Source organism: Enterobacteriaceae bacterium Kacie_13, assembly GCA_013457415.1.
GTDB lineage: Bacteria > Pseudomonadota > Gammaproteobacteria > Enterobacterales > Enterobacteriaceae > Rahnella.
Genome location: CP045665.1, coordinates 4,381,314 through 4,438,984, shown reverse-complemented (window position 1 = coordinate 4,438,984; position 57,671 = coordinate 4,381,314). Strand labels below are relative to the sequence as shown.

Here is a 57,671-nt window from a genome sequence, read left to right as displayed (position 1 = left end):
TGAAAAACACGCTGGCGATGCAGCTGCCGAAGCGGCTGGTGGAATGCCTGCAAACCCTCGGTCAGCTGCCAGACGTCACGCTGAAACAGTTGAACGTGCCGCAACAGGCCGAACTGGTAGAGCAACTGCAGAACTGGCAGGTGCAGCCAAACGGCACCGAGGGTTACCGCACGGCGGAAGTGACCCTCGGCGGTGTCGATACCAAAGAGCTTTCTTCGAAAACGATGGCGGCAGCCAAAGTCCCCGGTCTGTATTTCATCGGCGAAGTGGTGGATGTCACCGGCTGGCTGGGAGGCTACAATTTCCAGTGGGCGTGGAGCTCCGCGTGGGCGTGTGCGCAGGATTTGGTGGCTGTTCTGGAACAATAAACTTTGTACAGTAACAGTGGCATAGTGAATTTGGCCACCTGAATAGAGGTGATATCATCACCTCATAGTCAAAACAGGTGACATTATGACCGGACGTAACAGACGCAATTTTAGCCCCGAGTTTCGCCTCGAACCAGCCCAGCTTGTACTCGATCAGCACTACACCGTTGCCGCCGCTGCCACTGCGATGAATGTCGGCAAATCCACGATGAACAAATGGGTTCGACAACTGAAAGAAGAGCGAGCGGGAAAATCCCCATAGCTTCACCCATGACACCTGAGCAGATTGAGATACGCGAGTTGAAGAAAAGAATACAACGCGTTGAAATGGAAAGGGATATATTGAAAAAGGCTACCGCGCTCTTGATGTCAGACTCCCTGAACAATTCTCATTAGTTGAGAAACTCAGGGCGTGGTTTCCTGTTGCCGTTGTGTGCAACGTGTTTGGGGTTCATCGCTGCAGTTATAAATACTGGCGGCAGCCCAGGAAGCCTGACGCCACGAGAGTGGCATTACTGAGCCTTGTGCGTGAAGTTTATCGCGAAGTAACGGCTCAGCAGGAGCGCGAAACATTGCTGCGATGGTCACCACCAAAGGTATAAAACTGAGCCGCTGGCGGGCAACAAGGCTGATGAAAACGCTCAAAATTATCAGCTGTCAGCAACCTGGCCATCGTTATAAGAAGGCGTCTAAGGAACACATTGAGATCCCTAATTATCTGGATCGCCAGTTTGCTGTTACCGAGCCTAATCAGGCCTGGTGCGGTGATGTGACTTATATCTGGACGGGAAAAGGCTGGGCTTATCTGGCTGTAGTCCTCGATTTGTTTTCCCGTAAACCGGTTGGCTGGGCGATGTCATTTTTCCCTGATTCCGCACTGACAGGTAAAGCCCTGTCGATGGCCTGGGAAGCACGGGGAAAACCGGCTAATTTACTGTATCACTCGGATCAAGGAAGTCACTATACCAGCAGGAATTTCAGACAGTTACTGTGGAGATATCAAATAAAGCAAAGCCTGAGTCGCCGGGGGAATTGCTAGGATAACAGCCCAATGGAACGGTTCTTCAGAAGCCTGCCGGATAATGGGTACGTAAATTTTAGCGAAGCCAGTACGGCGATAACAAATTACATCACAGGATATTACAGCCAGCTCAGACCTCATCAATATAACGGTGGTTTGACGCCGAATGAATCAGAACGATTGTTCTGGATAAACTCTAAAACTGTGGCCAGTTTTTGTTGACCACTACAGTACCTGAAGAAGGAGAGAAAACGATTAAAAAAGGGGATGAGGCCGGCGTTCACGCCAGAAAAGCCGGCTCTGCCCGCGTTGCATATTACCCGGCCGTCTCGTCTTCTGCATCTCCGTACAGACGGTTGACGGTATTATCTGGCAGTTTTTCCAGCTTGCCGCAGTTATACACATGGCTGCCCAATGCCAGGCGGTACACGGCATCTTCTTTACCATCTTCGTGTGCGCCTCCCCAGACAATGCTCAGACGCTCCGGCGCGGTCACATACTGACGGGACAGGCTGTCAAAAAACACCTTGTTGTACTGCGCATAGTTCAGGGTCTCAGACATCTGAGTCTCTGACATAAACAGATCAAGCGCCCCTGTTTCTCTGTTTTTCAGACCCAGCAACACGTGCCCGGCATTGCTGGCAGTCAGGGGAGCCACATGGATCTCAACTGATTTGCCACAAGTCTGGCGGAACATCGCGGGCAGGGCGTCAAACTTTACGTCAGCGGCGGCGCAGGATAACGTCACCAGACACAGGGAAGCAGGAATCAGTAATAAACGGGAAAGTTTGTGCATTATTCTCTCATTTTCAGGAGTAAGAAAATCCATGGCGACACGGCGGCCATCATCAGTTAACAAATAATGTCCCGACCCCAAAAATATTTGAGCGATTTAAGGCTAAGGGAAATTAACGACACCAGTGTATATGCATTGGATCCACAATTTCTATTCTTTATTAATGACATGATACCTCTTGTTTCTGCTTAAAGAGAATTATCCTAAGTATTAAATGCGATATTGTCCTACGTCATTAAACCAATGTGAGTTTTATTATCTTGTTTAACAGTAACTTACGCATGGCGTCAAAGAGATTTGTTAACAACTGGTTATTTTAATGTAAATCAATGGGTGTCAGTTCTAATTAATAGAAATGCTTTTCTGATAATCAATGCTGTTCGTTTCTTGTGATGAGTGAGAATATTCTCAGCGAAATCTGCAAAAATAAGATTTCACGTAGTTAAAGAGTCAAATTCCTAAATACACTATTGGAGGCGTTAAGATACCTTATAAAGGCGATGGAAAAGCACGGCTTCACCACTTTATATGGAGACCTACCAATGGAACGACAAACAATCGCTGGCCACTGCCACTGAAATATACCGTGGCGGCTTTTGTTTATACATCTACTTTGTTACCCGACATCAACCTATTAATTATATTTTCTCTATCAATTAATAGTATTTAAGTAAACGGAATTTGTTTTTTTAGTCCTAAGAATGGAGATTTAACATGAAATTATTCGCAATAGTAACCAGCTTTATTTCGGCTATGGCATTAGTGGGTTCTGCGCAAGCGAGCAATACCATTAATTTCCACGGTGAGATCACAGAAAGTACCTGTGACTCCACCGTTGTCGGCGGCAATGACGTGATTTTACCAACGGTGTCCACCAACGCCTTCGCCCCCGCAGTCGGCTCGCCGGCGGGGCGAACACAGTTTGTGATCGACGTATCGGGCTGTACGTTAGCGCCCGGTAAAACAAAGGTTGCCGCTTACTTCAACGCCAGCTCCAACGGCGCGGCCAACGTCGACAACATGACCGGCTACCTGAACAATATGGATGAGGGTCAGGCGGGCGGTGCCGCAGGCGTCAAGCTTCAGCTGATTGACGGCGCATCACTTACCCCAATCCATGTGGGTTATGCCGCACAAAGTACGGCAGGAGGAACAGGCTTCGACACGGTAACGGCACCTACCGCAGGGACAGCTCGTCTTAACTATTTTGTGGAGTACGTGAAAACCGCCGATATAACTCCCGGCACTGTAGAAGGCAACGTTATTTACGACCTGATGTACGAATAATTAACCCCAGGACAGGGGCAAAATATTGCCCCTGTCCTTTCCCGCGGAGTTCAATGCAAATGTATTTATATATCCCAAAAAATGGCTTTCTATTAAGCCTTTGCCTGACGGTGGTTGGTATGAATTATGCCAGTGCAGGCGTGGTGCTTAATACCACTCGAGTTATTTACAGCGCCGATAAAGACGAAGCCACGGTTAAAATCACCAATAATAATGCCGGTCCGGTTCTGATACAAAGCTGGCTGGACAGAGGCGATGAAAATGCTTCCCCGTCCCGGATAGCCGTACCCTTTGTTCTGACGCCTCCGATCAACCGCCTCAATCAGGGGCGTGGTCAGACCCTGCGTATTACCTACCTGGGGTCTCCGGCACTGCCCCTGGATAAAGAAACCGTTTTTTGGCTCAACGTGCTGGAGGTGCCGGCAAAGCAGGCGACCTCGGCAGACAAAAACCGCATTAAGGTGGCCTTCCGCACCCGTATTAAGCTGTTTTATCGTCCGTTGGGCCTTCCCGGTAACGCTAACCAGGCGCCGTCGCAGCTACAGTGGCAGACCACACCTGATGGTGTGAGGGTAAGCAATCCAACGCCTTATTACGTCAATATGGGGACGGTGACTTATCGCAGCAACGGCAAAAATTATGAAACTGCGGGCGAAATGATTGCGCCGGGCGGGACGCGAAATGTTCATTTTAAAGAAATTCAGTCGGTCACTCATCTGAACCAGCTGAGTTTCACTGCCATTAATGACTACGGCGCCTTCGCGAATTTTAACGCTGGTGGCAAATAATTTTTGCCTGTTTCACTTTTGAATTCCAATCCCTGTTTACGCACTAAAGGTTGTCATCATGAATTATTCCAAAATATATAACAGCGCGCTGATGCAACGCATCGGTATCGGGTCTGTTTTTATATTATTTTTGGCAACCTTTCCTGTCTGGGCCACCGAAACAGTATCCTCTGACGTCGCTGAAAACGTTGACTTTGAAACCGACGCGCTGCGTCAGGAAGACAGTCATAAAATTGACATGAGCCGTTTTTCCAGCGGAGCCAGCGCGGTGCCCGGCATTTACCGCGTCAATATCTTTGTTAATAATACGCAGATTGCCTATGAAAACGTCGAATTTAAAGAAAACGAGAATAAAGACGTGGTGGCCTGCCTGACGCCCAAAATTATCGGGCTGATTAACTTTAACGAAGAGCAGTTACCTGCAGCAGCCAGAGAGTCTCTGGCCGCTAAGATGCCCTGCACCGACCTGAAAAGCCTGCTGCCAGAGGCGACGGTAGAATTTGACAGCAATGAGCAGCAGCTCAACATCACCGTGCCACAGCTGTATGCGAATCGCCTCTCCAGCGGAAGCGTCAGCCCGGAACTGTGGGACAGCGGTATCCCCGCAGCCACCCTGGGTTATTACCTTAATGGCTATGATTCACAGTACGGCGACACGTCAAGCCGCAGCTTTTATGCGGGCATTAACGGCGGGCTGAACATCGGCGCCTGGTACTTGCGTCACAACGGCTCTTATAACTGGACGCAGGACATGGGCGGAGAATATTCCGCCATCAATACCTACCTGCAGCGCGACATTGCCGCCGTGCGCGGGCGGGTGATCCTGGGACAGTCCAACACCAGCGGGCAGATTTTTAACTCGCTGCCCTATACCGGCGCGCAGCTGATCACCGATGACAGCATGCTGCCGGATTCCCAGCGTGGCTACGCACCGGAAATCCATGGCATTGCCAAAACAAATGCCAAAGTGACGGTCCGCCAGCAAGGACAGGTCATTTATGAAACCACCGTAACCCCGGGCGCGTTTCTGATTAATGACCTTTACCCGACCGGCTACGGCGGTGATCTGGAAGTGACTATCCAGGAAGCGGACGGCACCACCCAGTCCTATACCATGCCCTATGCGGCTGTGGCGCAGCTGCTGCGTCCGGGAACCCATTTTTTTAGTCTGACCGGGGGGCGCCTGCGCGACGCCAGCATCTCAGAGGATCCCCTTCTTCTGGAAGGAACCTACCAGCGCGGTCTGTCTAACAGCATCACGGCCTATGGCGGCGTACAAGCGAGCCCTGACTATCAGGCTGTGCAAGCCGGTGCCGCAGTAGGCACCGCTGCGGGCGCCATTGCCGCTGACGTCACCCAGTCCTACAGCAAGCTGGGCCCTAAGGCCGGCGGCAGCAGTAGCCTGTCGGGGCAGAGCTACAGGACCAGCTACAGCAAAATGATAAGAGATACCGACAGCAACATCACCCTTGCCGCATACCGGTTTTCCAGCAGCGGGTACATGGATTACATGACCACCATGTTGACCCGACAAAGTCTGCGGGACGATGGCGATACGGGGCAAATCGGGCGCTCCAAGAACCGCTTTTCGGTAACGGCAAGCCAGGGACTGCCTAAAGGTTGGGGAAGTTTTTACGTCAGCGCGTCCCTGGAAAATTACTGGAATAATGATAAATACAATAATCAGTACCAGCTGGGGTATTCCAACGGGTTTAAGCGCCTTAACTACAGCGTGAACGTGAACCGTACGCAAAGTGCGAACGGCGTGGAGCAGACCCGTTTTAACCTGAACTTCTCTTTCCCGCTGTGGGAAAACCGAAGTGTGCGGGCACCCACGGTCAGTGCGCGCTACAACCAGGATACGCTTGGCGGACAGGGAGAACAGGTATCCGTCGCCGGCGCGCTGGGTGAAGATAATAAATATACCTATAACGTAAACGGCGCGCATGACAACAATACCGGCAGCTCTGGCGGCGTGGCGGGGACCTGGCAGGGCAGTGCGGCTTCGGTGAACGGCAGCTACAGCACCGGCGCTGATTATCACAGCACTTCGCTGGGCATGTCTGGCACGCTGGTCGCCCATTCGGGTGGAGTGACGTTGTCGCCGTTTACCGGCGATACCTTTGCCCTGATTGAGGCCAAAGGCGCCGAGGGCGCTAAGGTGGGCAGCTATGCCGGCGCGACCATTGACTCTCGCGGCTATGCGTTGTTCCCATCGCTGCGTCCCTATCAGTTCAACGACGTGTCAATTGACCCGGCCGGTGCGGACAAAGGGGTGGATTTTGAGAATACCTCGCAAAAAGTGGTTCCGCGCAGCGGCGCCGTCGTGAAAGTCAAAATCAATACCCGCGTGGGGATCCCAATACTGATCACCTCATTGTTCAACGGTGAACCAGTGCCTTTTGGTGCTGAGGTATTTGATATGCTCAATAATTATGTGGGAGCCGTTTCTCAGGGCGGGATGATTTATGCAAAAGTTTCCGAAATGAGAGGAAAGCTGTTAGTGAAATGGGGTCCCACTCAGAACTCTCAATGTAAGGTTACCTATATGCTGGCCCCGTTACCAAACGATAAAGCGGCGCGCAAAATACCGCAGCGTTTTAACAGCCTTTGTGAATAATTTAACCGATGACAGTAGGAAGCAATGGTTCTCATCAATTCAGATTTAAAGGCGAAAAAAAACAGCCCCTTGCTTCCCGAAGAATTCACATAATGAGACAGCTACATGAATAATAATTTATTTAAAAATGAGAATAAGGTACGGATGTTAGTCACTAAGACATTCAGGTAATGCCCCATGAATAAATTTCATTAATTACAATTTACTCGTTTCGCTATCCGTTTTAAAAACTGACGAATAATATTTGAAGGTTGATTTTATGCATAATTTAAAGTGTTTGTTATTATTCATTTGTCTGTGCTGTAGTTTTTCTGCGTCAGCTATCACAGCCAACTGTACTGGGACAGTACCCCCCAAAAATTTTTCTCTACCCTACAATACCTCGCTGGATTCTCTCACGGCACCTGGTAATCCATCCCAATACAAGCTTCTTTATACCTGGAGTGGGTTTGACTGGGGATATTCCTCTTTACAGGTGACATGCAATCCAACTTTGACGGTTGATTTTATTTACTATGTCGTCCCACCTGCTGGCTCAGTACCGGTTAAAGATAGTGCAAGTGGTAACTGGATATTCCCGATACCGGGCACTGGTTTTGGCCTGTCATTTTATAATCTAGATCAGCAAAATGGACCAATGGGAAACTATCAAAACCCGTGGGTAGCTTACAGGGGGAGCAATGGTGCAGGTGGTAGGACCTATGTTAGAGTGGCGCTTTGGAAGTTACCGGGCGCTGTAAATCCCAGTAACGTTATAAATTTTGATGGTTTCCAGGTGATAAGTGCTTACCGGCCTGTTAACGGAGCGGATACCTGGGGTAGTGTCCCCAATAATGGTCCAAATTTGATCAGCAATACCCTTACCGCATTAACGACTGTTGTTTCAGGAAATATTACTCTTACAACCGGCACCTGTAATTTTGATGATATAAACGTTCCAATGGGTAGTTATGATGTCACTTTACATGGTGGCCCATCACGGGCAGGGCCTATGCCATGGAAGGATGCCAGTTTCACGTTGAAATGCCCGCCTGCGATGGGGTATGGCCGAACGGGATCGGTCAATACAAACAACAATACAGTAACATCGCGAACTACGAGTACAGCTTATAACCAGAATATCAATATTACCGTCGTACCTCGTTCGGAAATATTTGATAACGTTCGTGGGATCATGAAGCTTAACAGCGGAGGTGCGGGAGGATATGGCGTTCAGCTTGCCTGGGGTACCGTGGCTTCGCAATCAACGGATTTAAACCCAGCTCAGCCCGTTATATTCAATACTCCTATTCAGCGGGCCACGGCTGTTCTCACGATTGGTTCAACGACCAATATGGTGGTGAATATGGCCGCTCGTTACATACGCACTGAGGGTAACATACAGCCTGGGCCAGCTGATGCCAGCGTTGAAATTATCGCTAATTATAATTAGTGAGCCTGAAAAGACGATACCCAGCGAAATAATCGTTTAGACCCATCAATGATTGTTTAGGTTTGAAAGGTGGTTGGAGGTTGAAAGTCACTACACTTTTAATACACACTTCGTGATTGCAAGAGGCACGGTCATATGTTTATTCGATCAAGTCACTGGCATGTTGGGGGGCGTTGAACCATATCTGCATTTATCAAAGAAAAAGCCCTCAAAGCTGCAAATATCGACATCTTTGTCTTCTAGGTGGGAAGAGGTTTTTCCTCTTCCCTCTACCTTTTCTCTATTATAAAATCTCAAATTACTTACGCACCTGAATATAATTTTATGTTCAACCTCATAATACATTTTAGCCTCGATGAATTATTTTAATATCCCCTTTCCCCTCCTCCTATTAATTCCTTGCAAACTTGATATAGGTACGCAGTTTTTACCTCATTAAAACAACCCATTTCTATTATCTAGAATTAGCTTTTTCAAACGTTGCATTGGTAAATATATCCGGGAAAATGCATTATAGGTTCAATCAAAGGCGCTACGCCCACTAGGAATATCCCTGCATAAAGAGTGATATTCCTACTTACAGACCATTCCTGATAGCGTATTTTCTCTATGCGGATAAAAAGTGTGGGTATTACCTGGTGCAGGAAGCTTTATGCCACAGTTTAAAAAGGTACAGGTTAATTTCTACGTCATCACCGAAAACCGGTCATTGCTTACCGGAATAAATGGAATGGTGGAGAACGTTTTTTCCAGACAGGATAAACGCCATAAATATAATGTTTATCAGATAGCCGATCCAGCGAAGCTGGTGATTGCCATGTTACGCAATGGAAACTGTTCAATTGCAATTTTTGATTCGGAGAGCTATTTGTTTTATGAGTTAATGCTTGCGGTGGAAACAATTAAAAATACAAATGTAGCTTTTAAATCCTTATTGTTGTGCAGCCCGCAGGAAAAGAAGAAATTCCACGGTTTTTATCGCAGCCTATTTGACATAAATATGGATAAGAAAGCCAATACTTATCACATCGAAACGGGGCTTAGCCTGATGCTGAAAACCATGTTGGATGAACATGAGTACGGGGAACAACCGGCAGAACTAATGCCGTCGGTTTATACGCCATTTTTGAAGCTGACTAGCCAGGAAGCTATTGTGCTCAATGATATTTTTCGCGGAAAAAATACTCATGAGATTGCTAGGAAGTTATTTATCAGTGAAAAGACGGTGCATGCTCACCGGCAGCGTATTTACCTGAAATTTAATGTGCACTCCCTGAGCGAGCTTTATTTTTATATCAGAAACAGCACGCTTATTAGTGTGTAACCCCTCAGAGGTCTCACGCCATGATGACTTTTCTCACCAATGCGGCTATGTGCCGCATTATTTTGTTAGCTGCAGAGCAAGGGAAAATAATGAAAACCCTTAAAAATGAAGATGAATACCGCCGCTGGATCATTGAAGACCATTTCCTAATCCCGATGGACCAAATAGACGGCAATAAAATGCTGCAGATCTATGAGCGGGACATTTCACCTACCCTCAATCTCCTGCGGCCACGAGAATTTCCCTGCCTGGCGTACTGTGAAAGTACCAATAGGGTGACCAATAATCAGGAAATCAAATACATTTATCAGGGTGAGTTCGAGAGTATTATTGCCTCCCTGTCCTGAAATAAGGCAGCCTATGATTTCCGGTCACAGGCCGTCCAGCGACAAGGCGAGTGCTAAAACCGACTGAATAACAGGATCCTCACGAGAGGCATACAGGGTATGAACAAACATCGGATACGTTAAGTTTTCCAAAAACTCTGTCTCCAGTACTTTGATGTCAAACATTTCCTCAACAAAATTTTCAAGACAGGTCGGGATTATGCTGAAAAAATCTGAGCGGGCCACTAACGTCAGCATTGTTAGCAAAGATGTGAAACGCAGCGGTTTCTCAAGCAAATGGGCGCCTTCAAAATTCAGCAAATCTTTATAGGCGTTTATCGATTCAGACTTACGCACCCAGGTGATCATGGATTCTTTTAGCAGGCTATCAAGTGTGGCGGGGCCATTAAGGCGGGGATGCTGACGTCGGCAGGCCACTTTGAACCCCTTTAAAGTGAAGGGGTGCTGGGCAATGGCTCTATCAGCAGGCAATGCACTGCCAATATCAAGATGTACCTGCCGGAGACGTAATTGATCGACCCTTGTATCTTCGTTAGCCGAGCCTTCGTTAAACTCAAAGACATTTCCTGCTGAAGAAAATGTTTCAGACCGGGATAATTCCCAGGCTATCCATCCCTCAAATATGCTGGATGTTCGGATGCGGATATATTGACTAGGCTTTCCTGTCGTGTCGGTGAATACTGAGACGGGTTCAATAATGTGCAGCGCCGGTGAAAAATGTTTATGTAATCCTACTGCGAGTAGAGTGGGTTGCATACCATTTCTGACGCGTATCATTATCGGGTCAGAATAATGAGCGCGCAGCTTATTCAAAGCATAGCTGACGGAGGAAACGCCCATCTCAAGACGTCTGGCCGTTTCAGTCACATTATTGGTTTCCACGAGCATACATAATATGCGCAGAAGATTGAGATCTAACTTATAGGCCATGGTCGCATTCATTCGGTGATAAACCTTAAGTGTAGTATCTGCCGTGCCTGCTCACTCAAACATTTTCCGCTTAAGTCCTGATGCCTCAAGGACGCACACGAAATAATCACGGCATTGCGCATTTTATCTCTTTTCCCAATATGGGGAAGTGACGCAGATCTTGACGTGATGACACTAATTTAAGCATTTAGATATATCGATACTTCAACTATTTACGAGGGGGAGGTGGGCCGCCTACGCCGGAGGGTGCGATCTGTATTACGCACTTAAGCCGATTCTTTTTAAGAATGGCAATTAAAGGGCTCTCCTGTCTCGAGTATTTTGCGACTTCAACATATGGGCACTTTGGCATGATCTACTAGTCGCTGGAGATTATCTGGGCGATGTTGCCTAGTATGCCCTCCGGGGAACTATGCGTTAAAAGGATAGAAGGCAACTCAACCGGGACGATGTGCGCGGAAAAATCAGAGGAGGAACAAATTGTTTTTTTTCCGCAGGGAAGAAGCTTGGTCTTTATGTAGCTGCATCTGCAGGATTTTGCCGTAAATAACGATCGCTCTTGAATTGAGCTCATAGAGACCCAATTTTTTCAACGCAAGGTGCTTATAGCGGCTGACCGCTTTAACGGAGAGCCGCATGGCGGCTGAAATTGCGGCGCCGTTTTTTTCCTTCAATAGTTCGCCGAGTACGTCCCGTTCACGCCTTGTCAGCGTAGAAAAGGATCCGCTATAGGGCTGTAATAATGCTGTAACGAGCGCGCGTATAAGTGATGCGCAGTCGATGTTTTTGGACACAATACCTTGGTTCCACAGCAGTTCGGGCTGGGCAGACCGCAAGATATTCATCACAAAAATAACCGGTACCTGGGCATGGAGGGCAAGGTTTAAGATTTTGTCCATCATGGCTGAATAACTGAAGGTAACAATAATCACATCAGAACGGCCAAGGAGTTCTGTATCGCAGAAATCTTGCCATTTGGCGGAACAAATGGCTTGGGCCCTAAAACCTTTTTCACTCAGTAGTGCGGCCACTCCTTGACCAAAATAATAGTCATCTGAAAAGATATGCAGCATGGTTAATCCCTTATTTATGCGGACTGGTAAGCTTTTAACAGTGAACTTGGCATGTAGAGCGTGTCGAAGCGGCCATGATGTCTTAGAGGAGATCAATGATATTGCAAGGAGACATCTCGGTGGCAATGGTTAGCGCAGGCCGTGGCCCATATGCCTGCTTATGATCCAGCCAACTGAACGGATGAGGAAATACACGGCCATCGAAACGGCAACGGGAATGGCTGTCATCCAAAGTTCAGGTTCGACGCTGATCAGCAGGACGGCGGCACTGCAAACAAAGAAATCAAATACGGCATGCGAAACCGCAATTCGGTGACAAATGGTGTGGATTTTAGCGTGCATATATTCCTGCTATCAGAGAAAAGCATCTGGGGCGCAGAGGTGTAACCTCGCAGGTTTCTTTCATCTATACATAAGAGGTGGGCGCCTAACCGTTTTTTAACGACAGTAACCATAATAACGACAAGGGAATTGAATGTAGTTGGGATTTTGCCTCTTTTTGTGGGGATAATCAGCGGGATTACGGCTCTTTATTAGTCGCTCATAATCAACCTTTTTAAGCTGCTCAATGATGCTGCTTTACTTAGAAATATTCTTTCTTAACAGGCGAATTGTCTTTTAAGAATAGAGGATGAGGGGGCAGAAACTTTTAATCCTTCTTGTGAGAATTACAGGAACTGCCTTCTTATTGGATATACACTTCTGCGTATAATCATGTGAGTAGCTGATTACGTCTGGATGCCAGTGCGTTCAGACTTCCCCCTCGTGTTACTTAAGCAAGGCTTATACAAATTGCTTGAGATTTGTATTTCCTGTGACGATTACATTCCTTTTCATAAACGCCATTTACTGCTGATTTATGTCCAACAGAGGATAGAATATGCCCACCAGTACCGCGAGCGAGCGGGGGATTTTTGAGAATGCATGCAGATGCACGTCGTGAAAACTCACCCGCCTCGACTGCGAAATAAAAGTGTCGGCCGGCTAAACGATCTTAGGGGATAGGCTTGTCTTAATGCAAATCAAACAACCATAAATTTTTGCGGTAAGGTTGAAAAATAAAATATCGCGCTTACTTTCCAGGTAATATCGTTATTTGCGATAAGTACAGGTGAATGACTATGATGGAGATGGATCAAGGATAATAGATCCAAATATTCACCATCAGGTATAACAAAGAAAATATCAGATGCCGAACTTAATTTGTAAATTTCGATATTCGTTTCATCTTTAGGATCAAGCTGTATGCACTCTCTTTCCAGGTAAAAATAGAGCAGGTGCTTTAAGCCCATAAACATGTACTGATTTTGTGTCAAAATGTATAATTTCATCCTGTCCCTTAGCTAAAACTACTATTCCCTTACCTAAAATTTTTTAGGCAAATACAATATATTAATAAGCAGGCCATTTTTAATCGTAATATAGCCTCCTTCCCTCAGCGTGGAGAGGGTTTTCATTATGCCGCTTCGTGAAAGCTTGCTTCGCTCCTGAATATATTCTAATGCTGTGGTGGTGGCTCTTATCTCAAAGCTTTCATTCTCCAGCGAAGTAAGCATATTGCAAATCAACTCATAGTTGCTTATCCCGGCATTTTCTTTTTGATAATCACAAAACCGGGTGGCGGAGAGCAATAAAAAATAACAAAAGTTCTTCCACTGATGATGTTGATCGGTGTATTCCAATAATTCTTCGATGCTTACCAACCTGAATTCAATATCGCTGTTTGCAATAACCTGTATCTCAGATTTCTCATGATACAAATCATACAACCCTACCATGTTCGGTGCTTTGATCGTCGATAACACCAGGGAATCTTTAATTCTGCGAATAATACATGTGCCCTGGTATAATATCAGGCACATTTTTATATCGTTTTGCTGCAATGTAAAACGTTGCCCCATCCGACCCTTTTTTACGGGACAAATCTCCTTGATGAAATTGAAAATACCTTCAACTTCCTGAGGATGTGAATTATGGTACAATGTTTTTGTATAATCATACATATATTCTACCCCGAGTTATGACGACAAACTAATTTTATTTAAAGCCTGCGTACTTCAGAAGCGTCATCTTCAGTGAAATAGCAAGCACCAACCCCATGGTTTATGGGATATAATTGTATTTAAAATAAAGTTTCATTAAAGTGCTGTTACATGTTTCTTAAAACAAACCTCGTTTAAATCACAGACATTATGCTCTAACAAATTTCCTCCTTCAATAAATTCCCATGCCAGTTATATACCTGACATCCAAAATTGGATCCTGAAATTAAATTTGTATTTTAGGTGCAGAATACACTTTTTATAGCGTCATCCCTGATGATGGACGGAAGACTGTCATTGTGTGACATGCGTGCTTCAGGTACCGGTGCACACAGATAAGGAGTAGGAAAACAACAATAATTATGTTGCCATGACCTTCGGCAACGCGAATTAAACTATACTTATCATCAGCGTTTAGAGAAATGAGGGAATTCCTTTGGATAATCATAAAAATGCTGAAAAGCCTGTTGAACACATTCAGGCAATTATCGCTGCACTGCAACCCGCATTCCCTTTGCTTAAAGCACGCAATGGTGACCGGTTTAATCTCAATATCAACGGTCAGAGAATGTGTTTTCTGCTTGCTGAAGGAAAGTGTGGCCTTAACCGTGGGAGTGATGAGCTGACGTTTACTGACTTTAATGCGCCGGGGATCATGGGGCTAAGCGATTTCTGGCATGATGATAATTCACTGACAGTGCGTGCGATTGGCCCTATCAGGTACATTCTTGCACCTGTCGATGCTGTGCTGCATACGGTGGGCGAAAATCATCTGTGGGAAAGTACCACACTCTTTCTGATGTATATGGCTACACGGTATCAGCAATATTTGCAGCAAAATACGTCTGTGCCGACTTATACCCTTGTTTGTAACTATCTCCGTGGTTTAATCGAGGAAGATTTTGAAGTGCGCGCGGCTACAACCGCGGAAAGATATATTAAAGAGAGAACGAATTTGTCAAGGAGCGTGATTATGAAAATGTTAGCTCAGCTTAATAAAGGTGGCTACATTATTGTAAAAAGAGGTTTGCTGATAAAAATTAATCATCTCCCTGAAAAATTTTAAAATGTGCTCTTTTGAATTTATCAGGAACTGCGCTCGCCAGCATGATGTTTTCGCTAAAAGTCCCTTCTGATATCTTTGCGGATAAGGCTGACCAGATAAAAGGGATGCTATAGTTTTTCGTTCTATAGCATCCATTGTGACACATTAATTGTAGGTAAAACCCATCTGCACAATGCTGCTGAATGTCCCGCTGGAAGTATTACCATTGACGCTGTATAGCCTGGCAACAAAATTGTAAACGACAGAATGTTTCGCATCGACCATAACAGTCACGCTGCTGCCATTTGCTATCACCACCGTTTTATCATTATCCAGCGCGATTTGTGCGGCAATATTTTTGGCTGTTTCACTATTACCGTACAGATCGGGGCCGTCAGAATAAGGTGTTCCTGTTAAGGTGACCTTCGCACTATGAGTTGTCGACGGGCAATTAATCAGTTTCACGGTAAAAGGAGCCCATTCGGACGCCGAGCCAGCCTCTTTTAAATCCGTGCTACGGAGTTGCCCAAAATCGACCACCTGATTTACCGACGTATTATCAACCTGGCAGGCGCTGGCAACAACGGTGCCCCCCATATTCAGATCCATGGCCTGAACGTCTAAGCTCCATATTCCGGCTATAACGATTAACACTGTATGTTTCATCCATTGACGCATTCAGGCCTCCCACATTGTGGTCTTAGTTATAAGTGAAGTTCGCCTGAATCACTGACACGATGGTGCCTGGCATCACGCTACCGGTCGCGGTTACAGCGCGTGCGCTCAGGTTATAGGTCACCGTTTTATCCGCTGCGACATCTTTAGTCAGCGTACCGTTGTTGCTGAGAACCGTGCCGCCGCTGGAGAGTTCCACCGCCAGCGGGGTCGCGGTACCGGTATTTTTAAACATGGTCGTCTGATCGGCGTCCGCGGTACCGGTAAAGGTTACGATAACCTTCTTGGTGCCCGAAGGGCAGGAGGCCATGGTCAGGTCAAACGCAACAGGAGTCGTTGCAGCTCCGGCAGTGGCCAGATCAGCAGCCTGAATCGTTTGCCCTAAGTCGACGTCATAGCTGGTTTTGCTGTTGTTCACCACACAAGGTGATGCGACGACATTGCCGGTCACGTTAATATTGACAGGCTCAGCTTGCGCTACAGACATACCGGAAGCGGCGATCATCAACGCGATGGCTGAAGCTTTGAATAAATTTTTCATCATATTTCCTATATTGCTTGGTTACTTAATAAATAATTGAATATGTTATCCATTTTAAGAATGGAATTATTACTGATAGGTTACTTCAAGTGTTGCCGTTGCATTAGCTGAACCTGTAGTTACCGTACTTTTAGTTTGGAAATATTGTGCAGTAAATGGCAAGGCTTCTTGCCCCCCATTAGACGTTATTAGGACAATATTTTTATTTAGATCTAATGGTGCATTGTTATAAATTATCTGGATACCAACGCCTTTAGCCACCCCAGTACCGCCTGCGTTTGATAATTGTAAAACGCCCGCCGCAGATGTGTCCGTGTTTGCAACTCCCGTTAGTTTTACATTGACTTTGGCCCCAGTTTTGCAATCAAGCCCAAGATCAAAACTTTTTGGTTTCGCGGTTGAGTTAACCGATGTCAGGTCAGCTTCTAATACATCATCAAGAGTTATATTGATATTTTTATTCGTGATTGAGCATTCAGCCGAATTGATTGTCCCGCCCGAAATATTGACAGTGTATGAGTTAATCGTAGGGGTTTCGTTAAAATAGACCACTCCAACTGGACCTGGGGTTAACTCCCCTGAACTAACAGGTCCAATAGCAATTAGTTCAACTGTCGAACCTGATGTATTAGTAAATGTCGCACCGCCTCCTTGCGACGTTCCTGTCGGTGGTGCATTAAAATATGCATATGTACCATATAACTTTGAGCGGATACCAATGCCAGGAATATTCGTCAGGTACACATCTTTTAGACTGCTTTTTGTTGCAGCCCCATATACCATTTTAGTAAATACAGTACCCGATGAAAGACAATTCCCGAATGTGAGCCCACCTACAGCTACAGATTTTGTTGAAGCAATAACAGTTCCAACTGGTGTATCTTTTTGTACGATGTAACTTCCAAAAGTTGCCGACTCAGCTACTGGATTTTGTGAAGTACATGCGGATACATTATACACACATCCAAAGATTAGCCAAAAAAATAGGATTATCAAAGTGACGCTATTTATTTTTTTCATCATACATTCCACTTAGTTACAGTGTGTAATCATATTTTTAATATTGGAATTATCTGTTGGGAGTATTCCAATATTATAATCAAGCTTACATTGTTGCATCGAGTCATTACCCCACTTTACAAGCAATGTGCCACTATTATTCAGTCCAGTTAGATAAACCTGTCCATCGTCACCAACAATAAAGGCTTGCGACTCTTTTTGTGACAGGTCACTGACTGTCGCACCAAATGGCACTGGAGCCCCTCCCTGACGTAGTAGAGTCATTAATACTCTATGGCCGACGTTGGCATTAAAGTTTGCCCGAACCACTGCACCACGCGTAGGTATCACCGTCTGACTCGTCAGAGTTAAATCGACATCGTCCGGCAGTGTTTCAGTATTCAGCTGTACCGAGTTTTTGCGGTATGGCGACGTATACGGCACGATGGCATAACCACGCCAGTCGGTTTTCACGCCGGTCTGGTTACTGACACCTACATTGCCCGCACCGGGTGCTTTCACGAGTGCCATGGTTTCTCCCAATGGCTGACCTAGCGTCATGCCATTTTCATGAATCAGTACACCGCCTTGCAGCCCGTAATTCAGGCGCTGGCTGTCTTTATCATAGGAATAGCCGCCGTTCACTTCGCCGTAGGTACCGCGATAATCTGCGTTCAGGTTGCCGCCGTTGCCTACCCCTTTGCTGCCATAACTTTCCTGTACGTTCCAGCTCAGATTATTATCTTCCAGCGAAGTACCATTCAGGCCCACGTTTTGCGTCGTATTGCCTTTCTGACTGGAACTCAGGCTATAGCTGCTGTAGGTATTGCTCATCCAGCGTGACAGCGGAATACTGATGTTGAAGGCGAACACCTGGTCACGGTCGTAAATCCGTCCACTGCTTCCGCCACTGCTGGCGTTATTGTTGCCGTTTTGCGCCGTGGAGTTTTCGTTATAGCTGTAGTTCAGACCATAGCTGATACCCTGCCATGAATTGTTGTATCCCAACGTCACAGAGCGCATGTTACGGCCACTGTTCCAGTAATCTTCATTGATCAGGCTGACAGAGACCGTACCGGCGTTTTCCCACAGGTTCTGGTTCATGGACAATTCGGTGCGGTTTTTCTGCCGCTCTAACAACGGGTTATCCTGACCGCTGCGATAAGAATCCATGACATCCTGCATGCTGTAATAGCCAGAGGTAGAGTAACGATACCCGGCGATGGTCACGTTGGTGCCCGTTTGCAAAATATCCTTGCTGTAACGCGCACGCATGGACTGACCGCTGCGTTTATCCTGATCCTTGACGGTTGACAGGGCCTGAGTGATATCAACGGAAATAGCACCATAGTCACCCAGGTTTTTACCCATGCCCAACGCCACAGACTGGTAATGACTGGCTGCCTGGCTGCCGCCATACATCGTAAAACCGTGCGACAGACCGTAAATCGCCGTTCCCTGCACAAAAGGGGTCTTATCAACGCTGCTGTCGTATGAACGGTACTTACCGCCCGTCACCGAGTACTTTAAACGGCCTTCACGCTGCAGAACGGGTAATGAAGCGAAGGGGACAACCATAGTCTGTTCACTGCCGTCTGCTTCTTTGATGGTGACGAATAAGTCACCGCTGCCGCCGGTCGGATACATATCGGTAATTTCGAAAGCACCCGGCGCCACAAAGCTCTGATAAATCACGTAACCGTTCTGACGGATAATGACCTGAGCGTTGCTTCTCGCTATCCCGCGCACCACCGGTGCATAGCCTTTCTGGCTATCAGGGATCATGTCGTCATCAGAGGCTAACTGAGCGCCGCGAAAAGGCACGCTATCAAACACGTCTGCTGGTGAACTTGAATCCCCAACTAACATCTGACTTTTAAGAGAAATAATATTGCGCTGAGCGTAGGTATAAACGGTATCCCACTGTGACTGACTGTCGGAACTGCGGCTGTAAGTAGAATAGTTACGCAGGCGCCACGGCCCTATGTTGATCCCCGGCCGCAGATTCACATACTGACTGTCGTTATCCTGTGCATTAGTGGTACGCGCATAATTATTCGCTCCCGTGATGCTGTAATTAAGCATCATGGCGGTAATACCATTGTCCCACATTTCAGGGGCAACGTACCCGCGGGCCGTCTGGGATACCGCAGCCTGGGGAATACTGATCAACAACTGCTGCTGGCCGAAACGGTATTCAGCATGTGCCATAGGAATGGCGCTCAGCGACGCACATTCTGCGTCACCCAGGTCAGGAAACAGTTCCGTCTTTACGCCCATAGCCGCCAGCGATTTCGCACTCAGACAGGGCTGCAAGGTTTCTTTGCCATCACCACCAGCGACAAGTTTGAAGACCACATCTCGAGTATCTGCCTGTTCATTATTGATAAAAATATCAACGTGATAGGTGCCAGGAGCCTGACCTCCCTGACTTTCATATATAGAGAGATCCGTCGCACCTTGTTGCGGATTATCTATTTGCAATAATTCAGGATTAAAATAGTCCCCGGCAAAGGTATTAAACGATATTGTTCCCAAAGCTAAAGAAATTAATAAAACCAGTCTATTTATTTTTGCTGCCTTATAATTTTGAAGACTCATTTTTCAATCCAATATCAAATGTTAAAACCTGCGGATTATCCTGATGTTAAAGCGGGAATGTCATTTTTATAGTGAAACAGTGTGCTCCGGTCCGATGCCGCCGTAATCACTGATGATTTTCCATTGAACATTATTGCCTGATGCTCCTGCCGGAATTGCAAAGCTTGCACTGCTCATTGGTGCAACATAGGTCGCATCATTAACTTCGGTATTGCCGAGTTTTACCTGCAGGAAATTCATATAAAACGGCGTAGGGTTCGTTACTTTTATCTCTTTCCCTGTGACCTGCCACTTCAAGCTTTGTGCCATCTCTTCAGGGACACCTTTAATACCTTGCGGGCGATAAATAAGTTTAATTCGCGTTTTTACTGCTACCTGTAAGGTATTCCGATCCTGTTGTTTAACTGAGGAAGGGATGGATTTGATGTTAAGCCAATACAGTGTTTCCTGACTTTCTGACAAATTCCCTCCCGTACGTACCAGGCGCAGTACATTATCCTGCCCGCCATCCAGACGAAATAATGGAGGCGTGATCATGAAGGGGGCTTTCTCAGCTCCACCACCCGTAGTTTCAATCCAAGACTGGATTAAATATGGAACTTTGTCCGGGTTGTTGACGCTCAGTGAAGACTCCTTCTTCGCTCCGTTATAAATAAGACGGGTTCCGCCCACGAGAACACCAGCATGGGCAACACCTGCGGAAAAAAGCAAAGCGGCCGTTAACAGGGTTGGTATTAATTTCATTTTTAATTCCACGAAAGAGTGAGTTGTTTAAACCGGTGCATTTACTGCACCGGTTTATGGTTTAACACGTTAAATAACGTGGCAAATCTTAGTTGTAGTTCACGGTGAAGCTTGCTACTGCGTTTGCAGGACCTGCAGTTACAGTGCTGGCAGTAGAGATGTAACGTGCTACGAAGTTCAGGCTGTTTTCAGCAGTTTCTACCAGCGGGTAAGACGCTGATGCGGTATACAGTGGCAGAACTTTATCGCTGGAATCAGTAATCTGAACGCCAACACCTGTAGCAACGCCAGTTTCCTGGGTCAGAGCCAATACGCTGTTGTCACCGTTTGCAGCAGTACCATCAAACTTCACAGAAGCTTTAGTGACGGTTGCAGGGCAGTTAGTCAGCTTCAAAGTGAACTTGGTTGGCGCTGCAGTATCACCGGTCGCTGCAAAAGATGACTTAGGAACCTGGCCCAAAGTCACATCCAGCGGAGCTGCCGGGGTATTGGCTACTGAGCAAGCGGAATCAATGATTTCACCTTTAAAATTAACCTGACCATCAGCAGCAAAAGCAGACGCTGCAGACAGTACGGATAAAGACGCGAGAGCAGCAACAATAAGATTCTTTTTCATGATATATTCCTTTGTGATTAATTTTGCCAGTGACCAAATAGTTTGGTACTACCATGCAATATGGTATTCCCCGGCGTTTCCTAAATAACGGTTAGATTTTATTAAATTACAGCAAGAAGACAGGTATAAATGAATCCAACTATTGTTAACAGAAGCCAGCAAGTTTGCTCTCTACGTATTAACCGTTTTTTTCAATACTCTTACTTAACTGTTGGACGCATTATCCATAGGTATCCCCCACCCATCAATCGTTTATTCGACTATAAATGAACCGATAGTACAAAATTGGATCGCGGTGTTTTTTTTACTCATTAACACCAATAGCAGGAAAAGTATTAAAGGTTTAATATACGCTTCTCTTAAACTGACACTTTATTAAAGCGAGGTGCTTAAAATGAATAAACTCGATTGGCTGTTAAAGCTCAGGAAATGCCAAAGTATTGATACATTGGAAAAAATAATTGAGTATCACAAGTATAATGAAACCGGGGCTTCGCAGGATGAGGCTTTTTATTCTGCTGTTGACCACCGGTTAGCCGAACTGACTGTAGGGAGAAATTTCGATAAAGTCCCGGCCAGTGTATGGTCACTGGTGAAATGATCGCCACGCATTCGGAACTCCTGCGTAATATTATCTAATTTTTTTAATCTCAACATTACATAAAGGTCTCTTTTTAAAGAGAATCATACAATTTATAAAAGGCACATCTGATGAAACTTCTAAAGAATGAATACGAGTACAGAACGTGGTTTATAAACGAATACCTTTCTCTGGATAAGGAGTCCGACCCTGCTATTCTCTCTCCAGATGAAATTGAAACTGACCTACAGGCTGAAATGCCGGAAGTATTTCCATGCATGGTACTTCTCACACCAAGTAAAAGTCTGTACGCCTCAGGAACTATTCAATATTATTATCGCCGGGATATCATCAGTATTGGAGAGGGTCTGGGCATTATCGTAAATACATCGGCTAACCAGCTGAGTTTATGATGTACTTGTCAAAACAGCATCTCACTAACTCTGGGAATGCTATGCTGAAAGGCACTCTTTTAATCACGGAATGCAGGCATCCTGACCGCATTCCGTGACTGCATTTTTACCGGGCTTGACTCACCCTCCAGACCACGTTGCCCGCATCATCTGCAATCAGCACACCCCCTGCTTATCCATAGCAAGCCCGACAGGCAGACCGCGAACCTGTTTCTGATCGTCCGTCAGGAAACCCGTTATCACGGGTAGCGGCAGTCCCACCGATTTACCGTTCTCAAATTTTACCTACATCACCTGATAACCGTTGAGCGGTTTACGGTTCCAGCTGCCATGCTCGCTGACAAACGCACCGTCGCGATATTGCGGCATATTCTCACCGGTATAGAACAGCAATCCGAGCGGCGCGACGTGTGAGCTTATCGCGTAATCGGGCTTGATCGCTTTCTCTACCATATCCGGGCGCGGCGGTTTAACCCGTTTATCCACGTGCTGACCGTAATATCTGTAAGGCCAGCCGTAGAAACCGTGTTCCTGTACCGATGTCATGTAATCAGGCACCAGATCAGATCCAATTTCATCGCGCTCATTCACCACCGCCAAGAGTTTTCCACTCTGCGGTTCCCATTGCAGGCCGGTCGGATTGCGCAATCCGCTGGCATAAATCCGGTTGGCACCGGTCGCGGCATCCACTTCCAGTATCGCCGCACGCCGGTCTTCAGCGCCGATGCCATTCTCGGTGATTCTTGTGTCTGGTATGTGGCATTTGAAAGTATGTCAACGACACGCCTTATATCCCTGCCCTTCAAGGGTAGGGATATAAGGCGTGTTGTAGTGGTCTACATAAACTGTGGCCAGTTTTTGTTGACCACTACAGATATATCCGTCGGTATTACTGACGGGATAAGGTCTTTTTTGAACAAATTAATAATATTCATCAATAGTATATCATTCACTCCCTCAAGCCCCATTTTCCTTGATCCACTCATTTTATGTGAACTGATCGTCTTCTGGGAGATATTCAACTTCTTCGATATTTGCTTAGGATTCATTCCCAAAGAAAATGCATTAAGCACTGAGAGCTGACTTGTGGTGAGTTCAGTCCGAAAATTGTTTACCCACGTTTCATCAATGGAGTTCAAAAAGCTAGTTTGGATGCGTTTTGTACAGACAACACGTTTGGGAAACCGGAATACTTTAAAGTCTGGCCTGATGTTAAGAAATACGAAGACCTCTAGTGTTAAGTGAGTGACTTCCTTTAACACTACTTTCGTCACACTCAAATCGCTCATTGCCAGATAAAGGGTGTCCTGCGATAAATAAGTGAAGCTTCCAATATCTTCCGCGTCAATGCGGGTAACAACGCAATTTCTTAATTTCAGCAAACTCACAATGCCCAGTGCAAAATAGCTGTCATCTGTCAGTAAATAGACCATGTTAATTATCTTCCCTCGGTAAAAATAGTCAGTAGGTATAAGGATTCGCACAGGAATATTTAGCCAGACATGAAACCGTACTGCCGTCATGCACTGGCTAAATATATCGTTTCAAAGGCACATATCAGAAGGTGACTTTCACGCCCAGGTTGCCGCTATACCCTTCCTGTGCACCATCAAATGCCCGCATATAGCGTGTATCCAGATAGACAGCAGAATCTTCACCCAGGCTTGCACTGATACCAGCACCGGCCTGCCACTGACCGGAACTGAAATCAGCGCTGACCGGCTGACTGGCGACTGAAACGGTCAGTGAACTCCCCATATCGGTTAGGGCATCCAGAGTGGCATATGGAGTCCACAAAGTGTTTTCACGGTAGAGACGTAAACCGGTTCTGACCTGGGCATGCGTTCCCGATGCTCCTGATACCTGACTGATAGCGTCGCTGAATCCATCAAGATTGAGATACTGAAGTTTCATCTGCAACTGAGGTTCGATTCTCCAGTCGGCATACGCCGCAAAGGGTTTACCCCCTTCAGCGGATGACGCGATGCCGAAGCCATGCTGGGTGGCATCCACCAGACTCTGGTAATTGGTGTGATACCACGTCGCCTGACTGACGATGTCCACATAGCTCCCATCACGACTTTCCTGCGTGTAGTAGCCCCCAAGGCTATAGGCCACGGTATCTATTGAACCGGTGTTGACAGACAACACAGGGTTCACGGCTCTTGCAGCGTCACGGGAGTCCGTTTTCATATTGCCAATGGTGATTAACCAGCCCGCCCGATGGTGTTTGTCCTCGATTCTGTTTTCCCACAAATCAGTCCCAAACTGAGCAAACCATGTATCGGTATCGTAACTAAAACGGCCAGCATCGGCGTTCAGGTGCTGCGCACTGATGCGTCCCCATGTACCATTTTTATGATTCACGTTACCGCCGGTACGCTGGTGGTAAGTGCCCAGCGCATCGAAAGCATAACGCTGAATCAGCCACGGCGCGGCAGCATAGCCCGGTACTTCGGCGCGCCACGGGGTATCGCCATCAGCTGGGGTTGGCGCAGGTGTCGGGTCAGGATCAGGCGTAGGATCTGGATCAGGTGTCGGGTCCGGGTCTGGTGTTGGATCCGGATCAGGTGGCAGGTAAGAAGAACGCAGATACCAGTCGTTAGCATCCTGCGTCCCACCCTGTTGCAACTGATATTCATAAGCACCGGCTGCAACACGGCCTGTCAGACTGAAACTTCCCTGTGACGTGCCGTCGATGTTCACCACCTCGATACCGTCGCCCGTCGTGAGAGCACCGGTGCCGCCTGCGTTATTCACCGTTAAACGATAATCGCCGGTAGCATCGCCTTTGACATCGATTTTATCGGTTGGTGAATTATCATCACCGAGTTGGGTATTGATAACAAAAAGCCCACCTCCGGTCAGATTGTTATTCACCGTCAGGGTGGAGAATCCGGTATTTTGCGGACGGAAATTAACGGTGCCATTAAGGTTGAGCGCTGAAATCGAAGAGCTGGCGGTCATATCCCACAGGCTGGTATCGTCGATATCCAGATCGTTGGCCATGAGGGATGCGCCGGTCCACTGCGAAGCATTGCTGAGGTTGATATCCACCGTTGATATACCGCCGTCCGTCAGAATGTCACCGGTCAGCGTTGAACCGCCGTCGGCGTTCAGCGTAATCGTTGAATTCACGACATCGGTGCCGGCCATCCCGCTGCGTACGGTCGCCAGTTGCCCGTTGCCACCGCTAAACGATGCACCGTCGGACAGGTTAACCATCAGATTCGCACCCGTCGCATACAGCCCCTGATTTTGTACGCTTGAAAGCTGGCTGTTTCGCAGGTTAACGGTGATTTGTGGATTTGCGCCACCTGCGCCCATCGCATACAAGGCCACGCTGCCAGCGCCCTGAGCCTCAACGTTCGAGTCAGTCAGCGATAAATCGCTGTCGCTGTAGACCAGCAGGGCGTGTGAACCTTCGCCAGTGGTTGTGGCGGTAAGATCCGTCGCCGTGATATGCGAGCTGGCATAGTTCACCACGCCATAACCCCGCGCACCGGTGGTTTCTGCTGTTGCTTTATGCAGAGTCACAGACCCGCCGCGCGCTGCACTTATTGCACCCGCATCAGAACCTGATGTACTCAGCGTCATGTCGAAGGCGGTTAACGTGCCTTCGGAATACAACGCGTTCGATGCATTGCCGTTAACAGTAATGCTGCTGTCCGCCAGGTTCATCACGCCGCGGTTATTCACACCGTGAGAAGTGTTGCCATTAGTGATCACCGTAATGCCGCTGGCATCAAGGGTGCTGTTGACTGAGGAGGTGGAAAGGGTGGTGAAGTAGTCACCGGACGAAGCGTAATCACCGCCGTTCAGGGTGATATGGCTGTTGTTGTTGGCGTTAATGAGCGTATCGTTGGCGCCGGTGGCCTCAACGTGGCTGTCGGTGAGCGTAATAGTGGCCGTTTTTGAGGCATCACCCTGAGCATAAATTACGCTCTGTGCCCCCCCGGATGTCTGTTTTACAGAGAAGTGAGTGAAGTTTGCATCCGCGCTGTTTACGGTCAGAGCGCTGTAGCCTTCTGTGAGTTCCAGATCCACATCGCTCAGTGAGACAACGGCGTGGTCTGCCACGGAGAAACCGGTAGCATCGGAACCCGACCCCCTTAGAGTCAGCCCGTTGCCGGTGATTTCAGAGCCGCTGCCGCTGACCGATACCATGGCTTTGCCCGTACCCGCGCTCGTCAGCGTGGTGTTTTCAAGGTTAATACGACCGCCGTTTAATACCTGAAAAGCCACGCTGTTTCCGGTGGTAACAGTACCGCCGAGGAACTGAATGTTGCCGCCATCGGCAGCATACAGCCCTGCGGAATTCATGCCGTCGGTCAGGATATCTGTGTCGGTGAGGGTGGCAAGACTGTCGGCATCCCGGACGCTGACGCCAGTTTTATTGTCGCCTTGCGTTTCAATCAGGGCTTCGGAAAGGGTGACTTCGCCGCCTTTTGTGATGACAACCTGACCCTGAGCGCGGGCAGTTTCAGCGCAGGTAAAAATACTGCTGAATATCAGGCTGGCGAGTAATGATTTACGACAAGAGGGACGAGAAAGTGTAGGGCGAGATATTGGATCGGTTATCATAATGAAATTCCTTATCCATAAAATGATTGGGGAGTCAGTGATTATTAAGTATGAATTGTTTTATTAATTTCTCTTCACATGCTTGTGGAGGTGATATTACAAAGTAATGAATGTGTTATGTAAATCAGATCAGTTATGACAGGTTAGATTTCCTGTCGTATTCTCTTTTAATTAGCGCAGGTTTCGCTTTCAGGTTAAAGCTAAACACGGTCGCTTCTGCTGGCGCGGTGCTGCCGGTGGCGGCAAACGTCAGCTACTACATGCACTCACTCCGTGTTTGTTAAATATATACTGAACATTACTCAATGTACTGTTCAATATTCACTTTGTGAGTGCATTAATTTAGATTAAAGATTGTAATTCCCAATTAAGGAAATAGCTATTTTAATATATATGAATCGGCTAAAAATACAGCCATCTCGCCATTCTGAATATATTAAAATTAAAGATAATTCAGGTTAAGAGTTGCATTGCCATCAATGGATGTAACATCGGTAATATTCAATCCATTATCAATTGCAAATGATATTTTCATTGGGATCGTCAGGTCAGAGAAAGCCGTCGGTTCAAGGGCGTCAGGCCCAGCCAAAGAAAAAAAGCGTATTTCAGGATTCGAGCGTGTTGCAAGTGCAGTTCCGGAAAGGATCCAGTCTTCACTAGACGTTTTCTGAATCAACCTTAAACCAGCTGCTGTTGTCATTTGGGTATAATCAAATGCTAAAGCATATCCACCAATTCTTTTAGATTGAGCAGTCAGGCCTACACCGAAAACATTATTATTGTTCGTTGCATCATATGGCGTAATAGCTGAATCCAAAATTACTACCGAGTAGCTGTTGGTATTAAATCTGTTCTCAATCATTTGCCATGTAAGCAAAGTTGGCGAACCACATGTAATATTCATGGTGATATATTTATGTGGCATTTGAGTATCTTCGGTTGCTGAAAGTTGATCAGTGATCACATTTCCATAATCAGCTATCCCGTTATTACTCAGCGTCGGCGTACACGCCCCCATTTTCACCGTACCTTTAATCTGTACATTTGCAGTTGGGGCAGCCACTGCATTTGAAGCCGCCGCCATCAGGCAGGCCAGCGCGGTTAATTTGAAGATGTTTTTCATTGTTTTGTTTTCCATTTTAATGTTTTCCATTTCGTCTTTTAACGTGTCGAAAATTCAGGGCGTCCGTCAGGGCGCCCTTATCCTGCTTACAGGTATTCGAAGTTAATGGTGGCGTTACCGTCCAGGTTCGCCGTATCGGTGATACCGCCCAGTGCTGAACTCAGCGCCGGGGTGGCTTTCAGGTCAAAGGTAAACACGGTGGCTTCTGTCGGGTCAGTGGTGCCCGTTGACGCGAAGGTCAGATACTGCTGCGCGGTGTTGTTGTTCGCAAAGCTGTCCAGCGTCATTTTGCTCCACGCGGTTTTGTCGGAGCTCATCAGCAGGTCGCCCGCAGTGCCGTCACCCTGAATTGCAGAGATGCTCAGACCGTACGAACCGATGTTGATGTCACCTGCTTTACCCAGACCGAACACGGTACCGGCAGCGGTCGGCTCATCGGAGTGTACCGGTACGGAGTCCGCACGGTTGTCGACAAAGCTCATGGCCACTTTGGTTGCTGAGGTACAGGTCACGGTGGCCTGAACGGATTTACCCGCCAGTGCCAGGGTGCCGGTAGATGGCAGCTGGTCAACGGAGGTTTCGCCGAAGTCGATGATGCCGCTGTTACCCAGCACTGGCGTACAAGCGCCCGGTGTGATGGTACCGGTGATGCGCAGGGTCGCGCTCGGGCCAGCCATCGCAGAGTTAGTCGCTGCCAGCAGGCAGGCCAGGGTGGTCATTTTCAGTACTGATTTGATATTGCTTTCCATTTTGTAAAACTCCATTGGTTACACGTGTAAAAAATAAATTGTTGGGTAGCGGACGCCCTGATAACGGGATCTTCCGTCGGGACGCTGCCGTTCGCTTTCATCATTGCTAAAGGCTTCACTGCTTTTCTTTAATTTACCGGCAGCAGCTCGATATTGAGTTGCTGCTCCTGCACCGCGGCGTCCTGCACCACAAACGCCGACTCCAGCAGGTAAGGCGTGACGGTCACCGTCGCGTTCAGGGTCGTTCCCTTCACGCTGCTGTTCGCGCCCACGGTGATTTCATCGTCGGCACTCAGGACCTGGGTATCCGCGATGACCGGGCCGATAATCACGCCCTTATGTTTGGTTTTCGCCAGCTGTACGGCATTGCCGTCCAGCAGGGCGGAACCGAGCGACACGCTGACCTTGCCTTTCGGACCAAAGGCAAAGTTGCCGTCTGAAAGGCTGCTGCCGGTGAAACGTAAATCCATTCTTTCCGCCTGCGGACAGGTGATGGTCAGGTTACTGCTGCGGACACTTAACGTGGCCGCATTACCCTGCGCGGTGCTGACAAAGCTCTGCCGGCTTTTGAGCAACTCGCCGTAATCGTGCGCGGCGGGCGAGAGCGTCACCGTGCAGTTACTGATGTCCGCCCTGGCCCCTTCACTGACCAGCATTGTGCTGGTCAGTGTCAGCAGCATCAGGACGGCATAACCCGCGTCACCGTGAAGTCGCGGCATTCTTTTCTTAAAAGCATTCATGATCTTTCGCATGGGTTTCTCTCCGGTGAGCAGTAACGGGTGCCGTGCCCTTATTCGGCCTGGCAGGTTGCGCCCACGTTTTCATAAAATTCATTTAAATCAGGCTCTTCCGCGAGCGAGAATTTGAGCTTGCATTTGTGCCCGGCGTCATCGGTCTGTGCGTACAGGTCGCCCGCGTTGGCGGCGTCGGTAACAAACACCACACCGTCTTCCACCGCAGTGGTGACGTACTGGTGTTCACTGTCGAAAATCACGGCGCCTTTCTGCACCGGTTTGCCGTCCGGCATGATCAGTTTGAGCATGGCGCGTCGCACGGTCAGTACGCCAAACTGCAATTTGCTCACCGAGCCGTGCCCGGCCGTCAGGGATTTCATGCCGTTATTCACGTCAACGTTCTTCGGCAAGGTTTCGGTATTCACCATGACGTTCGAGTTTTTATACGGGTTCAGCGCCGGTATCACCGCCTGACCCCATTTGTCCGTCCACACCGTGCCCTGCGGCGTACTGATTTCTACCCCGGCGACGTGGTCGCCAAGCGATGCAATACCAAATGTGTCCTGCACCGCGTAAGGCGAGAAGGTCACCCCGCCGCTGTGAGCCACAATCGCGCCGTCAAGCGTCGCCGACGTGTTGCGGCTCTTATCGGAATTGCCGCCGGCATTCACGCTTAAACGGGTGTAATGCAGGTTGGCATTCAGCCCGCCGTTCACGCTGTTCTGGCTGCCCGGATTAGTGTTTTCCGCCGATACGGTGTAACCCAGATCGGGGGTAATACTGCCCGCCGTCTGCACGCCGTAGCTGGTGTCCTGACCGTCGTTACGCGCATAGGTATTCACGCTTTGCGTACCAAACGGAATGCTGACGTTGACGTAAAAGGTGTCGCCGCGGTCATCATTGTCATAGCGGTAATCATTGCGGTTATTGCTGCTGGCATTACCGGTGCGCCGGTCATTGCTGTTGTCGATTTCGTGCTGCCAGTTGACGCTGACTGACGCGTATTTAAAGGTCCTGCCCCAGGACGCTGTGACGCGTTTTGACGGGCTGTCCTCGCCGTAGCTGACGGAGCGCGAATACCCCAGTGAGAAACTGCCCGCCAGGTCGTTTGACCAGCCGGTTGAGAACGACAGGTCATTTTTGGTGTGGCTGGTGTTGTCATCATTGGTAAAGGTGTCCTGCAGATCCCGGTAACCCAGGCTGTTCTGTGACCCCGATACGCCGAAACTCAGCTTATAAGGCGCGGCATAATTCGCCGACAGCGTGATCTGCTCACCTTTATTGTTGTTGCGCTTGTCCGCTGCACTCAGCACTTTGGCGCTGAGCATCAGGTCGGTCACCGGCGTAATATCGATCCCCCCGGCCACGGCCTGATATTTATTGGCACCTAACAACCCGCCGGTCACATTCAGATATTTTGTGGCCTGCCAGCCATTGGAAACCGTCGCCAGCCACGGGTCTTCAAAATCCGCATCCACGTCGCGCACTTTACCCACCGCCATCGATAATCCCTGCGGCCGCCCGAGCGACGTGCCGGACAGGCTGGCCGCGGAGACGGTAAAGTGACTCGATGAGCCTGACGTTTCGGTGACCGTCACATCCAGATCTGTGTTGGCACTGATGACCGGCACGTTGTCGAGGGTAAACGGCCCGACGGGCACCAGCGTCGAATAGATCAGGGCGCCGGATTGTCTGATGTCCACGCGCGCCTGCGGGGTTTGCGCAATACCGGTGACGGTAATGCCGCTACCGCCGCTGTCATCCAGTGCCGTTTCCGGGATAAGCTGCGCGCCGTTAATCGCACTGCCTGAAAACAGGGTGCTGCTGACGTTAATCTGGCCGACCTGGGCAATCTTTTTAATGCCGGTGAACGTATGCTGCGCATAGGTGTAAAGCGCATCGCGGTTCATTTTCCCGTCCGTTTCGCTGACCATCTGTTTACTGCGCAGCAACCAGTCGGACACGTTGAATCCGGCCTCAAACATGCCTTGTTTGTAACTGGTAGTGCCGCCTTCAAAGCTGTTCTTACTGGAAAACAGCGAGTAGTTCAGCATCGCCGCCGTACCGCCGGTGTTGTAGTTACCGGCCTGCATCGAAAGAGGTTGCAGCGCCTCCGGTGGCGTCACCAGTTCAATTCTGTCCTCGGTCGGAAACAGGCTAAATACCGTGCCGGGGAAAGCGTTGGCGTAGTCATAACAGACCGTCGTGTCCTGTTTGGATGGAGCTACGTCAGGCAGAACAATGTCAGCATCCGCCGGGCGCGCAGCCTGTGCTTTCTGCTCCGGCTCTGCGTTCTCTGCAGGAAGAGGGGCGCCCGCCACCTCTTTGGGAATTTTCAATCCGGCTGCCTGCAAAAAGGTGCGGTCAACGCAGGGTTGCCCCTGGTTGTCGAACGTCACCGGAATACTGCCTTTCGGGTTGCCGTTAAGCGAAAAGCCCACGACTTTGGTGCCCGGCGCAAAACGCGCCGAACGGGCAAAATATTTCGCAACCGAGGGATCCACACCGCGTGAACGCAATGTTTCCAGATCAAAGTTCAGGGCAAGGTCGGTGCCGCCATCCGTAGGTGCAATTGCTGCCGTATCGACTGGTGCAGGGCTGGCGGTAATACCGGCGACCGCCTCTGCCGCGCGCGCATCTCCCGTGCTCACGCCCATGATGCTGAGCATCATCAGCCCTGAAACATATTTCTTATCCATTACGGCTACAACCTGCTGTCTGAAAGTGAAAGGGCAGCGCCTCATCCTGAGGCATTACATATCGGAAGAAATCCGGAAGTTATTTCAATGCGGCGACGTAGCTGCCCGCTTCGAAACCGAAACGTGATGACGGGAACATCTTCACTTGTTTATCAGAGGTTGAACTTTTCAGATTCACTGTCAGGGTTTCGCCCGGCAGGATGAAGGTTTTGTCAAAGCTGCCTGAAACGTTGGATGGCTGGGTGACGACCTGCGGAGACATACGCACCACGTAAGCGCTCGGGTTGGTCACTTTCAGCACGTTGCCTTGTGCTTTCCACTCCAGTTTTTCCCAAGGTGTGGTGAATTCCGGCAAGCCTTTAGGATGAATAATTACCGGCAGGTTCTGGCGGATGGTGGTGGTGATTTGCTTCTTACCGACGGCTTTCGCCTGAGGAATGCCTTCAAAAATCACGCGCTTATATTGCTCAACCTGCAGCGGAGCGGTGGTGTTGAGCACAAAGCGCACGCGTTGTGTCTGACCGGCTTCAAGACGGACAATCGGCTGGGTGGCGACGAGCATCGCCCCTTTATTGCTGCTGCCGTCAGTTTCCTGAATGGTGGTGTAGAGCAGGGCGGCTTTATCGTCGGTGTTTTTGACGTTCATGCTGCCGCCACCTTCGGCCTCATCAATTAATAAGACGGTGGTTTCAGGTACCATACCGGTGGCATGAGACAGTGAAGGGATAAGAGGCAATAATGTACCTGCCAGCATAATGGCATATTGGCTAAATTTACTTTTCATGAGCAATATATCTCTATAGCAGAAGATCAAATATAATTGATCAGTATTTTACATCGCGCTCAGACTGCTGATAAATAAAGGGACCGCTCCCGTATTAAACAGGTTCAGGTGTAAATATCTGATCAATCATAGAGTGAATATGAATGGGGCGAGAGCTAAGTTGTATTCCCGTGCCTCACTCCGATGCCAGTCAGTATTAATCAATTCACCAGAAATATACATCTCTGTATTTTAAAAACACTTTTCGTAATCAGAGAATAAACTGTTGTTTTTGGGGTAATATAAAGCGCTTTCAAAAATAACCATTAAATATCATGCGATTGAAAATGTTAAAACACATGCAAATAATTAACAAACCGTCCCTGGTAACGGGCGGTATCAGCCCGTGAACAGGGGCGGTTATTTCACGGCTTTAGCTTATGCGGGAACTGGCGTTATACTAACAACATCTGAAAACCTCTAAACGTAATTTGATGTATGTTACTGGTGTCGCGGGAAAAATATATTAGTTTATGGGTTTACACAAAGAGATAAAATGAAATATAACCCTGGGAAATGAAAAATGTATCCGGCAAAATCCCCCCTATATGATGATCAGCCGGTTGTCCTTAAGATATAGATTGTCTTCAGCTTGTAAATAAATAAGCTAAAAAATACTTCCGGCGTTGCGGCTTTAGAACCATACTGTTTTGATTCGTGTTGCAATTTTCATACTTCTGCTAAAAATATTTGGAAAGATATAAATGCCTAATAAAAGATCCCGTGCTGTCAGTAAGTTTGACCTCAACCTGCTGGCCACCTATGAAACGATTTACATGACGCGCAGCGTCACTAAAGCGGCAAAGTCGCTGAACCTCACGCCTTCTTCTGTCAGTCAGTCACTGCAAAAGTTGCGTGACTTCTTTGCCGACCCCCTTTTTATTCGCACGCATTCCGGGCTGGTGCCTACCGCCATGGCCACCGATATTTATACCCAGTTACTACAAACCTATGGCGGCCTGATGAGCAGCCTTGAATCCATGACGCAAGGGGACAACAGAGATTTGCTGACGGTCCACTGTCCAACCTATGTTGCCATGCGCATTGTCCCCGCTATCTCACATTGGCTTGAGATCCATGCTCCGCACTGCAAAGTTTTGCACCGGGACTTTTTACGTGATCTGGATTCACCGGAAGAACTCCTGCAACGCCGGGGCGTGGATTTACTGTTTGACGTGTCACCCTGCCACAGCTTTGCGCTGGAGACGGTGCCTCTTTATCAGGAAGGCAGCATGTTTATTTGCCGTAAAAACCACCCGAGGCTTGGAAGCAGTATTTCAAAAGAAGAGGCCGCACTGGAAAGGTTTGCCTTGTTTGAAACGGAAGGGATGGATATTCAGCTGGGTCAGCTACACGTTAAAAAGCAGTTTGGAGAAAGAAAGACAGCAATCGGCAGCAGTTCTCTCATGACGATTCTCTCCACGGTTGAAGAAACGGATATCGTTGGCGTCATTCCTGTCTGGCTATATCAAAAACTTAAAAACAGTTATGACATCCGCACGCTGGATAGGTCTTTCAAAACGCAGGTCGTGACCACATACATGATGTATCACAAAAATGCCCTTCATAATGGAATGTTCTCCGGACTGGTGAGCTGGTTAGAAAAACACTTTGAGGAGGAATAGTTAGTGTTTTATTCAGAAGATCCCGGACTTCACCTTGGTTTAGCCCCGCCCGGGATTTGTAACACCTTTGAGATGTTAGAATAGATAATAGTTTGCTGCTCCGAAGGATACTTGTTAATTTTTGATGTTGTTTTAACATTTTCAACCTTATGAATTCAGAAGTTTATTATTGCATTTATCTTCTGTAAGCCAGTTCACACCAGCTAATTCAGGAATAACGAAAAGTGTATTTAAAATACTTTGTTAGCGGTACTCCTACTATTAACATAAGATATTCCTCGCCAAGTGAATTGCCTGTGCTATTTAAATTCCATACGCAAAAATACCATCCTGTAAATGGATGCTTTTTATAAACTCTAATAAGGATGTTCTGCGACATTATGTTACAGATAGCGATGACAGCCGGATGTCATCAGAGATAATAAATGAAGTATGTCAGAGAAATAATACTTAGCATTACGCTGTTAATGTCTGTCAGTACCCAGGCAGCGACAGCTACCGTCCAGATAAAAGGGACGGTAGCACCGGGTTCGTGTATACCTTCATTGTCCAATAATGGCGTAGTGGATATCGGTAATCTTGATTCAAAACAACTTGAAGAGGGGGTGAAGGTCGTATCAGTTCAGAACATCAGTCTGGATATCATCTGCACAAATCCAACCCGTGTCGCCTATACACTGACCGATAACCGCCATGAGTCGTTACCGGCAATGCTTCCTGAAAACATTATCAACAGCGCGGATCTGTTTGGCCTCGGTAAAAGTGCCGGGCAAATTGCTATTGGTAGCTGGTACATTACCGTCCCAGCATCGGGCCTGATTGAGGGTATTGAAGCTCAAAACATCGCCTCGCATAACACCGAACTCTGGTTACCACAGACAGAAAATAACATGCTGAGCAACACTAACGGTGGAAAACCCGTTTACTATTCTTTTGCCCGTGATGGTGAAACGACACCTTCGTCAGGCAGTGCTTTTTCCACTTCCTTTTCTGTCAATGTCGCACTGTCCTCAGAGTTGAAGAGCATAACGGAAGTCGCCCAGGCCGACGGAAATGCAGCCATCAACATCATTTACCTGTAAGGGCGTACGGATAACATATTATTAAACCTTTTTGGAATCAGAGACATTACTTTGGTTAGTGAGGTGCAATGAGTCCGGTTAAGTACGGCAGCATCTTGGGATCACAACATAACCAGTCCAACAAAACATCCGCATCTCCAAAAGTGACATTATCAAATGGGACTTACAATATGTTTAGGCTGGTTTTAAATGTCCGCCTTTTGGCTGAGCTTCATCTGCGCTGTGAATGGTGGTCCATCGAGTTTCATCCTTATGAATTTGTGGGAATTTTTCCTGGTAAGCGATTAGTGTACAAACTTTATTGTTCCAAAATGTCCTTCTGTACAATGTTTATTGTTCCAACACAGTAGCTTCACGTAATTCATAAGTATTCAAAATTCTTAGCACTTCATACAAACAACTCTGTTGGAGTGCTACCTCTTTACACCCCTTTTCCGCTCATCAAACCCATGTATTCTCCTGCCAGTCATTTCCCGCATTAACCGTCATAAAGTCTGTAAAAGTGGACAATGGTCGACTTTTCATCTTAAAGTCCTGCGGTTGGCACTAGAGATAACCCCCAATTGTTATCAAATAATAATGGCTGAATGATGATGAGCGGCCCGCCAGACAGCCGCCGCGCAGTTCAGTGTTCGCAAACACTCCGTCAGACTTTTTGGAGAATTTATGCATTCCTCTGGTAGTAAAAACGAAGGCCGGACCTTCTTAGGCCACCCTTATCCGCTGCGCTCACTGTTCTTCACCGAGATGTGGGAGCGCTTCTCGTTTTACGGGATCCGTCCTTTACTGATTCTGTTCATGGCGGCGACGGTCTACGAAGGCGGCATGGGGCTCGCGCGTGAAAACGCTTCGGCTATCGTCGGTATCTTCGCTGGCTGTATGTATCTCGCCGCGCTGCCGGGCGGCTGGCTGGCGGATAACTGGCTCGGTCAGCAGCGTGCAGTCTGGTACGGTTCAATCCTTATTGCCCTTGGTCACTTGTCGATTGCGCTCTCCGCCTTTATGGGCGACAGCCTGTTCTTTATCGGCCTGATGTTTATCGTCCTCGGCTCTGGCCTGTTCAAGACCTGTATCTCGGTCATGGTGGGCACGCTGTATAAGAAAGGCGATGCGCGTCGCGACGGCGGTTTCTCGCTGTTTTATATGGGCATCAACATGGGGTCGTTTATCGCGCCGCTTATCTCCGGCTGGCTGATAAAAACCCATGGCTGGCACTGGGGCTTTGGTATCGGTGGTATCGGGATGCTGATCGCGCTGGTGATTTTCCGCCTGTTTGCGGTGCCGTCGATGAAACGTTACGACAGCGAAGTCGGTTTGGACTCCACCTGGAATAATCCGGTGGCGAAGAAAAAGGGCGTTGGCGCCTGGCTGCTGGCGCTGGCGGTGGGTGTGGCGATCGTTGTTGCGCTGATTGCTCAGGGCGTGATTGTGATTAACCCGGTCGCGGTTGCCAGCGTGCTGGTCTACGTGATTGCCGCCTCGGTGGCTCTCTACTTTATTTACCTGTTTGTGTTTGCCGGCCTGAACCGCAAAGAACGCGCCCGGTTGCTGGTTTGCTTTATTTTACTGGTGTCTGCGGCCTTCTTCTGGTCTGCGTTCGAGCAAAAACCGACCTCGTTCAACCTGTTCGCCAATGACTACACCAACCGCATGATCGGCGATTTTGAAATCCCAGCCGTATGGTTCCAGTCCATCAATGCGCTGTTTATCATCATCCTTGCGCCGGTATTTAGCTGGGCATGGCCGATGATGGCGCGCAACAATGTGCGTCCAAGCAGCATCACCAAATTCATCATCGGTATATTATGCGCGGCGGCGGGCTTTGGCATCATGATGATGGCGGCCCAAAATGTGCTGGCCAACGGCGGCGCAGGCGTATCCCCAATGTGGCTGGTGGGCAGTATTTTGATGCTGACTCTGGGCGAATTGTGCCTGAGCCCGATTGGTCTGGCGACCATGACGCTGCTGGCACCGGAAAGAATGCGCGGGCAGATGATGGGGTTGTGGTTCTGCGCCAGTGCGCTGGGAAATCTGGCGGCCGGTCTGATTGGCGGTCACGTGAAAGCCGATCAACTGGATATGCTGCCGAACCTCTTCGCGCGTTGTTCCATTGCGTTGCTGATCTGTGCGGCGGTACTGTTCGTGTTGATCATTCCGGTTCGACGCATGTTGCAAAATGCTCAGGCGAGTTCTGAGCAGAAACCTGCGACCCATGCCTGACAAGAAACAGCGTGTTTTAATCGCGTGAAAAGAATGAAGGAGGCCGGTCTGACGATCGGCCTCTTTTTCTTTCTGCGTTGGTGCCCTGTTTGGTTTGGCTATCGCGTAACATTCCGATTGTAAAAATCCACGAAATCGCTCAGTGTGCGGCCTGCAGTGCGCCATCTGGCGTGCGTAAACCACTTTCGCAAGGTCTCCTGATGTACACCCGTCATTATCCCCGTCCGGCTTCGCGTGATAAATCAATGCAATGAAAAGAGTGACGGGAAGACTGACCGGTTTTAGTATCCTGATGCCTTTGCTGCTGACTTCATGCAGCACGCTGTCTGAGATGCAGGTGAAGGAAAATCCGCAGGCGGTGAAGCAGCTCGCCTGTACGCAAAATATCGACGGCCTGGTCGATGGCATCGTGTCGCAGTACATCAAAAAAGAAAAGGCCAGCGGACTGGCGATAGGGATCATCCGTAACGACGGTGTCGCGCGGACGTGGGGTTACGGTCACACCAACGCAGTGAATGGCTACAAAATTGACGGGCAAACGCTGTTCGCGCTGGGGTCCATCAGTAAGGGCGTGACCGGCGAAGTGGTGGCGGGGCTGGTGGATAAAGGGCTGCTGAAGTGGGACGACAAGCTTTCTGATTTGTTGCCGAAAAATACGCCGCTGAGCGAAGACGCCAGGAACATCACCCTGTTACAACTGGCGACCCACACCTCGGGGCTACCGCGCCAAAACATGAACAAAGACATGTTGCAGAGTTTCCTCCGGTATCTGTATACCGGCGATAACTTTTATAGCGAACTGGACAGCGATGCGGTGGTGAACGATCTCTCTTCGTTTAAACGGCCGCAAACGCCGGAGCCTCAGTATTCCAATCTGGGTTACGCACTGCTCGGCTACATTCTCAAGTTAAAAACCGGCGAAGATATCCAGCAGCTGTCTTATGACTTTATTTTCAGGTCGCTGGAAATGGGCAGTACCAGCTTCCACGGCCCGACGCTGAAAGCCTATCCTTACCGGGCCATCGGCCATGCGGGCGATCAGCCGAAATTTATTCGCCGTGGCAAAGTGGTACCCGACTGGTCTTTCACGAATAATATGGTTGCGGCGGCTAACTTATACAGTAACGTTGACGACTTACTGAAATACCTCCGTGCGCATATAACAGACTCGGAACCAAGCGAGCTTAATTCTGCGATAAGAGTTTCTGAAAAAATTTATTTCCAGCGGAATATCGAAGCAGCCAATATCGCGTGGGTCACTGACCATAAAGATAATCAGGTGATCACTTATCAGGTTGGCTATATTGGCGGGTACTCAAGTTATATTGGTTTCGATAAAAAGCATAAGAATGCGGTTGTTGTCTTACAGAACTCTTTCAACTGGAGCAATTACATCGGCCATGACCTGTTGCTGAAGATGGCGATGGCGGATGACTATCGGGGAACATGCCCCTGAAGTCAGCCTGTTTGCTGCGAAAAATCCAAATAATTCATTACTCATGAAAATGAATTTCATTAATTTATATTGATATTTTATTGATGTGTAAAGTTATTACACAATAAGTATTACGTTATGACTTTATATTTGTAAGATATGACCCTGTTTGATTTCGTGATGAACGGGAAACCTCTTTTCGCTGTTATAATTTTCCAGATTTATCGGCGACCACCGCTATATCTTTGATGAGCAGCATTTGGAAAGGTCATTTAATTTATAATGTGAAGGTACTTGTATGTATTTCATCCCCTTAAAGAAGAGCGTTTGTGCCTTAAGCCTCTTAATCATCTCTTGTTATATGATTTCTGCTGGCGCCTCTGAATCAGCTCCTGCGGTTGTCCATAATACTCATGCTGACGCGAGCGTTCCGGTCTCGCCGACCGCACCTGCAGCCACATCACCAGCACCAGGGGATGTTTCGGTGACTCCCGTCACCACGCCAGCCACGGTTACGCCTGACGCTGCCCCCGTTGCTGAACACGTGACTGCATCCCCTCCGGGAGAAGTGCAGAAACCTGCCGCTGTTGTTGCACAAGAACCGACTAAACCGGTCTTAAGCCTGAACAGTGAAGAACAAAAACGCGCTTATGCCAGCGGTGTTGCACTGGGGCAATATGTTGAAAATCAGATCACACAGCAGCGGGCGCTGCACATTACGCTGGATAAAGACCTTCTTCTGGCGGGTATTACCGATACGTTTAATCATCAGGAAAAAATGAGCGTTCAGGATGTTCAGGAAACGCTGATGGCGTTTGATGAGCAAGTCAAAATCCTGTTGCTGGCTGAGGTCGCGAAAAAGCAGGAGGCAGATAAAGCCTTTATCGATCAGTTCGCCAAACGCCCTGGCGTGAAAAAAACGTCGAAAGGTCTGTATTATCTGATCGAAGATAAAGGTGAGGGAGCAGCCATCAACGACTCAAATCAGGTAGAAGTGGCCTATAAAGGTGAACGGGTGGACGGTACCGTTGTGGAGGCTCCACAGATCGAGAATTCAAACCCGATATTTCGCGTTGCGAACATGCCACCGGTTCTGCGCGACAGCGTGAAGCTGATTCGTAAGGGCGGTAAAATCAAAGTTGTCGTTCCGTCCGGTGTTCTGGAAAGCGATAATGCAGCAGCCAAACAAAATAACATGGTGATGATTTACACCATTTCCGTGGTGAATGTGAATAATCCGCAGTAATTCCATTTAACATGCCTCTTTTAGGGAGTTCGCGCACTTTCGTAGAATTTACACCCTAAAAAAGGGCTCAACGCGTGAGCCCTTTGGATTGATATTTAAAGTTTTTGCATCAGAAGCTGACTTTCACACCCAACGTAGCGCTGGTATCGCGATAGCTTTCGCTGCCCATCTGCTGGCCGATATTGCCCCACAGGTTGACCCGCTGGGTCAGTTGTCCGTCCACACCGGCGCGGACTTCGGCGATATTCTTGCTGCCCCGCTGTTCGTTGTAGGACGCGTCCGAAGAGTGAGAAGTGCAAAACAGAGAAGGAGATAACTTACTGATGAACCGCGATATAGCGTTCAAACTTTGCCGGTTTTAAGCAGCTGAGATCGACCAGGACTAACCCGTCGATACAGTTATTAAATTCGGGATCGCTGCCGAAATCGATGAACTGCACGCCGCCGGTTTCGCAAAGTTCTGAATACTGCTTATACAGCGGCGGAATGCTGCTCCCCAGATTGGCGAGCAGACGTTTCAGACGCTGTAAATCTTCCTGATAATCGTCACCGCAAAACTGCGCGAACACGTCCGGCAGTGAAGCTGGATAAGGACGGCGGGAGGTGGCCAGCGGCAGAGCAGGGGCGAAATACAAGCGATAAAACGCCACCAGCAAATCACGCGCGGGCAGCGGCATTCCGCCGGAAATCGACACCGGCCCGAACAGATAACGCGTCTGCGGATACTTCGCCAGATACGCACCAATGCCCAGCCACAGATAATCCAGCCCGCGTTTTCCCCAGTACGCAGGCTGAATAAAGCTGCGTCCTAGCTCAATGCCCTGCGCCAGAATCGGATCCATCTGATGCCCGTACTGGAACAGGCTCTGGCTGTAAATACCGTTCAGGCCTTTGCTGGCGAGCTGATCGGCAGTCGGGATAAAACGGTATGCGCCGACAATTTCCAGGGCCTGCGGATCCCACAATACCAAATGGAAATAATCGTCGTCGTACCCGTCGAGATCGCGACGACGGCCGCTGCCTTCCCCGACGGCGCGAAAGGCAATTTCTCGTAGCCGCCCAAGTTCGCGCAGGATCGGCACGGTGTCTTCGCCGTGGCGGCGGTAGAGATAAATCATTTTGCCGTCCGGCGTTTTGCCCAGCACTTCGCTGGCTTCCAGCGCATGTTTGAGCACCGCACGGTCTTCGGCGCGGGCAATTGACGATTCGGTATGGAACAGCCCCGGCTTGCCGCCGCCGAGACGATAAACGTGTTTACGAAAACGCGCCGCCAGATCGCCCGCCAGCATTTGTCCGTCGTGCCAGCTGGAATAGGGGATGCGCGCGCCGATTTTCAGTGTCAGGCTGTTGCCGCGCTGGCCGAACATCTCATGCACCAGCAGCAGCGTACTGAGCGGACGGTAAATCATTGAGCTGAGATAAAACAGCGCGCTGTTGCTGCCGCTGATATGCACCGGCACCACGGGCGCACGAGCTTTGGCCGCGAGACGGATAAAACCGGTGTGCCATTTTCCGTCGCGCACGCCTTTCGAGCTCATGCGCGAGACTTCACCCGCCGGAAAGACAATCAGCACGCCCTGGTTCTCCAGATGCTCCTGCATCTGCGTCACCTGATTGCGGCGCGTCCGGTTGCCCATGTTATCCACCGGGATCATCAGGCTACCGAGCGACGAAACCAGCGACAGCAGCTGGTTAGCCACCACTTTGACGTCAGGGCGCACCGATGCCACTGCGTGCAAAAGTGCCAACCCGTCCAGCGTGCCAATCGGGTGGTTTGCCACTACCACCACCGGGCCATAGCTCGGGATCTGTTCGCGGTCGCGTTCGGTCAGTTCACAGCGAATATTAAACTGCTCGAGCACCTGTTCGACCATATCAATCCCTTTCAGGTGCTGATACTGGTCGGCAAAGCGGTGAAATTCTTTCTCGCGGAACAGGGTTTTTAACAGACGGCGTTGCCAGGAAGGGGTTTTATGCTGCGGGTCGAGATCCTGAAACAGGGTATCCATGCTAAACATAGGATGTCCTCCGGTTGAAGTCATCTGACCATAATCAGCCGGTGTGACAGTGATGTGTCAGCGAAATGACAGAATGGACAAATTTGCTGACCGGCAAATCAGCGTACCAGATTGTCTGCGCCTTCCTGTTTGAACGGGAAATGATGCCGCCGGAACAATGCCTGCGTACACCGGATTTTTAATTATATTCATGATAATACTCACCTGGCCCGTCGCGGCGTGATGAAAATTCTTGCCGATCTACGTCAGGATGAATATATCAATATTGAGAACAGCATACTTATTGCGATCCTCAAAACGTTACCGCCTGAATATTAAAATACGCACCGGTATTGTTTAATTGACCAGACAGGCAACACCCTCGTTTTTATCCTCGGTATTTGATGTGATGCGTCCGTTAGAAATATACATATAGTAAGCGTTGTCCGCTCCCCATTCGTCTGAAGACCAGAAAACTGGCCCGGCAAATTTCGCATTTTGCTGAGAAATATCGCCCCATTCCTGCCACAGCGCATCGGAGGGTATTTGTCGCACATCGGCGGCCGTCGATAAATGATAAGTATCTGGCATAGTATATCCCTGAGATGTGCACCAGTTTTTTGCATCCTGCCAGTTCATTTTTGCGGTGCTGAAAATAAAGAATTCGGACGGATTAAATTTTATACGTGCAACAGCTTTGTCATTTCTGGCCTGTATCGTGACCGGGCCTTTTGCCAGAAAAGTAACCAGCCCGTCCTGAGTGACTGTGGCGACGTTGTTATTACTGCTTGCCCAGATAATCTGAGATTCAGGGTTGTCCGTTTCCAGCTGAACTTCTGCGCCAACCCAGCCGGTATGCAGAATTTGATCCGAGCTGACAGTCTTACTTTCACTGGTGCCGGGTGCGACAATATAGTCCGTAAAATTAACAGAATGCGGGTTTACCGGCCCTTCGATAATATTATCGCTGTCGTCATAGGCACTTACATCCGCCACCGTAAGCGCTTCGGCGGTGCGGGGAATACCTGTTTGCGTTTGCGGCTGGAGCGTCACGCCAATATTACAGCCATAATCCGCCGAGGTAATGGTGTAGCTGTTAACCTGCGTTGCCAGTACGTGGGAGCCTTTGGTCGGGTGATCGCAGGTCCAGACGATCGACGACAGCGTGGCATCTGCATCTCCTTCATTATCTTGCAATTCCCACGTCAGGGTGACGATATCGCCTTCATCGAGTTCATCGGTGTCGTCGTGTTCGCTGATTTTCCTGAAATCGATTTTGTTGCTGTCACCGGAATTATTTTTGATGACCGGAGGCGTACCGTTCAGAATACCCGTCGCTGCCGTCATGAAATCTCCGGCCTGTGGCTCCGTAGCTTCAGCCCGACAGTGTGTGCTGAAGGCGAGTATTATCAGGAGAGAAAGTCCTGATAATTTGAAATATCGTGAAAACATAATTTCATCCTGATTATTCGAGCCAGAACACGCTCAGAGGATGTGAAAAGTTGAGCACTTTCGTGCCCAACTTTCCTGAAGTAACAATTTAAAATAAAAACGTTACCCTTCGGTTTAATTATTTCCTGACTGATTTAACGGTTTTTACTGATTTCAGTAAGGGTGAGTAATCAACTTTCAGGCTGTAACCCTGAACACCGTCTGCGCCCGCGGTCGCGAAGACAGAAGTGGCCCCGGCATTCGTAGCAGGGATAACCAGATCTTTGCCATTCGTTGCACTGACAGCATAACCGCCCGCAGTGCCGGTGGTGGCGCTGGTGCCTTCGAAGAACCATTTGTAGTTGTAGTTGCTGGTCGCTTCCAGTTCGCCCGCATCCCACACGCCGTTGTTGTTGGCGTCATACCAGGCTTTGAACTGGTAAGTGTGGCCAACAAGCAGTACGCTGTTCGCCTTGCCGATCAGGTTGACGGTTGGTGCGGTCGCATCCACAATTTCTACGCCAACCTTGCCACCGACGATCGGGCCGTCCGGTATCCCATCAGTTGCGTTGGCACTGACGTCTTCGATAGTAATGACCTGGCCTTTTGACGGCATACCGGTCGAGGTCTGTTCGGTAATTTCTGCCCCCAGATAGCGGCCTGCATCGGTCGCCGCGATGGTATAGGTATCCTTACCGTCGTTGGCTAATGCGGTTTTATCGCCACCTTTACCATCGCTGGTGGTAAACCACTTGATGGTGGTTTTACTGCTGTCAACGTCGCCTTCTGCGTCTTTAAACGTATAATTTAACGTAATTTTATCGTTCGGGGACATGGCGTCTGTTGACCCACTTTCGTGTCCGTTCGAGAAGGAAACGCTGTGGTCTGACTGGCCTGCGTCGGTACCTTTCAACACCGGTACTGTCCCGATCAACTGACCGGCAGAATCCGTCATATCCGCTAAAGCAACGTGGGAGCAGCCGGCAAATAACAGGCTGGCCAGAAGGGTTTTATTAAACTTTGTCATAGCAATATCACTCTGTAAAATTATATTCAGTTAATGTTTAAATAAATTTCGCCAGGTTTAATTGGCGGAGAGACTTTTAAGAAGATTTGAGCCTGCATCAGAAAGTTCAAAATCTGCTTTTAATTCAAATCCCTGAATTCCGCTTTTTCCTGCCGATGTTAATACGGTATTGGCTTGCGCATTGGTATCCGGAATAACCAGATTGTGGTTATCGGTATTACTGTTTGCATAGCCGCCTTTTTCACCCTGTGGATTAATACCGTCAAATACCCACTTATAATTCACCAGGGAAATAATCGGTGTTTTATCTGTATCGGAAACAGTTTCCCGGTCTGTAGGATCCCATTGCCCGTTTTTATTACTGTCATAGGCCACTCTGAACTGATATTCGTGACCTAATAAAAGAGAATTGCCTTTTGTTGCGGTCAGATTTACATCCGGATTTTGTGTATCCACAATCGCCGTGACGATTTCTTTATTTCCGGCATTAAAGTCCACCAGAACCTGATTAGTTTGCTGGGTTTCATGGTCAGCCGGAATAGCAATAATCGAAAAAACACCCGGCAGCGTACTGGCAATCGTTGATTTCCCTTTATCCGGAGAATTCACGTAATAAAGGCCGCCGGTATTTTTATCGCAATCCCCTTTGGAAGCGTGGATTTTAATTTCATGCTCATGATTTTTATCAGCAACGGCATAAGCATGGAAATTCATGTTCAGGTTTTCGCCGGTCAGCGCTGTCGATTCGCCCTGTAACCCGGAAACTTTCGCGCCGGTGGCTTCCAGAACGACCGTGTCTCTGCCATTTGCGTTGCGCTTCACGGCTTTATCACTTTGCGGATCGTTTTTAATCGCCAACTGATAACTGACCGGCGCTTCGGACACTTTAATTTTCACCACATTGGACTGCTTGCTGTCGCCTTTATCATCGCTAAAGGTAACCGCTAAATCGTATTCGTTAGCGTGCGGGTCTTTCGAGTTGACCCACGCCGGGAAGGTCAGCGTCCAGTGGTTATTGTTACCGGCACTGATGTTCGATGACGGTGACAGCGCCGGTAAGCCCAGCTTATTTTCGGCAGAATATCCGCCAACCGGCACCCAACGCGCCGATGCAATTTTGCGGTGAGATTTAATGTCCGCATTTAGCGTCCAGTGACATCCTTCGTAAGCCTGCGCCTCATCGGGGTCATCGCCCAAAATACATTGCGGCGCTGTGCTGGTCGGTTTGAGATAGACGTTGATATCGAGATCTTTCACTTCACGGTATTCCAGCACGATATCGTTGTTGCGATCGACAAAGTCCATCCGGCTGCCCGCCAGCGTACGCATATCGGCAACCGCAGAGGCATCCAGTTGTTTCGAAAGCGGCGTGCCGATGCGGTAATCAAAACTGATATTCGCCGTGACTTCATTCTGATCGGAATTACCTTGCTTATATCCCACACCGATCATCACCAAAGGCACCGGCGTGTAATCTACGCCCAGCGTCACAGAGGACGGATCTTCCTGGAGATTGTCGGTGCCAAAAAGCGCAACCTGTTCGCCATAATATTGTTCATAAACCAGCGATGAACCTAATTGCGGATAAAAAGGTAAATAGGTCTGAAGACGGACATCCCAGCCCTGAGCCGGACGTTCTTCGTAATTATCGAAGTCCGCTGACGCTTTCCACTTAGACAAAGGAATATAATAGTTTCCGCTAAGTTTTAAGAAATTCGTCCACACTTCAGAACCAATGCTTCCCCGGCGGTGGCTACGGCTGATGTCATAATCATAAAAAGCATTTACGCCCAGCATCCAGTCCTGACTGACGTTATATCGAACGCCTGCACCGATGTTTGCGATATTACGGCCATCTTTACTGTGCGTTGAAAACTGGTTAAAAATCAGCGTACTTTCACCGGCATACCAGGGAATTAAATAATCCAGTGATGAACCGTCCAGGTTGCCGTCATCGCCAACATTCAGCGTCGTTTTGATGTGACCGTAAGGCGACAACAATTGCTCCGCTTGTGACTGCACGGCCTGCGTCGCTGCGCCTTTTCCGTACTGATACAGCTGACTTTTCGCGCCTTCGACGCTGAGGTTTTGGAAACCCTGCTGAGCTTCGTTTGTTAAAACTTGTGCAGATTTATTCCCGAGAGTCTGACGCACGCTTTCATTATTACTGGCCGGAATCTTATCTGAAAATACATCCTGACTGCCCAGTGTTGGAAGGATGAAACCTTCTTGCGCGCAGACAGGAAAGCTCATCAAAATATAAAGTGCGACCTTTATATATTTAAATGGCATGTATTTTTTCATAATGAATTATCGAGTTTAATAAGTAAAATCTTTGTCAAGGAATTACGCCTGTCCATAAATGGACTATTTCATCACCCTTAATGGGGCAGAGAGGCTGGTTATTATCTTTATCCTTCCTGGTTTTGCAATATTAACGCGCGACAATACTTGAGAAATAAATTATTAACGGAAAATTAAATGCTGTGTTATTTGTTCCGTGAATGAATAATACGCCTATAGATTCTATTTTTGTATATCCATAAATGGACGTATCCTTAATTATTCAGAAGGATCGCAGCCCGGGGCTCCTAAACCGGTGTTTCAATTTGTTGCTAAAACAACCTTTTGCTAATAAAGTCAAAGACTCATTTACGGCTACGTAACACGCCTGAACCTTCTTCGTGAGATGCGAATTCCCATGCCTGAACCTGCTTCCCCCGACCTTACTGCGGCCAGCCCGTCAAAGACCACGCTGCGTATTCTCTCCATACTGGTGTTCAACTTTGCCAACTATCTGACCATCGGTCTGCCGCTGGCTATTTTGCCGGGCTATGTGCATGAGCATCTGGGGTACAGCGCGTTCTGGGCGGGGCTGGTGATCAGCCTGCAATATTTCGCCACGCTGCTGAGCCGTCCGCACGCCGGGCGCTACGCTGATAAAGTCGGACCGAAAAAAGTCGTGATGCTCGGGCTGAGCGGGTGTCTGCTCAGCGGTCTGTTTTACCTGCTGGCGCTGTGGTTCGATACCTCCCCGGCGGTCAGTCTGGCGCTGTTGTGCGTCGGGCGTTTACTGCTGGGTGCGGGGCAAAGCTTTGCAGGTACCGGCTCGACGCTGTGGGGCATCGGCGTGGTCGGCTCCCTGCATATCGGCAAAGTGATTTCGTGGAGCGGGGTGGTGACTTACGGCGCGATGGCCATCGGTGCGCCGCTCGGCGTGTGGATATTCGGCCTCGGCGGACTGACGCTGCTTTCAGTGTGCATCATTGCGGTGGCGCTGACAGCGTTGCTGGCGGCGTGGCGTAAAACACCGGTCGCGGGTAAAGCCGCGCCGCAGATCCCGTTTCGTCAGGTGCTCGGCAAAGTGCTGCCTTACGGGCTGACGCTTGGCCTCGCGTCTACCGGTTTCGGGGTGATCGCCACCTTTATCACGCTGTTTTATGACGCCAAAGGCTGGTCTGGCGCGGCGTTTTCCCTGACCTTCTTCAGTGCGGCCTTTGTCGGTATGCGACTGCTATTCCCCAACTGCATCAATCGCTTCGGCGGGCTGCGCGTCTCGCTGGTGTGCTTCTGCGTGGAAATCGTCGGGCTGATTATGGTGTTTTTCGCCCCGACGTCTGCGGTGGCGATGGGCGGCGCGTTCCTGACCGGCGCGGGCTTCTCGCTGGTGTTTCCGGCGCTCGGCGTGGTGGCCGTCAAAAAATTGCCGCAAGAAAATCAGGGCAGTGCGCTGGCGACCTATTCGGCATTTCTGGATTTATCGCTCGGTGTGACCGGGCCTCTGGCGGGCATTCTGATGGCGCAGGCGGGAATTGATGCGATTTATCTCGGCTCAGCGTTGCTGGTGCTTATCGCCATGGCGCTGGTTCTGCGGCTGCTGTTAAGCAAAACCCCGCAGGAAACCAGCGCTTCTGTCAGAACGGATTAGTTGGAACGGATACGGCCCATGTGCAGTGTGTCGACGTATTCGCCGTTACGCAGTGCATAGCATGGGCTGAGCCCCTCAACGCTGAAACCAAACTTTTTATATAGCGCGATCGCCGCCTCGTTATCAGCATATACCGTCAGCTCGACGCGTTTTATCTGCAACCATTTGTCGCACAGCTCCAGTGCTGCCGCGACAAGTTTGCCGCCCACGCCTCTTCCCTGAAAGCCGGTATCCACGCCGATGCCGAACGTTGCCACATGGCGGCGTCGCCAGGGTTCTTCAATCATCAGCGTCAGATTGCCCACCAGTTTGCCATCAATGCAGGCTACCAGCGCGAAGCGGTTCGGTGACGGATTGGCCAGACGACCTTCCCACAGGGCTGCAGGGGGATACGGGAGTTGCAGGGTGTCGCTGTACACAGGAACCTGAGCGTAGAGATGTTGAAGGGCTTCTGCGTCCGTAGTTTCTGCGTGGCGGATAACGATTTCGCTCATAGCGACACTCCTTTTGTTGTGGTTACTGTTTGAATATCCTCTAGATTTATCAGGAATTGAAAAAGTGTCAATCCTGCGTGTGATTAAAAATAATGCTTTACAAGTGCGAATGATAATGATTATTATTGCCATGCGTTCCGGGGATGGCCTCACACCAAGGTCAAACGGGTCCCCATGAATGCACGACATTGCTCACATTGCTTCCAGTATTATTTAGCCAGCCGGGTGCTGGCTTTTTTTTGTCCTTTTTTCGTCATACCTCGGGCTGGCAGTGCGTTGGCTGCGTGCGTTCACCCCGGTCACATAACGCGGTTGTGTGCTCTTAAAATATCAACAATTCCTTTGAATTTAGCTATCTGCGTTTGTTCATATTTTTTGAACAGAGGAGTGAGATTTTTACGCTTTCTTATTCCCAGCCGTTGACTAGACTAGAGAAAACATTGAGGAGAGTTGAACATGATCTACTTACGCAAAGCACAAGAACGCGGTCACGCAAGTCACGGTTGGCTGGAAAGCTGGCACACGTTTTCTTTCGCCGATTACTACGATGCGAACTTCATGGGTTTCTCCGCGCTGCGGGTTATCAATGAAGACTTCATCGACGAAGGGCAAGGGTTTGGTAAACATCCGCACAAAGACATGGAAATCCTGACCTACGTGCTCGAAGGCACCGTGGAACATCAGGACAGCATGGGCAACAAAGAGCAGATACAGGCGGGTGAATTCCAGATCATGAGTGCCGGGACCGGCGTGACGCACTCCGAGTACAACGGTAATAAAGACCGTAAATTGCACCTGTATCAGATCTGGATCATTCCTGACAAAAAAGGTCTGGAACCGCGTTACGAACAACGTATGTTCGACGCACCACAAGGCCGCCAGCTGGTGCTTTCACCGGATGCCCGTGAAGGTTCGCTGAAAGTGTTCCAGGATATGGAACTGTCCCGCTGGGCGCTGAAAAAAGACGAACAGTCTGTGTATCAGATTCAGGCAGAACGTCGCGTGTGGATCCAGGTGGTGAAAGGCACCGTGTCGATCAACGGCCAGAAAGCCGGGCCGAGCGATGCGCTGGCAATTTGGGATGAAACGGCGCTGTCCGTACATGCTGATGAAGACAGTGAAATCCTGCTGTTTGACCTGCCACCGGTCTGAAAACAGTTCTGAAAATAGTGTAAAAGCGAAAGGCGGCTCCGGTCGCCTTTTTTACGTCGGCTATCTGAAGCTGACGTTAATCCCCAGTTGCCCCTCATACCCCATGCCCGGCAGGCTTAAATTGCGGTAATGCGTGATATCGCTGAAAAACGCCACGCGCTTTGACAGATTCGCCGTCAGCCCAATACCATCCTGTAGCCAGCGCTCCGTCGCCGGTGGCTCGATTTCCACCGTGTTCACCGTCACCGCCGATTTATCCCCGACGTTGCTCACCATGTCGATATGAAAATAGGGCGTCAGCGTGCGGATATCCCGCTGTGCCTGACGGAACAGGCGCAGGCCGCCACGTACCTGACCGCTGTTCTGGCGGATCGCTTTCACGTGACTGTTATCGGTATCGAACGAATCCATGTGCAAATGCTGGGTGATAAACTGCGCCTGCGGTTCGATTGCCCAGTTTTCGCCGAGCCTGAAAGGCTTACCAACCTCAACGGAAATCGTCGAACCATACCCGTTCGGCTTGGCATTCAGGCGGGTGGATAAGTCTTCGCGATAAAACGTGTTCTGATTGACGATGTTCAGGTAAGCGCCACGTGACGTGGTTGCGCTGTAATATCCACCTATCCCCAGAGACGCTGTCGAAATATTCCCCGTGCTGAGCACCTGCCCGACCATTCGCAGCGCGCTGTCTTTGGTGTCGGTGGTCTGATTGCCGAGCGTGGCGATCACCCCGGCACGACGTTGCCCGCCGCCCGATCGTTCTTCCTGATAAAGATCTTTACCGATCTGCGCGAACCAGATATTCGAGGCGTGATGGGCGGTATCGTAGGTATCCGCATTATGACTGCCGCTGAGCAAACCCCAGGTGCCGTTTTCGCGGTTTTTCGGCGCATTACTCTCCCGTTCGAGGTAAGTTCCCACCGTTTTAAAACCATATTCCCGATTCAGGTACGGCGCGGTTACGTACGCATTTTGCGCAGGCGCCGGGTCAGCTGCCGTTGCGGCACTTTCATGCAAGGCGAAGCTTGTTATTCGTCCAAGTAAAAACAGCAGCGCAAAGGCCGCAAGGGTTTTGGTCCTGCCTGAAATTGCCATGAGTGTCTCTACCTGTGCCCTGAGATGAGTAAGTAAGGCGGGTAATATAGGTCGTTATTTGCACAAGGCTAATCACACTGCATCAGAGAGATAAATGTCAGGCAGCACGCGGCTCACAGGCCGGTGTGAGGTTTTTTAGGGTAGCCAGAACAGGGCTGATTTCGCGTCCGTTTTCGCTAAAAAAAACCAAAAGACGCGATGGTGTCATAGTCCTTCCCTTTAAAAGTTGCTGACAATTTATTTAACTTCGTGACGCTTTTCACAGCCTGGTGCGAACCAGTCCCGATTTTATGAGCACGCTCGCATTCCGGTATTTCAATTATGGAAACCGGTTTCCAAAGAGACTCAAATACGGTCAGCAACACAAAACGGGCAGAACATTCATTATCTGGGAGTAAAGCAAAATGAAAAAAATCATGCTTTGTTGTTCGGCGGGTATGTCGACCAGTTTGTTAGTTCGAAAAATGAAAGAAGTTGCCGCAGAGCGCGGTGAGGAAGTCCAGATCGAGGCCTTCGGAGCCAGCGAATTTGACGAGAAATTCCGCGATTATCAGGTGGTGTTGCTCGGGCCGCAGGTGCGTTACATGCAGGCTGATTTATCCAAAAGAGCGGCAGAATTCCATATCCCGGTCGAAACTATCAACATGATGGATTACGGTATGCAGCGCGGCGATAACGTACTCGACTTCGCTTACGGGCTGATCGCGCAGGAAGGAAGCCGCGTATGAGTGGCCTCTATCAGGCGATGGTCAACGTCATTGAAAAGCACATCACACCACTGGCCGGCAGCGTCGGCCAGCAACGGCATGTGATTGCGATCCGCGACGGCTTTATCGCTGCGCTGCCGTTTATGATCATCGGCTCATTCATGCTGGTGTTTATCTTCCCGCCTTTTTCGCCGGATACAACCTACGGCTTTGCGCGCGGCTGGCTGGATCTGTCGCTGAAATACCGTGAACAGCTGATGCTGCCGTGGTATCTGAGCATGGGCGTCATGACTTTTTTTATCTCGGTGGGGATCGGTGCCAGCCTCGGCAAGCATTACAAACTCGACCCAATCATGACCGGTTTGCTGGCGTTTATGGCGTTTCTGCTGGTCGCTGCGCCATATCATGACAAACAAATTTCCACGCAGTATTTCTCCGGTGAAGGCATTTTTACCGCCATTCTCACCGCCATTTACGCCGCCGAAGTGTATGCACTGCTCAAACGCCGCAACATCACCATCCGCCTGCCGAAAGAAGTCCCGACCGGCGTGGCGCGCTCGTTTGAAATCCTCATTCCGGTGATTGTGATTGTTGCCACGCTGCATCCGCTGAATCTGTTTATTCAGTCCACCACCGGCATGATTATCCCCGAAGCCATTATGCATCTGCTGGCGCCGCTGGTATCCGCATCGGATTCCCTGCCTGCGATTTTGATTTCGGTATTTATCTGTCAGGTTCTGTGGTTCGCCGGGATCCACGGCGCGCTGATTGTCACCGGCATCATGAACCCGTTCTGGATGACCAATCTGGCACTGAACCAGACCGCGTTACAGGCTGGCACACCGCTGCCGCATATCTATTTGCAAGGTTTCTGGGATCACTATTTGCTGATTGGCGGCGTCGGCTCGACCCTGCCGCTGGCAATTTTATTGCTGTGCAGTAAGGCCGTGCACCTGCGTACCATCGGCAAAATGGGCGTGGTACCGAGCTTCTTTAATATCAATGAACCGATCCTTTTCGGTACGCCGATTATCATGAATCCGGTGTTTTTCCTGCCCTTTACACTGGTACCGATGCTCAACGCCGTCTTCGCTTATACCGCCACCAAACTCGGCTGGGTCGCGCAGGTCGTGTCGCTCACGCCCTGGACGACGCCAGCGCCTATTGGTGCGTCATGGGCTGCAAATTGGGCGTTCAGCCCGGTAATTATGTGTCTTTTCTGTATGGTGTTATCGGCAGTTATGTATTACCCGTTCCTGAAAGCCTACGAACGTACGTTGCTGAAACAGGAAGCGGAAAAGGCCACCACACAAACGGCGGGTAACGCCGTGCCAGCAAACAGCTAAAAGCTAACGGACAGCGAGGATGACGATGAAATATCAATTTCCAAAAGAATTCTGGTGGGGCAGTGCCAGCTCAGCGCCGCAAACTGAAGGGGAAACCCTCAGCCACGGCAAAAGCGCTACTGTCTGGGATCACTGGTATTCACAGCAACCGACGCGTTTTCACGGCGACGTCGGCCCGCAGGACACATCGACGTTTTATAAAAACTGGCGCGAGGATATCGCGCTGCTCAAGCAGCTGAACCACAACACCTTCCGCACCTCGATTTCCTGGGCGCGCCTCATTCCCAACGGGCGCGGCGACGTGAACCCGGAAGCGGTCACCTTCTACAATCAGGTGATCGATGAAATGCTGGCGCAGGGCGTGCAGCCGTTTATCAATCTGTTCCATTTCGACATGCCGATGGCGATGCAGGAAATCGGTGGCTGGGAAAACCGCGAGGTGGTTCACGCCTATGAAAAATACGCTGATACTTGTTTTAAGCTGTTCGGCGACCGCGTGAAGCACTGGTTTACCTTCAACGAGCCGGTCGTGCCGGTGGAGGGCGGTTATCTGTATGATTTCCACTATCCGAACGTGGTGGATTTCAAACGGGCGGCGACCGTGGCCTATCACACCATGCTGGCGCATTCGCTGGCGGTGAAAGCCTACCGCGCCCGTCAGCAGGGCGGTGAAATCGGTATTATCCTTAACCTCACGCCGTCTTACCCGCGCTCGCAAAATCCTGCGGATCTCAAGGCTGCGAATATTGCCGATTTGATGTTTAACCGCAGTTTCCTCGATCCGGCGTTGCGCGGTGAATATCCGCAGGAACTGGTGGATCTGCTGAAAAAGCACGATCAGCTTCCGGCCTGTCAGGATGGTGACAAAGCGTTGTTGCAACAGGGCGTGGTCGATTTGCTCGGTATCAACTATTACCAGCCACGCCGCATTCAGTGTCGCGACAGTATGGTCAATCCGGAAAGTCCGTTCATGCCGGAATGGTTCTTTGACAACTACGTCATGCCGGGGCGAAAGATGAACCCGCACCGTGGCTGGGAGATCTACGAGCAGGGTATCTACGATATTCTGACTAATTTGCGCGAAAACTACGGCAATCCGCGCTGTTTCATTTCTGAAAACGGCATGGGCGTGGAACATGAGCTGCGTTTTGAGAAGGACGGGCGGATCGACGATGATTACCGCATTGAGTTCGTCAGCGGACATCTCAAATGGTTGCATCGCGCGTTGCAAGAAGGCAGCGGCTGTCTCGGATATCATATGTGGACGTTTATCGATTGCTGGTCGTGGATGAATGCGTACAAAAACCGCTACGGTTTTGTGCAGCTGGATCTCGATACGCAAAAACGCACGGTGAAAAAGAGCGGTGAATGGTTTGCAAAAATCGCTGCCGAACACGGTTTCGACTAACAGATAACGCGGTTAAACAAGGAACGACATGGCAAACATTAACGACGTTTCGCGGCTGGCTAACGTGTCGAAAGCGACGGTTTCCCGTGTCCTGAGTGGCAGCCGCGGAGTAAAAGAGGAGAGCCGCCTGGCCGTGATGCAGGCGGTGGAAACGCTGCAATACAAACCGAGCATGATCGCGCAGTCTCTCTCGACACAGTCTACCGGCTGCATCGGTGTGATTTGCGCGGCGGAAAACATCAACCAGAGCACCGGCTACCTGCATGCGCTGGAAAAAGAACTGCGGCTGAATCAAAAATATTTACTTCTCAGATTTGCTACCGACGCCGCCAGCCTCTCGCATTCCGTGGATGAGATTGGCCGCGGCCTGTGTGACGCGATGATTGTGATCGGCGCGCGCTTTGCCCTTCCCTCGCTGCCTGATAACGTCATCACTATTGATTGTCTGGACGCGGAGTCCGCACGCAGTATTCATTTTGACCGCAGCTTCGCGACCGAAACGGCCTGCCAGTACGTGTTACAGCAGGGGCGCAGGCAGATTGCGCTGATTAACGTCGAACACAGCGAAGCGGCGGGGCAAATCCTTCAGGGTTATCATCTGGCGCTGGAGAAGTTTTTACTGCCTTACGATCGACGGCTGGTGCACAGCGGCGAACAGGCGCTGACGCAACTGCTGGCGCAGAATGTGCCGTTCAATGCGCTGCTGGTGCCCGACGATGCCACCGCGCAGGACGCATTGCGCCAGCTCGCCCTGCTCGGACGCGCGGTGCCGCAGGCGGTGATGGTCTTCAGTCTCGACAGCACGCTGCCGCCGGGCGCGTCGGCGGTACCGGCGATCGCCTACCCGCTGGAAACGCTGGCGCAACGGGCAATGGCGCTGCTGGCCGGACAGTTCTCCGCGAATACTGGCGAACCGGTGCGCGGCCAGCTCTGCTTACCGGCCTGATCCACCTCGCATGTCGCGCAGCAACGGATACCCGCCTGCGCGAATGTTTGCTAACATAACCTCCTGATCCCTCACTCTTTCACCGGCCGCATCTCATTGACTGTCATGAAGAAAAAAAGACCCGTACTCCAGGATGTTGCCGATAAAGTGGGCGTCACGAAAATGACGGTCAGCCGGTATTTGCGCAATCCCGAACAGGTTTCCGGCGCGTTGCAGGAAAAGATTTCGGCCGCGCTCGATGAGCTGGGATACATCCCCAACCGCGCCCCGGATATCCTCTCCAACGCCAAAAGCCGCGCCATCGGCGTATTGCTGCCCTCGCTGACCAATCAGGTGTTTGCCGAAGTGCTGCGCGGTATCGAAAGCGTCACCGATATTCACGGCTACCAGACCATGCTGGCGCACTACGGCTACAGTCAGGAACGCGAAGAGCAGCGGCTGACGTCGCTGCTTTCCTACAATATCGACGGGCTGATTTTGTCCGAACGCCATCACACCGCGCGTACGCTGAAAATGATCGAAGTCGCCGGTATTCCGGTGGTGGAGATGATGGACTGCGTCTCACCATGCGTTGATCTGGCGGTCGGGTTCAATAACTTCGAAGCCGCACGGCAGATGACTCAGCAAATCATCGCGCGCGGGCACCGTCACGTGGTCTATTTCGGCGCCCGCCAGGATGAACGTACGATAATCAAACAGCAGGGTTACGAGCAGGCGATGCGTGAATCCGGCCTTGAGCCGTACAGCGTGATGACCAGCCGTTCGTCGAGCTACAGTGCGGGCGCGGAATTATTGCGTCAGGCGCAAATAGACTGGCCGCAAATCGACAGTATTTTCTGTACCAACGATGACCTCGCGGCGGGCGCATTCTTCGAATGCCAGCGTCAGGGGCTGCGTATTCCGTCCCAGATGGCGATTGCCGGTTTCCACGGCCACAACATGGGGCAGGCGATGGAGCCGCCGCTCGCCAGCGTCCTGACGCCGCGCGAAAGAATGGGGCAGATCTCCGCCGAACGCCTGCTGGCCAGACTGCGCGGCGAAAACGTCGTCCCGCGCATGGTGGATGTCGGATTTACGATTTCGCCGGGCGGGAGTATTTGAGCTCAGAACGCGGATAAAAAAATCCCCGGCGCAAGGCCAGGGATTCGCAGGTTTCAGACGCAGGCGTAACTATGACGCCAGTGACAAATGTCTCTTCTGCTGTTTATGCGTTTGCAGCCACTCGGCGACCCGCTGTTGCTGAGCTTTATCGAGCCACATGCCGAGTTTAGTTCGACGCCAGATCGCATCATCGAGTTCACTTACCCACTCTTTTTCCACCAGATACCGCAGTTCCGCCTCGTAGAATCCGTGACCGAAATCTTCACCCAGCGATTCAATGCTGGTGGCATCAGACAGGAAAAGTTCGGTCTGGCTGCCGTAAGTGCGGGCATAGCGGCGCGCCAGCGATTCCGGCAACCATTTGAAACGGCTGCGCAGATTGGCGCTGTAGGTATCGCGATCGCCATTCAACTTCCCGCCGGGCAGGACGGCCGTTTTGGTCCACGCCGGACCGGCCTTCGGATAATACTTGCCGAG

At 49.5% G+C, this 57,671-nt stretch carries 51 protein-coding genes and 2 pseudogenes (2 of these 53 cut by a window edge); 25 read left to right on the top strand and 28 right to left on the bottom strand.

Annotated features, from left to right (window positions below; all coding sequences use genetic code 11):
- Nucleotides 1-368: the final stretch of an aminoacetone oxidase family FAD-binding enzyme gene (locus tag GE278_20400; GenBank protein QLK62967.1), read on the top strand. 835 nt of this gene lie to the left of the window's left edge; only the last 368 of its 1,203 coding nucleotides appear in the window; its start codon lies off the left edge, out of view; it ends in the stop codon at nt 366-368.
- Nucleotides 369-453: 85 nt separating this feature from the next.
- Nucleotides 454-1,611, top strand: a pseudogene (locus GE278_20395) (IS3 family transposase).
- A gap of 94 nt (nt 1,612-1,705) precedes the next feature.
- On the opposite strand, the gene GE278_20390 reads toward GE278_20395, so the two are convergent.
- Entirely contained in the window at nt 1,706-2,185 is a 480-nt protein-coding gene (locus GE278_20390) for a hypothetical protein (GenBank protein QLK62966.1), read from the bottom strand.
- A 714-nt stretch (nt 2,186-2,899) separates the two neighbouring features.
- Here GE278_20390 and GE278_20385 point away from each other — a divergent pair.
- From GE278_20385 to GE278_20360, 6 genes are all read left to right on the top strand, one after another.
- Nucleotides 2,900-3,472 (top strand): fimbrial protein, encoded by a 573-nt coding sequence (locus tag GE278_20385; protein ID QLK62965.1) that lies wholly within the window; start codon nt 2,900-2,902, stop codon nt 3,470-3,472.
- A 53-nt stretch (nt 3,473-3,525) separates the two neighbouring features.
- Nucleotides 3,526-4,260 (top strand): fimbria/pilus periplasmic chaperone, encoded by a 735-nt coding sequence (locus GE278_20380; GenBank protein ID QLK62964.1) that lies wholly within the window; start codon nt 3,526-3,528, stop codon nt 4,258-4,260.
- Nucleotides 4,261-4,318: 58 nt separating this feature from the next.
- Nucleotides 4,319-6,880 (top strand): fimbria/pilus outer membrane usher protein, encoded by a 2,562-nt coding sequence (locus GE278_20375; GenBank protein QLK62963.1) that lies wholly within the window; start codon nt 4,319-4,321, stop codon nt 6,878-6,880.
- A 259-nt stretch (nt 6,881-7,139) separates the two neighbouring features.
- Nucleotides 7,140-8,312, top strand: a complete 1,173-nt coding sequence (locus GE278_20370) for a hypothetical protein (protein ID QLK62962.1) — start codon at nt 7,140-7,142, stop codon at nt 8,310-8,312.
- Between the two features lie 652 nt (nt 8,313-8,964).
- Nucleotides 8,965-9,636 (top strand): hypothetical protein, encoded by a 672-nt coding sequence (locus GE278_20365; protein QLK62961.1) that lies wholly within the window; start codon nt 8,965-8,967, stop codon nt 9,634-9,636.
- Nucleotides 9,637-9,656: 20 nt separating this feature from the next.
- The gene (locus tag GE278_20360) at nt 9,657-9,983 is read left to right on the top strand and encodes a hypothetical protein (GenBank protein ID QLK62960.1); all 327 of its coding nucleotides are present in this window, start codon (nt 9,657-9,659) and stop codon (nt 9,981-9,983) included.
- A gap of 24 nt (nt 9,984-10,007) precedes the next feature.
- On the opposite strand, the gene GE278_20355 is transcribed toward GE278_20360, so the two are convergent.
- The 5 genes from GE278_20355 to GE278_20335 form a co-directional block, all read right to left on the bottom strand.
- Nucleotides 10,008-10,925 (bottom strand): LysR family transcriptional regulator, encoded by a 918-nt coding sequence (locus GE278_20355; GenBank protein QLK62959.1) that lies wholly within the window; start codon nt 10,923-10,925, stop codon nt 10,008-10,010.
- A 452-nt stretch (nt 10,926-11,377) separates the two neighbouring features.
- Nucleotides 11,378-11,986 carry a hypothetical protein gene (locus GE278_20350; protein ID QLK62958.1) on the bottom strand — a complete coding sequence of 203 codons (609 nt, stop codon included), beginning with the start codon at nt 11,984-11,986 and terminating at the stop codon, nt 11,378-11,380.
- A gap of 129 nt (nt 11,987-12,115) precedes the next feature.
- A complete protein-coding gene (locus GE278_20345) occupies nt 12,116-12,328 on the bottom strand; it encodes a hypothetical protein (protein QLK62957.1) in 213 nt (70 codons plus the stop codon).
- A 680-nt stretch (nt 12,329-13,008) separates the two neighbouring features.
- Nucleotides 13,009-13,317 (bottom strand): hypothetical protein, encoded by a 309-nt coding sequence (locus GE278_20340; GenBank protein QLK62956.1) that lies wholly within the window; start codon nt 13,315-13,317, stop codon nt 13,009-13,011.
- A gap of 33 nt (nt 13,318-13,350) precedes the next feature.
- Nucleotides 13,351-13,989, bottom strand: coding sequence for a hypothetical protein (locus tag GE278_20335; GenBank protein QLK62955.1), 639 nt, complete (start codon nt 13,987-13,989; stop codon nt 13,351-13,353).
- Nucleotides 13,990-14,464: 475 nt separating this feature from the next.
- On the opposite strand from GE278_20335, the gene GE278_20330 reads away from it, so the two are divergent.
- Nucleotides 14,465-15,094 (top strand): hypothetical protein, encoded by a 630-nt coding sequence (locus tag GE278_20330; GenBank protein QLK62954.1) that lies wholly within the window; start codon nt 14,465-14,467, stop codon nt 15,092-15,094.
- 144 nt (nt 15,095-15,238) lie between these two features.
- On the opposite strand, the gene GE278_20325 is transcribed toward GE278_20330, so the two are convergent.
- From GE278_20325 to GE278_20300, 6 genes are all read right to left on the bottom strand, one after another.
- Nucleotides 15,239-15,751 (bottom strand): type 1 fimbrial protein, encoded by a 513-nt coding sequence (locus GE278_20325; protein ID QLK62953.1) that lies wholly within the window; start codon nt 15,749-15,751, stop codon nt 15,239-15,241.
- A gap of 22 nt (nt 15,752-15,773) precedes the next feature.
- Entirely contained in the window at nt 15,774-16,292 is a 519-nt protein-coding gene (locus tag GE278_20320) for a type 1 fimbrial protein (GenBank protein ID QLK62952.1), read from the bottom strand.
- Between the two features lie 66 nt (nt 16,293-16,358).
- Nucleotides 16,359-17,312, bottom strand: a complete 954-nt coding sequence (locus tag GE278_20315; protein QLK62951.1) for a fimbrial protein — start codon at nt 17,310-17,312, stop codon at nt 16,359-16,361.
- 9 nt (nt 17,313-17,321) lie between these two features.
- Entirely contained in the window at nt 17,322-19,889 is a 2,568-nt protein-coding gene (locus GE278_20310) for a fimbria/pilus outer membrane usher protein (GenBank protein ID QLK62950.1), read from the bottom strand.
- Nucleotides 19,890-19,955: 66 nt separating this feature from the next.
- Complete coding sequence (locus GE278_20305; protein ID QLK62949.1) at nt 19,956-20,633, bottom strand: fimbria/pilus periplasmic chaperone; 678 nt, start codon at nt 20,631-20,633, stop codon at nt 19,956-19,958.
- 88 nt (nt 20,634-20,721) lie between these two features.
- A complete protein-coding gene (locus GE278_20300) occupies nt 20,722-21,249 on the bottom strand; it encodes a fimbrial protein (GenBank protein QLK62948.1) in 528 nt (175 codons plus the stop codon).
- 394 nt (nt 21,250-21,643) lie between these two features.
- Between GE278_20300 and hha the strand changes: the two genes are divergently transcribed.
- Both hha and GE278_20290 read left to right on the top strand, forming a co-directional pair.
- Nucleotides 21,644-21,850 carry a hemolysin expression modulator Hha gene (gene hha / locus GE278_20295; GenBank protein ID QLK62947.1) on the top strand — a complete coding sequence of 69 codons (207 nt, stop codon included), beginning with the start codon at nt 21,644-21,646 and terminating at the stop codon, nt 21,848-21,850.
- Between the two features lie 110 nt (nt 21,851-21,960).
- Nucleotides 21,961-22,242, top strand: coding sequence for a hypothetical protein (locus GE278_20290; GenBank protein ID QLK62946.1), 282 nt, complete (start codon nt 21,961-21,963; stop codon nt 22,240-22,242).
- Nucleotides 22,243-22,348: 106 nt separating this feature from the next.
- Here GE278_20290 and GE278_20285 read toward each other — a convergent pair.
- The 8 genes and pseudogenes from GE278_20285 to GE278_20250 form a co-directional block, all read right to left on the bottom strand.
- Nucleotides 22,349-22,941: pseudogene (locus GE278_20285) on the bottom strand (L-sorbosone dehydrogenase).
- Nucleotides 22,942-23,078: 137 nt separating this feature from the next.
- The gene (locus GE278_20280; GenBank protein QLK62945.1) at nt 23,079-23,765 is read right to left on the bottom strand and encodes a hypothetical protein; all 687 of its coding nucleotides are present in this window, start codon (nt 23,763-23,765) and stop codon (nt 23,079-23,081) included.
- A gap of 34 nt (nt 23,766-23,799) precedes the next feature.
- The gene (locus GE278_20275; GenBank protein ID QLK62944.1) at nt 23,800-26,826 is read right to left on the bottom strand and encodes an autotransporter outer membrane beta-barrel domain-containing protein; all 3,027 of its coding nucleotides are present in this window, start codon (nt 26,824-26,826) and stop codon (nt 23,800-23,802) included.
- A 442-nt stretch (nt 26,827-27,268) separates the two neighbouring features.
- Nucleotides 27,269-27,979: a DUF1120 domain-containing protein gene (locus GE278_20270; protein QLK62943.1), complete on the bottom strand. Its 711-nt coding sequence runs from the start codon at nt 27,977-27,979 to the stop codon at nt 27,269-27,271.
- Nucleotides 27,980-28,035: 56 nt separating this feature from the next.
- Nucleotides 28,036-28,713, bottom strand: a complete 678-nt coding sequence (locus tag GE278_20265; GenBank protein QLK62942.1) for a DUF1120 domain-containing protein — start codon at nt 28,711-28,713, stop codon at nt 28,036-28,038.
- Nucleotides 28,714-28,826: 113 nt separating this feature from the next.
- On the bottom strand, nt 28,827-29,450 hold the full coding sequence (locus tag GE278_20260) for a hypothetical protein (protein QLK62941.1): 624 nt from the start codon (nt 29,448-29,450) through the stop codon (nt 28,827-28,829).
- Between the two features lie 38 nt (nt 29,451-29,488).
- Nucleotides 29,489-32,176: a fimbrial biogenesis usher protein gene (locus GE278_20255; GenBank protein QLK62940.1), complete on the bottom strand. Its 2,688-nt coding sequence runs from the start codon at nt 32,174-32,176 to the stop codon at nt 29,489-29,491.
- 34 nt (nt 32,177-32,210) lie between these two features.
- The gene (locus tag GE278_20250) at nt 32,211-32,915 is read right to left on the bottom strand and encodes a fimbria/pilus periplasmic chaperone (GenBank protein QLK62939.1); all 705 of its coding nucleotides are present in this window, start codon (nt 32,913-32,915) and stop codon (nt 32,211-32,213) included.
- A 743-nt stretch (nt 32,916-33,658) separates the two neighbouring features.
- On the opposite strand from GE278_20250, the gene GE278_20245 reads away from it, so the two are divergent.
- The 5 genes from GE278_20245 (at nt 33,659) to GE278_20225 (ending at nt 40,562) form a co-directional block, all read left to right on the top strand.
- Nucleotides 33,659-34,579: a LysR family transcriptional regulator gene (locus GE278_20245; GenBank protein QLK62938.1), complete on the top strand. Its 921-nt coding sequence runs from the start codon at nt 33,659-33,661 to the stop codon at nt 34,577-34,579.
- 425 nt (nt 34,580-35,004) lie between these two features.
- Nucleotides 35,005-35,661, top strand: a complete 657-nt coding sequence (locus GE278_20240; protein QLK62937.1) for a DUF1120 domain-containing protein — start codon at nt 35,005-35,007, stop codon at nt 35,659-35,661.
- A gap of 666 nt (nt 35,662-36,327) precedes the next feature.
- A complete protein-coding gene (locus tag GE278_20235; protein QLK62936.1) occupies nt 36,328-37,881 on the top strand; it encodes an MFS transporter in 1,554 nt (517 codons plus the stop codon).
- Nucleotides 37,882-38,131: 250 nt separating this feature from the next.
- A complete protein-coding gene (locus tag GE278_20230) occupies nt 38,132-39,337 on the top strand; it encodes a serine hydrolase (GenBank protein QLK62935.1) in 1,206 nt (401 codons plus the stop codon).
- A gap of 277 nt (nt 39,338-39,614) precedes the next feature.
- Nucleotides 39,615-40,562: a hypothetical protein gene (locus tag GE278_20225; GenBank protein QLK62934.1), complete on the top strand. Its 948-nt coding sequence runs from the start codon at nt 39,615-39,617 to the stop codon at nt 40,560-40,562.
- Between the two features lie 109 nt (nt 40,563-40,671).
- On the opposite strand, the gene GE278_20220 is transcribed toward GE278_20225, so the two are convergent.
- Both GE278_20220 and GE278_20215 read right to left on the bottom strand, forming a co-directional pair.
- Nucleotides 40,672-40,908, bottom strand: a complete 237-nt coding sequence (locus GE278_20220) for an autotransporter outer membrane beta-barrel domain-containing protein (GenBank protein QLK62933.1) — start codon at nt 40,906-40,908, stop codon at nt 40,672-40,674.
- Nucleotides 40,880-42,580, bottom strand: coding sequence for a GNAT family N-acetyltransferase (locus GE278_20215; GenBank protein QLK62932.1), 1,701 nt, complete (start codon nt 42,578-42,580; stop codon nt 40,880-40,882). The genes GE278_20220 and GE278_20215 overlap by 29 nt, the downstream gene beginning before the upstream one ends.
- A gap of 174 nt (nt 42,581-42,754) precedes the next feature.
- On the opposite strand from GE278_20215, the gene GE278_20210 reads away from it, so the two are divergent.
- Nucleotides 42,755-42,898, top strand: coding sequence for a hypothetical protein (locus tag GE278_20210; GenBank protein QLK63363.1), 144 nt, complete (start codon nt 42,755-42,757; stop codon nt 42,896-42,898).
- An 18-nt stretch (nt 42,899-42,916) separates the two neighbouring features.
- Here the strand turns inward: GE278_20210 and GE278_20205 are convergent, their stop codons facing one another.
- From GE278_20205 to GE278_20195, 3 genes are all read right to left on the bottom strand, one after another.
- Nucleotides 42,917-44,011, bottom strand: coding sequence for a hypothetical protein (locus tag GE278_20205; GenBank protein QLK62931.1), 1,095 nt, complete (start codon nt 44,009-44,011; stop codon nt 42,917-42,919).
- 118 nt (nt 44,012-44,129) lie between these two features.
- A complete protein-coding gene (locus GE278_20200) occupies nt 44,130-45,017 on the bottom strand; it encodes a hypothetical protein (protein ID QLK62930.1) in 888 nt (295 codons plus the stop codon).
- 57 nt (nt 45,018-45,074) lie between these two features.
- Nucleotides 45,075-47,321: an intimin-like inverse autotransporter protein SinH gene (locus tag GE278_20195; protein ID QLK62929.1), complete on the bottom strand. Its 2,247-nt coding sequence runs from the start codon at nt 47,319-47,321 to the stop codon at nt 45,075-45,077.
- 397 nt (nt 47,322-47,718) lie between these two features.
- Here GE278_20195 and GE278_20190 point away from each other — a divergent pair, with 397 nt between their 5' ends.
- A complete protein-coding gene (locus GE278_20190; protein QLK62928.1) occupies nt 47,719-48,945 on the top strand; it encodes an MFS transporter in 1,227 nt (408 codons plus the stop codon).
- On the opposite strand, the gene GE278_20185 is transcribed toward GE278_20190, so the two are convergent.
- A complete protein-coding gene (locus GE278_20185; protein QLK62927.1) occupies nt 48,942-49,439 on the bottom strand; it encodes a GNAT family N-acetyltransferase in 498 nt (165 codons plus the stop codon). The two genes, GE278_20190 and GE278_20185, sit on opposite strands and share 4 nt — an antisense overlap.
- Nucleotides 49,440-49,582: 143 nt before the next feature.
- Here GE278_20185 and GE278_20180 point away from each other — a divergent pair, with 143 nt between their 5' ends.
- Complete coding sequence (locus tag GE278_20180; protein QLK62926.1) at nt 49,583-49,765, top strand: hypothetical protein; 183 nt, start codon at nt 49,583-49,585, stop codon at nt 49,763-49,765.
- A 130-nt stretch (nt 49,766-49,895) separates the two neighbouring features.
- A complete protein-coding gene (locus tag GE278_20175; GenBank protein ID QLK62925.1) occupies nt 49,896-50,591 on the top strand; it encodes a pirin family protein in 696 nt (231 codons plus the stop codon).
- Nucleotides 50,592-50,651: 60 nt separating this feature from the next.
- On the opposite strand, the gene GE278_20170 is transcribed toward GE278_20175, so the two are convergent.
- On the bottom strand, nt 50,652-51,686 hold the full coding sequence (locus tag GE278_20170; protein QLK62924.1) for an autotransporter outer membrane beta-barrel domain-containing protein: 1,035 nt from the start codon (nt 51,684-51,686) through the stop codon (nt 50,652-50,654).
- Nucleotides 51,687-52,090: 404 nt separating this feature from the next.
- Here GE278_20170 and GE278_20165 point away from each other — a divergent pair, with 404 nt between their 5' ends.
- The 5 genes from GE278_20165 to gntR all read left to right on the top strand — a co-directional run bounded on the left by GE278_20165 (nt 52,091) and on the right by gntR (nt 57,194).
- Nucleotides 52,091-52,414 (top strand): PTS sugar transporter subunit IIB, encoded by a 324-nt coding sequence (locus tag GE278_20165; GenBank protein QLK62923.1) that lies wholly within the window; start codon nt 52,091-52,093, stop codon nt 52,412-52,414.
- The gene (locus GE278_20160) at nt 52,411-53,739 is read left to right on the top strand and encodes a PTS sugar transporter subunit IIC (protein QLK62922.1); all 1,329 of its coding nucleotides are present in this window, start codon (nt 52,411-52,413) and stop codon (nt 53,737-53,739) included. The genes GE278_20165 and GE278_20160 overlap by 4 nt, the downstream gene beginning before the upstream one ends.
- Before the next feature lie 25 nt (nt 53,740-53,764).
- Nucleotides 53,765-55,147, top strand: a complete 1,383-nt coding sequence (locus tag GE278_20155; GenBank protein QLK62921.1) for a family 1 glycosylhydrolase — start codon at nt 53,765-53,767, stop codon at nt 55,145-55,147.
- A 28-nt stretch (nt 55,148-55,175) separates the two neighbouring features.
- Entirely contained in the window at nt 55,176-56,093 is a 918-nt protein-coding gene (locus GE278_20150; protein ID QLK62920.1) for a LacI family DNA-binding transcriptional regulator, read from the top strand.
- Nucleotides 56,094-56,198: 105 nt separating this feature from the next.
- Nucleotides 56,199-57,194 (top strand): gluconate operon transcriptional repressor GntR, encoded by a 996-nt coding sequence (gntR, locus tag GE278_20145; GenBank protein QLK62919.1) that lies wholly within the window; start codon nt 56,199-56,201, stop codon nt 57,192-57,194.
- A 69-nt stretch (nt 57,195-57,263) separates the two neighbouring features.
- On the opposite strand, the gene GE278_20140 is transcribed toward gntR, so the two are convergent.
- Nucleotides 57,264-57,671: the end of a glycerol-3-phosphate dehydrogenase gene (locus tag GE278_20140; protein QLK62918.1), read on the bottom strand. Its footprint extends 1,104 nt past the window's final position; the window shows 408 of its 1,512 coding nt (coding positions 1,105-1,512); its start codon lies off the right edge, out of view; its stop codon occupies nt 57,264-57,266.

Coding starts and splice junctions, on each gene's coding strand:
- GE278_20320 (QLK62952.1), bottom strand. CDS start 16,292: ATGATGAAAAATTTATTCAAAGCTTCAGCCATCGCGTTGATGATCGCC.
- GE278_20160 (QLK62922.1), top strand. CDS start 52,411: ATGAGTGGCCTCTATCAGGCGATGGTCAACGTCATTGAAAAGCACATC.
- GE278_20180 (QLK62926.1), top strand. CDS start 49,583: ATGGCCTCACACCAAGGTCAAACGGGTCCCCATGAATGCACGACATTG.
- GE278_20240 (QLK62937.1), top strand. CDS start 35,005: ATGAAGTATGTCAGAGAAATAATACTTAGCATTACGCTGTTAATGTCT.
- gntR (QLK62919.1), top strand. CDS start 56,199: ATGAAGAAAAAAAGACCCGTACTCCAGGATGTTGCCGATAAAGTGGGC.
- GE278_20340 (QLK62956.1), bottom strand. CDS start 13,317: ATGAAATTATACATTTTGACACAAAATCAGTACATGTTTATGGGCTTA.
- GE278_20270 (QLK62943.1), bottom strand. CDS start 27,979: ATGGAAAACATTAAAATGGAAAACAAAACAATGAAAAACATCTTCAAA.
- GE278_20245 (QLK62938.1), top strand. CDS start 33,659: ATGCCTAATAAAAGATCCCGTGCTGTCAGTAAGTTTGACCTCAACCTG.
- GE278_20325 (QLK62953.1), bottom strand. CDS start 15,751: ATGCGTCAATGGATGAAACATACAGTGTTAATCGTTATAGCCGGAATA.
- GE278_20165 (QLK62923.1), top strand. CDS start 52,091: ATGAAAAAAATCATGCTTTGTTGTTCGGCGGGTATGTCGACCAGTTTG.
- GE278_20310 (QLK62950.1), bottom strand. CDS start 19,889: ATGAGTCTTCAAAATTATAAGGCAGCAAAAATAAATAGACTGGTTTTA.
- GE278_20290 (QLK62946.1), top strand. CDS start 21,961: ATGAAACTTCTAAAGAATGAATACGAGTACAGAACGTGGTTTATAAAC.
- GE278_20255 (QLK62940.1), bottom strand. CDS start 32,176: ATGAGGCGCTGCCCTTTCACTTTCAGACAGCAGGTTGTAGCCGTAATG.
- GE278_20175 (QLK62925.1), top strand. CDS start 49,896: ATGATCTACTTACGCAAAGCACAAGAACGCGGTCACGCAAGTCACGGT.
- GE278_20385 (QLK62965.1), top strand. CDS start 2,900: ATGAAATTATTCGCAATAGTAACCAGCTTTATTTCGGCTATGGCATTA.
- GE278_20345 (QLK62957.1), bottom strand. CDS start 12,328: ATGCACGCTAAAATCCACACCATTTGTCACCGAATTGCGGTTTCGCAT.
- hha (QLK62947.1), top strand. CDS start 21,644: ATGAATAAACTCGATTGGCTGTTAAAGCTCAGGAAATGCCAAAGTATT.
- GE278_20315 (QLK62951.1), bottom strand. CDS start 17,312: ATGATGAAAAAAATAAATAGCGTCACTTTGATAATCCTATTTTTTTGG.
- GE278_20235 (QLK62936.1), top strand. CDS start 36,328: ATGCATTCCTCTGGTAGTAAAAACGAAGGCCGGACCTTCTTAGGCCAC.
- GE278_20170 (QLK62924.1), bottom strand. CDS start 51,686: ATGGCAATTTCAGGCAGGACCAAAACCCTTGCGGCCTTTGCGCTGCTG.
- GE278_20215 (QLK62932.1), bottom strand. CDS start 42,580: ATGTTTAGCATGGATACCCTGTTTCAGGATCTCGACCCGCAGCATAAA.
- GE278_20335 (QLK62955.1), bottom strand. CDS start 13,989: ATGTATGATTATACAAAAACATTGTACCATAATTCACATCCTCAGGAA.
- GE278_20360 (QLK62960.1), top strand. CDS start 9,657: ATGATGACTTTTCTCACCAATGCGGCTATGTGCCGCATTATTTTGTTA.
- GE278_20265 (QLK62942.1), bottom strand. CDS start 28,713: ATGGAGTTTTACAAAATGGAAAGCAATATCAAATCAGTACTGAAAATG.
- GE278_20150 (QLK62920.1), top strand. CDS start 55,176: ATGGCAAACATTAACGACGTTTCGCGGCTGGCTAACGTGTCGAAAGCG.
- GE278_20355 (QLK62959.1), bottom strand. CDS start 10,925: ATGAATGCGACCATGGCCTATAAGTTAGATCTCAATCTTCTGCGCATA.
- GE278_20275 (QLK62944.1), bottom strand. CDS start 26,826: ATGATAACCGATCCAATATCTCGCCCTACACTTTCTCGTCCCTCTTGT.
- GE278_20380 (QLK62964.1), top strand. CDS start 3,526: ATGCAAATGTATTTATATATCCCAAAAAATGGCTTTCTATTAAGCCTT.
- GE278_20190 (QLK62928.1), top strand. CDS start 47,719: ATGCCTGAACCTGCTTCCCCCGACCTTACTGCGGCCAGCCCGTCAAAG.
- GE278_20250 (QLK62939.1), bottom strand. CDS start 32,915: ATGAAAAGTAAATTTAGCCAATATGCCATTATGCTGGCAGGTACATTA.
- GE278_20280 (QLK62945.1), bottom strand. CDS start 23,765: ATGACGGCAGTACGGTTTCATGTCTGGCTAAATATTCCTGTGCGAATC.
- GE278_20305 (QLK62949.1), bottom strand. CDS start 20,633: ATGAAATTAATACCAACCCTGTTAACGGCCGCTTTGCTTTTTTCCGCA.
- GE278_20205 (QLK62931.1), bottom strand. CDS start 44,011: ATGTTTTCACGATATTTCAAATTATCAGGACTTTCTCTCCTGATAATA.
- GE278_20375 (QLK62963.1), top strand. CDS start 4,319: ATGAATTATTCCAAAATATATAACAGCGCGCTGATGCAACGCATCGGT.
- GE278_20185 (QLK62927.1), bottom strand. CDS start 49,439: ATGAGCGAAATCGTTATCCGCCACGCAGAAACTACGGACGCAGAAGCC.
- GE278_20155 (QLK62921.1), top strand. CDS start 53,765: ATGAAATATCAATTTCCAAAAGAATTCTGGTGGGGCAGTGCCAGCTCA.
- GE278_20390 (QLK62966.1), bottom strand. CDS start 2,185: ATGCACAAACTTTCCCGTTTATTACTGATTCCTGCTTCCCTGTGTCTG.
- GE278_20200 (QLK62930.1), bottom strand. CDS start 45,017: ATGACAAAGTTTAATAAAACCCTTCTGGCCAGCCTGTTATTTGCCGGC.
- GE278_20350 (QLK62958.1), bottom strand. CDS start 11,986: ATGCTGCATATCTTTTCAGATGACTATTATTTTGGTCAAGGAGTGGCC.
- GE278_20225 (QLK62934.1), top strand. CDS start 39,615: ATGTATTTCATCCCCTTAAAGAAGAGCGTTTGTGCCTTAAGCCTCTTA.
- GE278_20260 (QLK62941.1), bottom strand. CDS start 29,450: ATGCGAAAGATCATGAATGCTTTTAAGAAAAGAATGCCGCGACTTCAC.
- GE278_20195 (QLK62929.1), bottom strand. CDS start 47,321: ATGAAAAAATACATGCCATTTAAATATATAAAGGTCGCACTTTATATT.
- GE278_20230 (QLK62935.1), top strand. CDS start 38,132: ATGAAAAGAGTGACGGGAAGACTGACCGGTTTTAGTATCCTGATGCCT.
- GE278_20365 (QLK62961.1), top strand. CDS start 8,965: ATGCCACAGTTTAAAAAGGTACAGGTTAATTTCTACGTCATCACCGAA.
- GE278_20370 (QLK62962.1), top strand. CDS start 7,140: ATGCATAATTTAAAGTGTTTGTTATTATTCATTTGTCTGTGCTGTAGT.
- GE278_20300 (QLK62948.1), bottom strand. CDS start 21,249: ATGAAAAAGAATCTTATTGTTGCTGCTCTCGCGTCTTTATCCGTACTG.